Below are 57,671 nucleotides of genomic sequence, written 5' to 3'. Positions count from 1 at the left end.
ACTGTATTTCTTTTTTAGCTGTTCCATGACAGTCTGCACATCTTGTCCTACAGCCGCTATAGCGACTGTTATCAGCATCATGAGTAAAGTGATTCTTGTTTTCATTGTTTATTCGTTTCGTTAGAGTTGCCTTTGTTCAGATTCTTGGTGTATATCCATAGGGCGATGCCTAAGACGAAGAGGATGAGGAAAAATAGCAGGCGCTGCTCTTGGTGGCTGGCTTCAAACGTGAAGTAGAACCACACGATGTCGATGAGGAAGATGACAAGTCCTCCACCCAGAGTGATGGCAGCTGCTTTCATGATGTTGGTTCTCGAAGGACGATCTTTGAGACTTTTACGGAACTTGCCGAAGACTACAAAGGTGGGTGTCAGCGCTGATAAAGCACAGATGCCGACAACGATGTACCAGATTGTTTGGCGACGCTCGCGTTCTGCTTCCTGTTGTTCCAGCTGTACTCTTAAGCGGTCGAATTGTTCGAGCTGATGCCTGACATCATCGGTCATGTAGCTCTGGTACAACGTGTCGAGATTGATAGACGTTGTATCAGCTTGTGTTGTCATGGTGAGCATGACTGTCAAGCAGAGAATAAGCAGAAGTCTTGCTTTCATGCCGCAAAGATAGCTATATTTCATCAAAAAAACAAAATATTATAGAATAATAAGCGTTGATTGACGTTTTTTTTGTACCTTTGTCGCTGATATGGACTATACGCTGAATCTTAAAGGTAAGTTAATGGATCTCAGCACCCCTCAGGTGATGGGTATCCTGAACGTTACACCCGACTCTTTTTATGCAGGCAGTCGCGTGCAGACGGAGAGTGAAATCGTGCGGCGTTGCCATCAGATAGTCGACGAGGGTGCCAGCATGATTGATGTAGGTGGCTATTCAACCCGTCCGGGTGGAACAGAGGTCACTGAGGCCGAGGAAATGGAACGTCTGCGTTTCGGATTGGGTATTATCCGCCGTGAGTTGCCCGATGCAGTCATCTCGGTAGATACCTTCCGCCCTGATGTGGCTCGAATGACGGTCGAGGAGTATGGGGCCGACATCATCAACGATGTAAGTGAGGGCTGCGAGACCATGTATCGGTTGGTGTCAAGATTGCACGTACCTTATATATTAATGTCGCAGCAGCCTACGCTGAAAACGATGTTGATGTCGTTTGCACGTCAGGTACAGCAGTTGCGTGACTTTGGTGCTTGTGATATTATTCTGGATCCGGGATTCGGTTTCGGCAAGACCCTCGAGCAGAACTATGAGATCATGAATCAGATGGAACGTTTGCAAGTGATGGAACTGCCATTGTTGGTAGGCATCTCGCGCAAATCGATGATATACAGGCTAATGGGTATTACACCTGAGGAGTCTCTAAACGGTACGACAATGCTCAATACCGTATCGCTGATGAAGGGTGCTGACATCCTGCGTGTTCACGATGTGAAGCAGGCTGTGGAGTGCGTCAGAATGATGCAGGCGTTAAAAGGTCAAAACATGAAATAGTCAAATCGTCAGGTAAGCATGCTTTTCGAGTTCGGAATTAAGGATTTTGTCGACATTCTGCTTGTAGCGATGATACTTTACTACATCTACAGGCTGATGCGAGAGTCACGTTCACTGAATGTGTTCATTGGCATTCTGGTGTTCATTATCACGTGGCTATTTGTGTCGCAGGTCCTTGAGATGCGCCTATTGGGCTCAATCCTCGATAAGTTGGTTGGTGTGGGTGTTATCGCACTGATTGTACTCTTTCAGGACGAAATCCGCAAGTTCCTTTATAATGTGGGGGCGCATCGACGTATGAGGGCGTTTGTTAAGCTGTTTTCTTCGAAAATTGATGGTGAAGAGACTAAGCGAGCCCTTAAGGAAACGATTATGCCGATTGTGATGGCTGCGATGAATATGAGTCGTGGTAAGGTGGGCGCATTGATTGTGATAGAGCGTACGATGCCCCTTGATGAGGTTGCTGGAACAGGCGATCTGATAGATTCGAACATCAATCAACGATTGATTGAGAACATCTTCTTCAAGAATTCGCCACTTCACGATGGTGCGGTGATTATCTCCAAGAAACGTATCAAGGCGGCTGGATGTATCCTGCCTGTGAGCCATGATATGGATATTCCCAAGGAGTTAGGCCTGCGACATCGTGCTGCAATGGGTATCTCACAGGAGAGCGATGCTGTGGCAGTTGTTGTGTCTGAGGAGACTGGTTGTATCTCTATTGCCGTAGGTGGGCATTTCCGCTTGCGTTTGTCGGCCGAGGAGTTAGAGAGCTTCCTGACAAAAGAGTTAGAATAAAAAGGAATCATATATATAACGTTTTAAAACAAATCAAAGTTATGGATCTATTAAGTTCAATTGTAGCGCGTGCTAAAAGTGATAAGCAGCGCATCGTGCTCCCTGAAGCAGAAGAGGAGCGTACACTCTGTGCAGCCGATAAGGCTTTGGGTGATGACCTTGCAGACATTATCCTGATTGGTAACCCTGCTAAGGTAGAGGCTCTGGCTCAGGAGAAGGGCCTGAAAAACATTGGTAAGGCAACCTTGATTGACCCTGAAAACTACGACAAGAGTGAAGAGCTGGCTGAAAAGTTGGCTGAGATTCGTAAGAGCAAGGGTATGACCATCGAGGAGGCTCGTAAGCTCATTAAGAATCCTCTGTATCTCGGTTGTATGATTATCAAGACCGAAGGTGCTGATGGCCAGATTTCTGGTGCACTCTCTACTACTGGCGATACACTGCGTCCTGCATTGCAGATTATCAAGTGCCAGCCTGGTATCACCTGTGTTAGTGGTGGTCTGCTGCTCATCTCTAAGCAGAAGCAGTATGGCGAGGATGGCGTGTTGGTAGTAGGCGACGTAGCTGTTACCCCAATGCCAGATGCTGCTCAGCTCTCACAGATTGCTGTCTGCACCGCTCAGACTGCTAAGAGCGTGGCTGGTTTTGCAGAGCCACGTGTGGCTATGCTCAGCTTCTCAACAAAGGGCTCAGCTAAGCACGAGGTAGTTGATAAGGTAGTTGAGGCTACCCGCCTGGCTAAGGAACTCGATCCAGCACTTAAGATCGATGGTGAACTGCAGGCCGATGCCGCTCTGGTTCCTTCAGTAGGTGCCAAGAAGGCGCCCGGCTCTGATATCGCTGGTAAGGCTAACGTTCTGGTATTCCCTAACCTCGAGGTAGGTAACATCGGTTATAAGATGGTACAGCGTCTGGGCGATGCTATCGCTATCGGTCCTATCCTGCAGGGTATCGCACGTCCTGTTAACGACCTGTCGCGTGGTTGCTCTGTTGATGACATCTACTACATGATTGCCATCACAGCTTGTCAGGCTATGGATGCCAAGAAGTAATACATTAAATATTAAAGATTAAACATTAAATATGAAGATTCTTGTATTGAATTGTGGCTCTTCATCTATCAAGTACGCCCTGTATAATATGGATGATAAGAGCGTGATGACCAGTGGTGGTGCTGAGCGTGTAGGCTTGGACAATGCCTTTGTAAAGGTAAAGCTGGCCAATGGCGAGAAGAAGCAGATTATGCACGATATCCCCGAGCATACCGAGGGTGTTAAGTTTATCTTCTCTCTGCTCACCGATCCCGAAATCGGTGTGATCAAAGATCTGAAGGAGATCGATGCTGTAGGTCATCGTATGGTGCACGGCGGCGAGAAGTTCAATAAGAGTGTGATTCTTACCGACGAGGTTCTGAAGACCTTCGAGGAGTGCTCTGATCTGGCTCCACTGCACAACCCCGCTAACCTGAAGGGTGTTAATGCTGTGAAGGAGCTGATGCCTGGTCTGCCTCAGGTAGGTGTGTTCGATACAGCCTTCCATCAGACCATGCCTGCCCAGGCTTATATGTACGCTATCCCTTACGAGTTGTACGAGAAGTACGGTGTGCGTCGCTATGGTTTCCACGGCACCTCTCACCGTTACGTATCAGCTCGTGCTTGCGAGTTCCTGGGTATTAAGGCCGAGGGTACTAAGATGATTACCTGCCACATCGGTAATGGTGGATCTATCGCTGCAGTTCTGGATGGCAAGTGTATCGATACTTCAATGGGTCTTACCCCACTCGAGGGTCTGGTAATGGGTACACGTGCTGGTGATATCGACGGTGGTGCAGTTACCTTCCTTGAGAAGAAGCTCGGTCTCGATGCCGATGGCATGAGCAACCTGCTCAACAAGAAGAGTGGTGTGGCTGGTATCACTGGCGGTTCGAGCGATATGCGCGATGTAGAGAATGCTGCCAAGGCTGGTGAGCCCAAGGCTGTGCTGGCTCAGCAGATGTATTTCTACCGCATCAAGAAGTATATCGGTGCTTACGCTGCCGCTATGGGTGGCGTTGATGTCATCGTGTTCACTGCCGGTGTGGGCGAGAACCAGATCTCTATGCGTTCAGAGGTTTGCAAGGGCTTGGAGTTCCTGGGCGTGAAGTTCGACGACGAGAAGAACAACGTTCGTGGTGAAGAGGCCGTCATCTCTGCCGACGATTCAAAGGTGAAGGTTGTTGTCATCCCAACCGACGAGGAGCTGATGATTGCTACCGACACTATGAATCTTCTGAAGTAAATAAGATATATTCTGTAATAGACAATCCCCGCCAACCGGCGGGGATTGTTATTTCATAGAAACTACTTGTAATAAGTTAGAATTGATAGGCTATCGAAATACTTGCTGACATATTCTTAGGCCCGCCACCTGTAAGAATGAGTGTAGTGATATTGCTGACAGGATCCCCGATGAATCCCGATTCGCATACACGCTTCAGACTGTATGAAACTTCACCACCGATGATGATATGATTAAATGTCAGGTCGATGCCGCCAATGGCGCCTATATCCCAACGATTAAATTTCGGATAGTCCACCTTACGGCTCTCCTTATCGTAGACCATGCCGTGGAAATCGCAGGATTTGCTGAAGTGGTTCTGATTGAAGGTCTTCCCTGAATCTGTATTGGGTATGTTCATATGAGTTTTGCCCTGTAAACCATAAGCGACGTAGGCTCCTGTTTTGAACGTGAGGAAACATTGACCATCTAATCGCAGGCGGGCTGCAGCCATCACTGGCAGTTCCAGATAGTCGAGACGCGTCTTGAAATGTGCTTCCATAATCTGCTCGTTACCATAGTACCCGTCGAACTGCCACCCTTTACGCTCAAATCGCAGTTCTGGCTGTAATCTGAATACGCCGTTTTTCGACAAGCTGATATCTGCTCCGCCTCCGACGTGGAATCCGGTACGCTCATCGATGTCAGATACACCGCCAAACAAACATGCTATGCCGCCACCTATGCGGACCTGCCAGTTTACATCCTGTCCTTTTGCAGCACTGGTCGTTGCAACCATCATCATAATCAGAAATGCCTTCAGTTTTTTCATTTTACTGCATTTTTAATAACTTCTTTACCCATTAAACGATAAAGAAGTCCAAATACTGCATGAAGAAATGTTAAATATTCACATCAAGAATTTCTTCTTCGGTCGAGAGGTTGAAATCACCAGGGATAGTGTTCTTGAGGGCGGCGGCTGCCAAAGAGTAGTTCAGCTGCCTCTGCATGTCATCAGGGAAAAGACTGATAGCGTGCAACCATCCACCCATAAAAGCATCGCCCACGCCTACAGGTTCTACAACATCAGGAATATCCATGATTGGTGCTTGTAGTAGTGTACCGTCAGTATAAAGCAGGGCCGTCAGGGTGTGATGGTTCGAGCTCACGATATTACGCATACCCATCATCCAGTGTTTTACTCTGGGATAAGCAGCATGCAACTCGTCGAACCACTCGCCATACTCCTTCATCTGCATGGTGAAGTTCGAGTCGGTAGCCGTGAATGGTGGCTGTGGATGCTGCGACAGCCAGTCGAACTCGATGGCGTCGCCAAACATCATATCGCATCGCGACAGCATGCGGCTCAGGGTTTTACGTGGCTCAGCACCTTCGTACTTCCACAGGTTTTTGCGGTAGTTAATGTCGAAGCAAACCGTAATACCCAACTCGTCGGCAACGTCGAGCGCCTCAAAAGTAGCATCGGCTGCTTGTTGCGAGATGGCCGCTGTGATACCCGATACATGGAAGTAATTGCAGTCCTTCAGTATCTCACGCCAGGGAATCATGCCGGGCTTCAGGTCAGAATAAGCCGATCCATTACGGTCATAGATGACCTTGGCTGCACGCATACCGGCTGCTGGCTCAAAGTAATAAGTGCCAATACGCTGTCCGCCATAGAGAACCTGACTGGTATCAACACCTAACTGAGCCAGATTCATGGCCCCTGCGTGTCCTACTGGCGTGTCAGGCAGTCGTGTGATATAAGTCACATCCTCGCCCTGTGTGGCTAATGATACAGCCACGTTAGCCTCACTTCCACCATACTTGCTGGTAAACAAATCACCCTGAGTCAATCGTAGTTGCCCTGGTTTCGAAAACCTGAGCAACAATTCGCCGAAAGTTACAATCTTCTTCCTTTTCATGTTAGTCTATCCTTTATGCCGCTGCAAAGATACATATTTTAATTCAAATAGACATCATGTTACTTTAATTTTATTTGAACATTCTGAAGATGGGAACCGTATGATGTGTTGTGTCGACAGGTATAACACCGAAGTTCACAAATCCATTATTGGATTCGGGTTCTAATATTGTTACCAGTAGATTGCCCTGAACTTGATGGGTAGGTATCATATAGGTTGATGCTGGGAACTTCTTCCTGAATGTCTTGGTTTGTGTCCTTATTGTGACGGGGTTGATTCTTTCCCATTTCTTCTGTGCTATAGAGTAGGATTGTACCTCATATGCTTCCACATTGAATGTCTGTGCTTTTTCCAACGTCGTCACTTGGACTCCTAATTGTCTCAGCTTCTCAACAACCTTCACGCATGATGCGTCAAGCAAGTATGCAAAAGGGCGCTTACGGCTTCTGACAGCTTTCATATTCATTGCGTCCAAAACGGGCAGTTGAATTTCAACCTGTTCCCCTTCTTGCTCATCCCAAAAACTAAATTGCTGGGTAGTGGTGACAGGTTGCATAACGATGTGAATATCTTCCAGACCTTGACAGGTCATATCACGGGCCTTCTGAACAGCATCTTTTACTTCATTTACATGCGAAGTAAGGAAACTCAGAAATTCCTTTGCCATAGTGAAACCGCAATCTACCCGTTTGTCAAATAACGTTTTTCCCATACCTATACCTTTTATCTCAATAAAGCAGGATACCGCATTACTCAATCCGTTCCATGTGGAACTCGATTGTGGACTTTTGGCATTTTGTATGGCAAATAGCTGGCCATCAATAACTTTTGGTGTGAAATACGGACCACAGGTATAGCCCATCTTTTCGGCTGTTGCACTTAATGACAGGAAGAGCTGCTGATTCGTGAATGTTCGCAATGGTGAGGGGATGTTCAGATGCCCGCTGGGCAATAATAGTACATCCTGCATCAGACTCATCGGATGTCCATTTATTTGCAATAGCTCATGTTTTATGGGATTGTATTCGTGGATATCCAGGGCTGCATCAGGATGCCACGACAGGTATTTGCTTTTCAACAAGATGGAAACTGGATCAGCAAGTTTTGTCATGTCACGATTTAAGTCGTAACCACTGCCAGACACCCTTTTCTGCAGTATATAACCGTCAGGGTTTGCAACCGGTACCATACAGATACTCATATGCTCTAATATCTGTTTTCCTTCATCTGTGCTTAGCAGGTGCTTAGTTAGGAATGCCACGACTTCTGGTCCTGCAGGCTCATTACCATGCAAACCGGCCTGAATCCATATCTTTAGTGACTTCTCGTGCTTATTTCCTAAGTATAATACAGGAATATCATTGCCAGCCGGTGTCTTCCCCAAGATCTCTATCTGTATTTTATGAGGATATGTATCTATTAAGTCAGAATAGAACTGTTTTAGTTGAGACATTGTAGCAAATTCAGAGGACTTGTTTGTCTGTGAAGGTGTTTGATATGCTACAGATGACGGTTCTAAGAGCAATGGTATGGCTGCCATCCCCATCTCAACCGAATTATGAGCTACATCAGGTACTACTACTTTTCTCCATCGTAACGGAATCTGTTTCTGCTGACTTACTGTCTGTAGATACTTAAAAAACTGATGTCCACGTTCTAACCTGTTGCGTCCTTGCGCTTCTGCTTCAGGTGTCTTACGTAGGAAACTCTCACGAAGTGTATCACCAGTAGCAAGCTGCACGATAATATCCTTGCCAAAATAACGCCGTACTTGTTCGGATGTAACCTGTGGAACATTCTTTATGCCGTAAGGATAATTTTGTGTAAAATCAGGGAAAGTGTACCATCCGGGACTACCGATAACAGCTCTGTCAACATACGGACTATTATGGAAGAGCATAAAGCGCTGTACGAACTGTCCACCACCTGAGTGACCATAAATGCGATAGGTCTTCTGTGCAGTAGAAGTGTGTTGCTGAACATACTCAAACATCTTGTCAATCAATGGAGGCGTTGTGGCCTCCTGACTTTTAAGATGAAGATGTTGTTTATCCATGATGCCAGCCTCCTGATAGTCGCTATTGGGATATTTGTCCTGATCAAACTGTGGTATAAATACCATAAATTTTCGGGCTTCAGCCTCTTTCTTCCAGGCTTCAATCAGATATTTGTAACCTCTGTCCGCCCCTTGGAACACAAAGATAATGGGCATATCACGCTGATTGCCTGAAAGAGGGATATAATAGTGTACATCCACAGGTCTGTCAGCAAATGGTGCATAACCATCAAACTTAAACACGCCCTCACCACTTGAAAGCAACTCTTTACTAAAAGAGGCATTTGCAGGCAGGAATAACAAGACTAATAATAGTAAGTAATTGTATTTGAGTTTCATTCGTAACGTCCTTTCTTTATTATTTCGCAATTTCTCATCATCAACTCGCCTCTTGATATCACATCCGTCAGCCTTAGCTCATCATCAAGAAAACAGATATCTGCATCATATCCGTCTTCAAGTCTGCCTTTTCCTGACAGATTCATATGAGTGGCAGGATTACTGGTTATCAGCGTGATAGCTTGTTCAAGTGGCATGTCGCATTCCTGATTCAGGATTGACACCTCGCTCAGATTCAGTCCTAAGGGAGCTGGTCGATAAGTGACTTCACCTGTTTCTGGGTTCACTCTGCGCACGCCACCATGACCATCGCTTGAGAAGCTGATATGATGAAGAGGTACTCCCAACTGCCTGGCGTCTAATACGCATGCATGCGGACTCTTAAAGCGTGTGCCCCCTGTAGAGTAGTCTACGAAACCGCCCATCTTGGCAAATTCAACAGACTGTTGAAACAGTTCCTCAGTTCTTATCATATGGGTAGGCGATATATATCTGATGAGTGTGGGATAGCTCTTGGCGATATGCAGCAAGGGGCTGATGCCACTTGGCAGATTGCCTAAATGAATATGCAGGAATCCTCCTTTTCCCGATGTAAACCCGCCTAGACGTACCTGATTGATAAGACGTAGGATCTCCAATTCAGTAGGAAAGCTACTCCTGTCATCGCTCATCGCCAACTTGCAACCGATAACTTTATCTATATATATCAGATCTTCAGCAACGCTATTGGTTAAGGTCCGCTCAGGGAGACCATAAAAACTGGTCAGCATATAGGCAGAAAGTCCCTCTTGGCATAATGCTTTCGTCTTTGCATAAAGGGAGTTCAAATCTTTCAAATATCCATCAGTGCCCAGCAAACCAACAACCGTTGTGATGCCACAACTTACCAGTTCGCTGACTGTTACCTCCGGCACAAGTGACGCATATCCTTGTTGTCCTCCGCCACCGATTATATGTACATGACGATCAATAAATCCAGGTGTGGCAATTTTACCTTCGGCATCAATCACCTCAACAGGTAACGCTGCAATATCGATATGTTCCTGGATGAGTCCAATCTTCTCGCCCGCAATAAAAATATCGCACAGGCCTCTATACTGTGGTGCATATACGCGGGCATTCTTTATTATTTTGAAGTTCATTATACTATGTTATGATAAAGTGGAACACTAATAGACTGGTAATACTGATAATTAATGGCATGGTATTACGTTTAGCCAGTTCCAAGGGAGAAGCGCCGACCACACCGGCAATGGCTACGATAATACCTGCTATGGGCGATGCGGCGCGTCCCATGCTCGAAGCCAACTGCATAGGCAGAACCAACGAAATGGCAGGCATTCCTAATCGTTGGGCCATTTCTGGTAGCAATGGACCGAAAGAAAAAAAAGCTGCGTTTCCACTGCCCATAAGCATGGCTGCAGAGAAAATGACGATTGTAAACAAGATTGCAATCAACACCCCTGTCAATCCTATTTGCGTAGAATAGGTAATCAGACTATCAACAAAGCCCATCTGAATCAAGCCTTTAGAGAAAATCTCTGATGCGACTATTAATGTTACAACGCTTCCGAATACGTTCCCCATTCCTTTCCAGAAAGCAGAGAAAGCCTCAAATGCCTTTCTGGCACTTCGCTTTTGGATAGCCACAACGAACAGAACCACCAATAATGAGAAGAACATGGCTATTGTTGTGTTCATACGGATATGCTCTACCAGTCCCACATAAGGAGAGAGCAGTACCAGTAATACCAATGGCATGACAGGGAATAGGGCGAAATAAGCAGGCACCTGTTCTTGTATTTCCGGCACAGCTGTTGAGTATGTCTCTGATGTATGAGCTTGTTGGTCTTTCTTATCAAAATAACGATTGAAGAAATAGAATGTGATCATGACGATACAGCTGGTTGGTAATACCAATGGCAGTTGATGGGTGATGAAATACTCTACATTGTTCTCACTTACCAGTTCAGAAGCTAAAGCAGTGTTTGCTGAACCAGGGCCTTGATCGAAAATCGTTGTGGCTGCAATCATGGATAGCGCCGTCAGTCTGCTTACACCCAGACTGTTCAGAATAGGATAGACAGATGCAACCAACAATAACCCCAGACCTGTAGCCGAGGGTGTAGTGATAAACAATAGCTGTCCAATAGGGATTGTCAGCACGGCAGCCAGCATCGGACACTTGCGGAAGAAAGCCAAAGGTTTCATGGATATCCTGACAAGGGTATGTGTAGCGTTGATATGGTTCATAAAAGCCACATAGCCACCTATCGTCATAATCATGAGTCCTGCACGGCTGATGTTTGATAAGAAGGTTTCTTCTATCAATTTAATGAAATTGAAGATTGCGCTACCTGTTGAGGTCTTGAGCTCGAGTTCGTGACCTCCAAATGCCAGTGCTATGATACACATGCCAATGCCTGCTGCTAGCAGTATGCCCTGCGGATTGATTTTCCGAATCAGGGCTACTGCTGTCAAGCAAACAAAAAGAAGGGAAATAAGGAACAATAACATAACGGAAACACTTAATTCTTATATCCCGGATTATTCTCCAATACTCTTCCTGTATTCGACTCGATGAATTCGTGTGGTATGGGGAAGAGAACAGGTGTCTCATAGTCGTTCATGCCTCGGGCGTCACGACCGGCAATCTCGTTCAGCAATCGTGTGCGACGTTTGAAATAGTTATTAACGTCTCGTTCATCCTTGCCACCTTCCTGACTGACACGGATCAGTGTCTCACGTCGCTCTTCTTCTGAGAACAACTCGCGCGCACGTTCGTCAAGAATCAGATCCATGCCATCTGCTACAAGATCATTCTCAGTGATGCTGACAGCATTGGAACGATTGCGTACTTTATTGATCCATTTTACAGCATCGCTATTCTTGCCTTGTTTGTAAAGAGCCTCTGCATAAAGCAGATAGGTATCTGCAACACGCAGATAAGAAATGTCCTGATAGCAACCGTCCTTGTCGCCATTGGCTTTTACCGGTGGAATGTAATCCCACTTCTTAATAGAAGGCCAGTTCCACTTCTTAATGGTGGTCTTCGTGTCATCAAGCATGGCTGCAGTAACAGTTGTGTCGATAACCGCCTTGCCGTTATTCTGGAACTCTACGGTGTTGCCACTCTCGTTGATCTCATAAATTCGCCATACCATGGCATGGTCAGAAATTCTATCGTCCTTATCTCCTTGTTCCTTGTAATTGTAAAGTCGGAGCAGACCTCTTGAGATGGCCAGTCTGCTAGCACCTTTTCCACCATTTGCCAACCAGAATGCCTGAGGCCAAGTGCACTGGCCACTAGTGTAGTCTGGATTCTTCAGATTACTCTTCTTAATGGTGCCATCGTTGGCATAATAGCCTTTATACGTACTCTTCATATAGACCTCGGCAGTCCCCGATGCACTGTTCTCGGGTTCGGTATTTACAAAGGCGAGAATCACCTCTGTGTTACCATCGCTGTACATTGGCGTTCTGAACACATCAATGAAGGGGCATCCCTCGTTCTTGGCATTGTTGCCGAATCGTGTTGTGATGAGCGAATACTCCGTGCCTTCAACCAAGGGTTTCATTACAGACTCTGCATCGGCATATTTTCCTTCTGCCAGATATAACTCGCCGAGGTAATGACGTGCCATGGCTCCCGAAACGGTACTGTTATTGGCGGTGCGTAATGGCAAATGCTCTATGGCAAACTTCAGATCTTCTTCCATCACTTGACGGATTTCACTGACAGAATTGCGCTCCCAATCCGTTCGGTAGTTCAGACCGGTAATCTCTTCAGTCGACAATGGTACACCGCCATAGGTCAGGGTCAGATGCCTATACGCCCAGGCTCTGAATAGCTTTGCTTCAGCTATTACCTCATTTTTCTTTCGCAGATTCTCGGCTTCTGATGACCCTTTCCAATTCACACCTTCGTTCTCAGAACGAGTAATAACCATATTGGCAGTATTGATGATACGATAACACCATTGGAATACATTTCTGAAAACCTGCTTATCGGTCTGGTCAATTAACTTGGGGTTATACATATACTGCACTTCCGAATGCGAGTTGTTACCCCAGGCTACGTCAGTACCGCCATCCCATACAGAGTGAAGAACCAAGGGGATACTGCCTCCCAAGGCGTCTGCTCGACGATACTCTGCTCTTGCAATACCGTAGAGTGAGATGTTCATAGATTTGAAGCCATCATAATCTACCAACAGATTCTCTGGATATAATGATGCTCTGGGCTCTTCTTTTAAGAATTCATCCTCGTTACAACCACATAAAACGCCCAGAAAAACGAGGATAACAATATAAAATCTATATAATCTATACTTGTTCATAATTAAAATGCATTAAATGTCCAACTTTAAACCAAATGTAAACGAACGAACAGGAGGATTTGCCAATTGGTCGCTGATAAACTCAGGATCCATACCCGTCCAGGTTGTCCATGTGAAGAGATTCTTGATGTTTACATATGCCTCAACTCTGCTGATAAAGATATTCTTCAGCAAACTCTGTGGCAGACGGTAGCCAAAGGTCAGATCAGCAAGTCTCAGATAGTCCGTCTTCTCATAGAATAATGAATTCATAGGGTTCACCGATGTGTCAAGAGAGTTCTTTGGATAGTCGTTTGTAGGATTGTCCGGCGTCCAGAAGTTTACCATCAATCGGTTCTGTCGGTATGACATCGTTGAACAATCGTATAGTTCATTGTTAGCGGTCTGTCCAACCTGGGCTGTCAGGAAGAAACTCAGATAGAAGTCCTTATATGACAGATTATTCATCAGGCCCATATTGATTGTAGGCTCTGTGCTGCCAATGATCTTACGGTCCTCAGTATTGATAACTCCATCACCATTCAGGTCTTCGTATTTCATGTAGCCAGGGATAGAGAACGGATTACGACTATCCTGTGCACCTTCGGGGTTGTTGGGGTCCTCAATCTGCCATACACCGATAAAATTATAGTCATAGTTCACGTTGATAGGCTGTCCGATGAACTTACGTGAAGCCACATCGTCAATGGCATTTCCATTCTCGTCGAACAGACCAACATTTACAATTTCATTATGATAGTGCGACAGGTTCAGGGTTGTCGACCATGAGAAATCCTTAGTGGTGATATTATTCGATGTAATCTGCCACTCCCATCCATTACCTTTGGTCTTACCGCGGTTTTCGGTAATAGAGCCTGTACCATTAATCGTTGGAATAGAACGATCTAAGAGCAGATCATTGGTCTTTGACCAATACATGTCGAAGGTTGTGCGGATTCTGCCATTCCACAGTGCTAAATCAATACCAGTGTTAATTGAGGTCGTTGTCTCCCAGCCAAGGTTGGGCGAGGCCAGTTTTGAAGGGTAGAAGCCATAGGCGGCAGAGTGGTCATCGTTCAGATAGTTGAAGGTGGACAGGTTGGGCAGAGTCGCATAGGCGCCAATAGCCTCATTACCATTCTTACCCCACGACAGTCTGTATTTCAAGTTGCTGATGATTTGACCAATGGGCTTGTCTTTGATAAACTTCTCGTTAGAGATGTTCCAGCCAATAGCCAAAGATGGGAAAATACCGAATTTCGTTTCTGAACCGAATGCAGAATAGCCATCACGACGGGCAGTGAGGGTCAGCAGGTAACGTTCATCGTATGAATAGTTGATACGTCCCATTTGTGAGATATGGTTCTCTTTGGAGTAGCTCGAGGCGCCCGATGCCGTTGCTGCCTTACTCATCTGATAGTAATACATCACGTCATTAGGGAATCCTTTTCCTTCCATTGTGTTCTGTTCGTACTCATGGCTCTGTGCAGAGTAGAGACCTGTCACAAACAGACGATGTTTGCCAAACTCGCGGTTATAGGTAATAATGTTCTCTATGAGCCAATCTTCGGTGTGCCAGTCGTCGGTATTAAGCGTTCCGTTAGTACGGGCTCCATAATAGGTGTCTAAGCCTTGATACTGCTTCCACGAGCTATTAGCATAAGTGAAGCCAGTGTTCAATTTATAGCTCAGTCCCTTGATAAATGGAATACTGATATCAATGGCGTTGTTTGTAATCACTTTTACTCTGACGTCTTTGGTTTTGTTATTCAGACTGCTTAGTGGGTTAACGGCAAATGCCTCGCTCGAGTCTTCCCATGATGCATTAGGGATAGTGCCATCCTCATTGTATGCCTTGGTGATTGGTGGCATTCTGAAAGCGCGCCAGAAAGAGGCGCTACTACCACTACGATCATAACGGCCTAATTGGGTGGAGGTTGAAAACTTCAACCAAGATGTGAACTGTTGGTCAAGATTGAAACGGATATTATATCGCTGGAACTCATTTCCAACACCTGTACCTTTGTTGTTTACATAGTTCAGTGAGATGAAATAGCTGGTCTTGGCAGCACCACCGCGAAGCGACAGGTTGTGTTGTTGCTTGACACCTGTGCGGGTTACGAGGTCGAGCCAATCGGTTGACTCACCAGCCTCGTGCATTGCTAACTCAGTAGCAGTGAAAGCACCCATCCAAGGTGTAGGATTATCGGCTGTAGGAGTTGTGGTGTTTGCCAGTCGCAGTGCCTCTTCCTTATATTTCCAGAACTCGTTGCCATCCATCAGGTTGGGCAGATTGATGGGCTTGTCTAATACCAGATAAGTATTATATGAGACAACCAATCGACTTGCATCACCACGTTTTGATGTAACCAGAATCACACCATTAGCACCACGGGCACCATAGATGGCAGCGGAAGATGCGTCCTTAAGAACTTCTATCGACTCGATGTCATTGGGGTTGATTTCCGACCACGGACCATCAAAAGGCACACCATCGAGAATAATCAGTGGTTTACTGTCAGCCGATATGGATTTGGTTCCACGGATACGGGTGGTAGTCGAAGAGCCCTCAGCGTTATTTCCTGTCAACGTGATATTCAATCCAGGCACCATGCCTTGTAATGACTGGATGATATTGGGTTGTGGACGCCCCTCCAGACTCTTGGCATTGATGGAAGCAACAGAACCTGTCAGGTCCGACTTCTTCTGAACACCGTATCCTACAACCACAACTTCATCCATCAGTTTAGAATCTTCCTGAAGTGTTATCTTTAAGTCGGAGTTGGCTTTCAGTTCTTGTGTCTTGTAGCCGATGTACGTGATACGCAACATTGCGCCTTCGGTAACCTTCATGTTAAACGCACCATCCATATCACTCAGTGTACCATTGTTGGTTCCTAACTCCATGATGGTTGCACCAATAATGGGTTCGCCCAATGCATCTTTAATGAGACCAGAAACCTGATAGTTTCCTGGGACTTTTTGTTGGTTGTTTGACTTGGCCTTTTTCTTAATAATAATATTCTTACCTTGAATTTCGTAAGTGACCGACTGACCGTTCAAGATCTGACCAACTGCCTGTTTCAGATCCTTGGCATCTACATTGACTCTCTTTTCTGTATCAATATCGTTTTTCTCGTATACAAAAGAATAATCACTCTTCTGTTTCAGTTCTGTCATGGCTTTTTTCACCGTGACGTTGTTCAACTTCAATTGCAATGCCTGTGCCATGCTACTAAGAGTAACTGACAATAGGAATGCCATTGACAATAGTTTTTTGTTGTTCATTACTAATTGTTAATTTAATGATTTAAAATTGTTTTTAGTTGCATATCTGAAGAAAAACGCTTATCTTTGCAATCTCCTTCAGACTCTCTACGGGGTTTAGGGAGGTTTTCAGGCAGAGAGACCTCGCACGTCTTTCTGCTTTTTTATACCTCACCATTTGTTTTAACTGTTCTGATTCTGATCATTGGCAATTCTTTTTTGGGGGTTAATAATGTGAGTTAATATAATGTTATTTTTTTGTCTTTTAGTTCATATCTGATTTTACCTGTGGCAGCCAGAGCATCAAGCACTTCGCGCAGACTCTGTTCCTGACGTACGAACGTACCATAGAAATGCAGGTTGTACAAGGCTGTATTCTTGACTATGATCTGTACGTTGTAACAGCGCTCCAGATCTTTGATGATATCACGTAAAGGTTCGCCATCAAAGATCAGTTGGCCATTAGTCCACTGGATAGCATTGGCCACTTCATAGGTGCCAATTTTGATTTTTCCCGTCTGTTTGTTAACGACGGCACGCTGACCTGGTTTCAGTAGCTCGTCTGGCGAGGTATGCTTCATACTATTCATGGCTACGCTTCCTTCGGCCAATGAAATGGTCGCCTCAGCATCGGTCGGATAATCGCGGAAATTGAACTTGGTACCAAGTACTTTTACCCGCACATTCTCCGACTCGACACTGAAAGGCAACCGTTCATTGTGGGCTACTTCGAAGTAACCCTCACCTTCTAACTTAATTAACCTAATAGAATACCCAAAAGCCTGGGAGTATGAAATCCTTGAACCGGCGTTGAGCCAAACCTTTGTGCCATCGGGCAGCGTCATCTCGGAGCGGGAGCCCTGAGGGGCTTCAACAACGATATCGCCGAGAGCAGCCTCTAACTGGCTCTGTCCACCTTTGTATGAGAAGAAACCTACGATTATCACAGCCACTATTGCGGCAGCATATTTCAGCCAGCTCAGATGGCGAACAGAAGTCTCTGGCTGCGGTTGACTGCTGACAATGCGCTGTCTGAAAGCGGCAAAAGCTGCATCTTTGTCGTACTTAGCCAGTGCTTCCTTACTAACTGACGAGAACCAAAGTTCCTCTTCGATATGTTTCTTCTTGTCTATCATTTTGTCTGCTTGTTATATATTTGACGAAAAAAAAAGTTCTGAGGGTAGTCAGAACTTGATTTTTTTTAAAAAATTATTTCATTTGTTCCAACAGTAGCAGAATTGCTCCCGCCAGATATTTGCCTAAGTCGGCGTGAAGTAGAGCTAAGGCATGCTTGATATGATACTTCACGGTATTCACGGAAATCTTCAGTTCATGTGCAATCTCCTCGTATTTCTTTTCCTCAAAGCGGCTCATGCGGAATACATGCTGACATTCTTCTGGCAGGTTGTCAATTGCCTTCATGATTTCATCTTCCAGCTCCTGTTCCAATAAGCGGCCTAACGGGTAGTCATCATCTTTTATATAGAGGAGTACTGGGAAATCCTGTAATTCTGCCAACTCTTTCTGATGATACTGCGATTTCAGATAATCCGTACAACGGTTCTTTACACTTTGCATCAGATATTGACGCAGACTGGTGTTAATTTCCAATGTCTCTCTGACTTCCCACAGATGAAATATCACATCCCCCACAATGGTTTCTGCCAGGAAATCATCTTTTACATATTGAGCGGCTGCATGACACAGAATCTGATAGTGCTGGTCATACAGAAATTTGTATGCCCTTTCGTTACCAGCCTTCAATTGTTCTACAATCAGCGCCTCTGTCTGTTCCATCGGTAGTTATTTGGTTTTAATCATGTTAGTCTATCCTTTATGCCGCTGCAAAGATACATATTTTAATTCAAAAAGACTTAATGTTACATTATTTTTTATATCTGTAAGATAATATAAGATTTTATTTTGGAAAGATTTACAGGAAAGTGCTAATTTTGTACCCGTATTGAAAAGACTAAATGATGAAACTGTATCTGGTTGTATGGCTCATGCTGTGGTGCTCTGAAGTGTTCGCTCAGCGTAGACTGGTAGTTGCCAGTCTGGAGTCGAAGGTGCCGCAACGTGATATCAAGGTGCGTATTGACAATGGCAATGAGATTGTGACTCCGTGGAACGGCGAATTCGAGGTGCCCGACACCTTCAGGCGTATCGCCTTCAGTCATCCTAAGTTCCAGCACCGCTATGTGCTGCATGATGAGGTGAAGAGTGATACTATTTTCTTGATTCCAACCTTTCATGCTGTCGATGAAGTAGTTGTGTATGGAACAGACCGCAGCAAACAGATGATGGCTAACATCATGCGACCTGCCACACCTAAGGAACCGGAGGTGCCACAGTTCGTGCCACCAGGCCCCGATGTCATTGCCCTTTTGATGTGGACGTGGGAGCATACATTCGGTCCCAAAGTAGAGGCGCGCCATCGCCGTAAACAAGCCTTGAAGGTAGTGCGCCAGAAAGAGCAGGAATACGAACGAAAATGGGATGCCCTGAAGGCACCCCAGAAGTGATAAAGTTATTTTATGGTCGGCTCTCGCCTTCGATGTATTGCGAGAGCAACAGGTGCTCGCCATCGAACATCACATAGGAGAACTGACTAATCCAGTCGCCTAAGATAATCATGCGGGCTTTCTTGGTGAGCTGTAGGTCTACCTCGATATGGCGATGACCGTAGATGAAATAATCTACGTTAGAGTGGTACTGGATGTACTTTTTTGTAAACAGTACCAAATGCTCGCGGTTCTCACCCATATAGGCCGGCTCTTCGCCATTAGGACGCTTCATACGACTGTGCTTGGCCCAGTTCAAACCGAACCACATGCCCCAACGGGGATGTAGTGCCGAGAAGGCCCACTGACAAACCTTGTTATGGAATACACTCTTGATGAACTTGAACTTCTTATCAGGATCGCCCAGTCCGTCGCCATGGGCCAGGAAGAACATCTTTCCGTAGATCTCGGTGGTCTCGGGCTTCTTGTGGAGGATGACGCCGCACTCCTTTTCCAGATACTCATAGGCCCAGATGTCGTGGTTGCCGGTAAAGAAATGCACCTCGACGCCCATGTCGGTGAGCTCTGATAGCTTGCCTAAAAAGCGGGTGTAGCCCTTGGGAACAACGTATTTATATTCGTACCAGAAGTCGAACATGTCGCCCAATAGATAGATGGCTGCAGCCTTATCCTTGATAGAGTCGAGGAAACGTACCAGGCGACGCTCCTGCATTCTGCCATGAGGGATGGCCAGCGATCCCAGATGGGCATCGGAAAGAAAATAGATATTCTTCATAATTGATAATTCTTTTAGCCGGCTGACGCCTTTGCAAAAGCGGCAAAGCCGAGCGGACAGTAATTAGTCGAAACCAAGTTCGACTCTCGCTTCTTCGCTCATCATCGATTGATCCCAAGCGGGCTCGAACACGAGGTTGACAGTGCTGCCTTTTACACCTTCTACACTCTCTACCTTGGTACGTACATCCTCAAGGATGAAGTCGGCTGCAGGGCAGTTGGGGGCTGTAAAGGTCATGTCCAATTCTACTGTAGAATCGTCCTGTACATCAATCTTGTAGATCATTCCCAGGTCGTAGATGTTGACGGGAATCTCAGGGTCATAGACGGTCTTCAGTACATCCACAATCCGTTCTTCTATCTGTGTTCTTTCTTCTTGTGTCATAGTTGTATATCTATTTTGTTAGCATTTCCCTTCTTCGTGATAGCTGTAGTAGTTGCCGTCGGTAACGATGACGTGGTCCAGAAAATGGATGTTCATCAGTTTGCAGGCATTCATGATGCTTTGGGTGAGCTCGTTGTCCTCTTTGCTGGGTACAATCCTGCCTGATGGGTGATTGTGGCATACTACCAGCTGTGTGGCGTTGCAGAGTACAGCCTCGCGGATGATGAGGCGGATGTCTACTATGGTAGCGGTGATGCCGCCACGGGCAATACACAGCTTCTTGATTAGTCGATAGCTCTGATTCATCAATAGTACCCAGAACTCCTCTACATCCAGATCCTGCATCACAGGGCGCATGTGGTTGTAGATGCGGGTGGCGGTGCCTAAGTCGGGGCGTTCTTCGGGTGTTTCCATCTGTCGGCGCTTGCCCAGTTCGCAGGCTGCCAGGATGGTGATGGCCTTGGCCTCGCCTATGCCGTTATATTGGCATAGGTCGTGTATCGACATTTTTCCTAATGTGTTGAGGTTGTTATTGCAGTCGTTGAGCAGTCGTTTCATCAAATCGACGGCACTCTCCTTGGTTGAACCCGAACCAATCAGTATGGCCAATAGCTCTGCATTGCTCAGTGCCCCGGCACCAAGCGTAGCCATCTTTTCACGAGGACGATCCTCTTCTGCCCACTGATTAATGTTCAGCTTCTCGTTCATTTGTAGAAATTTTTCTCGAAGGCAGTAAATTCGTTTTGCTTCAATACGCAGCGTTTCCACCACGACTCGATAAAACCGAAACCATACCCCATCAGTTGTACGAATGCCGCGGGGACACTAAGCAGTCCAACCCAGAGGCTTCCGTTCTTGATACTGGAGTCGATACAGATTATCAGACAATAAAATATAATAGGTACGCACGCGAATGCCCAGAAAAGCGATATAAGCAGTAGCCCTATCACGCCCAGAGTAAATACGGTGGGTAAGAGGTGAACCAGCTTCATGGTGCCTGGATGGCGCTTTTCAAGGTTGATGCGGGCAATACCGCTGTTATACACCTGACGGAAGAACTTGCGGAAGTCGGTACGGCGTTTGTGCCAAACCCACGCCTCAGGGAAAAGTCGTGGCATATAGCCTGCTTCTACGATGCGATACGAGAAGTCGATATCCTCTCCAAAGCGCATCTTCGAAAAACCTCCTAACTGGAGGTACACATCGCGACGGATGCCCATGTTGAACGAACGGGGATAGAATTTGTCGAGCTTAGCTTTTCCACCGCGGATACCGCCTGTGGTGAAAAAAGATGTCATCGAATAGCTGATGGCTTTCTGCACTGGTGTGAACGAGGGGTGTGCAGCATCAGGACCGCCGAAAGCCTTGCATGGGTTCTGCTTGAGTTCGTCTTCTACTGCCTGTAGATAACCTGTGGGCAGCACCACATCGCTGTCTAAAATGATGACATACTCACCTTTAGCACGTTCGGCACCATAGTTGCGGCTCTGACCGGGACCGCTGTTTTCCTTGGTGTAATAATGCAAATCAAGGATGTTTGCGTATTTGTCGCAAACATCCTTGCATGGTTTTACCGATCCGTCCTCTACTATCAGAACCTCGAAGTCCTTGATGGTTTGCTTGCTGAGGCTCTGTAACAGTTCGTCTACCTCGTCTGGACGATTGTAGACGGGAACGATGATCGAGTATCTCATTATTCCTTTACTCTCTGCAGGTAAGAACCGTCGCGGGTGTCAACCTGAATCAGGTCGCCCTCGTTGATGAACAGAGGAACGCGAACCTCAACACCAGTCTCCAAAGTAGCAGGCTTCAGGGTGTTGGTAGCTGTGTCGCCCTTTACACCAGGCTCTGAGTGAGTTACGCGGAGAACGGTCTTAACAGGCATCTCAGCGTACAGGATAGTACCGTCGGTAGTATCAGAAACAACCTCCACGATATCGCTCTCCTTCATGTACTCATGACCGATTACGAGCTCGTTGTCGATGGGGATCTGCTCGAAAGTCTCCTGATTCATGAAGATACGACCAGACTGGTCCTCATAGAGATACTGGTAAGGACGACGCTCGATGATAACATCCTCGAGCTTCTCACCGATGTTGAAGCGACGCTCCAGAACGCGACCGTCTGAAACATTCTTCACCTTGATAATCATGATGGTGTTACCCTTACCTGGCTTGCGGTGCTGGAAATCGATACACACCCAGATGCCACCGTCCATGCGAATGGCGGTGCCTTTTTTAATGTCTTGTGAATTAATCATAAACCTTATAAATGTTACTTTTATATCGTTTTCGGGTGCAAAGGTACTGCTTTTTTGGAAAAAAACATAAAAAGTTTAGCTAAAAATCGTATAAAATTTGCGTAATTCAAAAGAAATGAGTACTTTTGCACCCCAAATCGGTAAATAAATAACAAAATTAAATAAGTATATCACAATGAAGAGAACATTTCAGCCACACAATCGCCGTCGCGTAAACAAGCACGGCTTCCGTGAGAGAATGGCCACCAAGAACGGTCGTCGAGTACTGGCTGCTCGTCGTGCTAAGGGCCGCAAGAAGTTGACAGTTTCTGACGAGAATCACGGAAAGTAATCCGTAGGGAACTTAAGAAATGAGTTAAAATAGAAAGAAGTAGAGTAAAATCTTTGCTTCTTTCTGTTTTTTTATATAACTTTGCAACCTAATTAGTAAAGTTAAAATGAAAGCAAAGGAATTCTTTGGCAAATTCTGTAGCAAGTTCTTGATTTGGAACTTGATAGCGATGATACTGGTTGTCTTCGCTCTGCTGGTTGGCGTGAACTACGGGCTCGATTGGTATACCCATCATGGGGAGGTTATCCGGGTGCCGAATGTTGAAGGCATGCGTATCACCAAGGCACGTGAGCTTTTAGAGGAGAACGGGCTTATTGTTGTTGTAACCGACTCGGGTTATAACAAGCGTCTGCCAGCCGATTGCGTGTTGACGCAGAGTCCGGGAGCAGGACTGACGGTCAAGGGTGGGCATACGATATATGTTACCATCAATTCTTCTAACTCACCATCTGTGGCTATCCCTGATGTGGTTGATAACTGTAGCTATCGCGAGGCCGAGGCAAAACTGATATCGTTGGGATTCAAGGTGCAGTCGCCACAGTATGTAAGTGGTGAGAAGGATTGGGTATATGGCGTGCTGTGCAATGGCCGCAGAGTGTCGGCAGGTGAGCGCGTCTCTATTGAGCAGCCTTTGATACTGCAGATAGGCAGTGGACAGTATGGTGCCGATGAGGAACTGAATGTTATCGGTTCTGAGGAGCAGATGCCTCAGAGCGATGGTGACGATGTGGATGAATTTGTAGAGGTAAAGGAATGACAAACGAGCTAACCGATTTCGAAGACCAGGAGCAAGAGCAGGAAGATCTGCTTTACGAGCATTTCCGCATGGAAGTGGATAAGGGACAGGTACCTATCCGTATCGATAAGTATCTGGCTGAGCACCAGCCACATTCCAGTCGTAATCGTATCCAGAAGGCTGCCGATGCTGGGTTTATCCATGTGAATGATAAACCGGTCAAGAGTAATTATAAGGTTCGTCCGGGTGATATTGTTACCCTGATGCTCGACCGCCCGCATTATGATACCACCATCGAACCCGAGGATATCCCCTTGGAGGTGGTCTATGAAGACGCCGACCTGATGGTCATCAACAAACCGGCAGGCATGGTGGTTCATCCGGGATGCGGCAACTTCAATGGTACCTTGGTCAATGCTATCGCCTGGCATTTGAAGGATCTGGCCAGCTATGATCCCAATGATCCTGAAGTGGGACTGGTGCATCGTATCGATAAGGATACCAGCGGCTTGCTGGTAGTAGCCAAGACCCCCGATGCCAAGACCTCGCTTGGCAAGCAGTTCTTTAATAAGACCACTCATCGCAGTTATAACGCTTTGGTGTGGGGTAACTTCGTTGAGGATGAGGGCAGGATTGAGGGCAATATTGGTCGCGATCCCAAGGACCGGTTGCGCATGGAGGTGTTTCCGCCTGATTCCGAGATTGGCAAGTCGGCGGTTACTCACTATCGTGTGATGGAACGCTATGGCTATGTCACCTTAGTGGAGTGTATCCTTGAAACAGGGCGTACCCATCAGATCCGTGCACATATGAAGCATATCGGTCATCCGCTGTTTGCCGACGAGCGTTATGGTGGCACCGAACTGTTGCGAGGCGAGCGTACAGCCAGCTATAAGGCTTACATCCAGAATTGCTTCAAACTCTGTCCGCGTCAGGTGTTGCATGCCAAGACCCTTGGTTTTGTGCATCCTACAACCGGTAAGCAGATGGACTTTACGTCAGAGTGGCCGGCTGATATGGCGGCTCTGATTGATAAATGGCGAAATTATATAAAGTTTAAAGATACAGAATAATACACAATGGAGAATTTAAAGAGAACGATTGCTATCGTTTGTGGTGGCGATTCATCAGAACATGACGTTTCTCTGCGCTCGGCACAGGGACTTTACTCCTTCTTTGACAAGGAGCGCTACGATGTCTATATCGTAGACATCAAGGGGCAGGACTGGCATGTAGAACTGCCAGACGGAACAACAGCTAAGATTGACCGCAACGATTTTTCGTTCATGGAAAACGGCGAAGCCAAGGTCTTCGACTATGCTTATATCACCATTCATGGTACCCCAGGCGAGAACGGTCTGCTGCAGGGTTACTTCGATCTGATCGGTCTGCCTTATAGCACCAGCGGCGTGTTGGTCGAGGCCATGACGTTTGATAAGTTCATACTGAACCAGTATCTGCGTGGCTACGGTGTAAAGGTGGCCGACTCGCTGCTCATCCGTAAGGGCTACGAGGAGCTGGTGAACGACGATGAGATTGAGGAGCGCATCGGTATGCCTTGCTTCGTGAAGCCTGCTGCCGACGGTTCGTCGTTCGGTGTGTCGAAGGTCAAGAACAAGGATATGCTGGCTCCTGCCATCCGTAAGGCTATGCTCGAGAGCCCTGAGATTATGGTTGAGAGTTTCCTGGAGGGAACCGAGATCTCTATCGGTGTTTACAAGACTAAGGAGAAGTCGGTCGTGCTGCCCGCTACCGAGGTGGTGACTACCAACGAGTTCTTTGACTATGATGCCAAGTACAACGGACAGGTACAGGAGATTACACCTGCTCGTCTGCCCGAGGATGTCACAGAGCGTGTTCGTCAGATCACTTCGCATATCTATGATATCCTGCACTGCAATGGTATCATCCGTATCGACTATATCATCTCTAAGGATGGTAATATCTCTATGCTTGAGGTGAATACCACACCAGGTATGACAGCTACCAGCTTCATCCCTCAGCAGGTGCGTGCAGCTGGTCTGTCGATGACTGATGTGTTGACAGAGATTGTAGAGAATCAGTTTGCATAACATATGAGAGAAGAGTTCGATGAAATCCGACCGTACGAGGCGGAAGAGATGAAACAGGCCTTCGACGACTTGCTCAACGACAGGCAGTTTAATATCGTGATGAAGGGCTTTGCCCCTTGGTTGCCTAAATCGTTGCGTAATGGCTTGTTGCGCCTGGCTTTCATGGGTATCAAGACCCCGCTCGATTTCCAGAAGCGTTTCATGAAGCCGGTGGTTCAGTACATCATGCGCAGACATACCGACGGTTGCTCGTTCTTGGATTCCTCGATAGCTTCTTATGATAAGAGTCAGCGTTACACATTCGTGTCGAATCACCGTGATATTGTGCTCGATTCGGCGTTCCTCGATGTGTTGCTGGTTGAGGCAGGTTATCCCACTACCGTCGAGATTGGTATTGGCGATAATCTGCTTATCTATCCTTGGATCAAGCGCCTGGTGCGCATGAACAAGGCCTTTACCGTGCGTCGTGGGTTGTCGCTCCGTGAAACGTTGGCTGCCTCGCAGCTGATGAGCCGCTATATCCATTATGCTGTGACCGGAAAGAGGGAGAATATCTGGATTGCGCAGCGTGAGGGACGTGCTAAGGACTCGAGCGATCATACGCAGGATGCCGTACTGAAGATGCTGGCGATGGGCGGCGACTTGAAGGAGCTGAATATCGTGCCACTCACCATCAGCTATGAGTTCGATCCGTGCGACTATCTGAAGGCGCAGGAGTTTCAGCAGAAACGTGATAACCCTGCCTTCAAGAAGAGTCGTCAGGATGATCTCGACAATATGAAGACGGGTATCTTCGGTTATAAGGGGCGTGTGGTATATCGCCCGGCAGCTCCTATCAACACTTGGATCGACCAACTCTCGGAGTTGCCCAAGACGGAGTGGTTCAAGGCGCTGGCTGAACGCATGGACCGCGAGATACATCGTGGCTACGAGCTCTATCCTTGCAATTATATTGCCCTCGATGAACTGAATGGCGACCATGCTTATGCTGCCCATTACACCGAGGCCGACAAACAGCGGTTCGAGCACTATCTGGCTGGTCAGATGGCGAAGATCCAGCTGCCCAACAAGGACGAGGCGTTCCTGCGTGAGCGCATGTTGACAATGTATGCCAACCCGGTACGAAACAAATTAAAGGTAGAAGGGTAAAAAAGTAAAGAGGTAGAATGATGAGCGTGAATGGTCAATATGTAAAGTCGCATGCTTGCCTGGGTAAAATGACGTCTTGCCTTTTTACCTTATTGCTTTTTTACTTGCTCACCTCGTGTACGCAGGATGCCTACGAGAAAGGTGAGGGAAAGTATTCCCTGATGCGTGGCGATTTTGCTGAGGCTACCGTTAACAGTAGCAAACAGGTGACGACGATAGTGACCGACGATGGCGATGAACTGCCATTGACTACGCCCTATACCGGCAAGTGGATTACTAAGGCTGATACCATCTATCGCTGTATGCTTTATTATAATAAGGTAGACAACAAGGCTGAGGTGCTCTCCATGGGACAGGTGCCATGCCCCGCTGTGCTGCCTTTGGAAAAGCTCAAGAAACCCCTGGTCACTGATCCGGTGAAGTTCGTGAGTTCGTGGATGAGCAGGACCGGCAAATATCTTAATCTCAGAATTCTGCTGATGACAGGTACTACCGATGATACGTCGGCTGTTCAGAATCTGGCTATTGTCAGCGATACGCTGATCACCCATCCCGATCATCAGCAGATACGCCACTTGATCTTGTATCATGACCAGAGTGATGTGCCTCAGTATTACTCTACGCAGGTGTATCTGAGTATCCCGGTAGAAAAAATTGATGCTGACTCCGTTAGAATCAGCATCAACACGTACGACGGTGAGAGGATTATCAAGCACCGTTGTAAGTAATCCCTTATTTGGCTTTATATTCGCGTTGCTCTACGGCATTCCAGTCTATCTGGTCTGTACGCTGGGCCAGTGGGGCGTGTGGTATCACGCTACCATCCTTCACCAGTATGATACAGGGTATCTTACCGGCTTCTATGGTCTGGTAGCCACCCTCGTATACCTTGCCTGTCTGGTAGTCTATCCATTTGCCTTTGGGCAGATAAACGCTACGGCTGTTACCGCTTTCCAACAGTGGGGCAACCAGCATCTTCGAGCCGAACATGTATTCATCCTCTACATACCAGGCGCCTGGATCGTTGGGGAACTCTACCAGCAGCGCACGTACCATCGGCAATCCTAACTTCGAACACTCCTTGGCCTGTTCCCATACGTATGGCATCAGCTTGTATTTCATCTCAGCACACTCGCGGAAGGCATCGGTAAACGACTCTGAGATGAGCCAGGGCTCTGTGGGAGGGGCACCGTGGGCACGGGTATGGCTACTCAGGAAACCGAATGGCAGCCAACGGCGGTAGATATCCTCGGGCGATGCAGTAACGAATCCGCCCATATCGTGACTCCAGAACGAGAAACCGCTCAGACCGAAGCTCAGTCCGCCTCTCAGATCGCCCAGCATGCCGGTGTTGGTGGTAGCGGCATCGCCGCCCCAGTGCAGGGCATAACGCTGACTGCCTGCCCATGCCGAGCGTGCCCAGATGATGCCTTCGCCCGGATGATTGCGCTCCACAACCTCCCACAGAGCCTTGTTATAGCGCAGTGGATACAGGTTGTGCTCGTACAGTCCGCCCTTGCCGCTATGGTAGAATCCGTTGTATGGCGCAGCCTCACCGAAATCGCATTTGATGGTCGATACGCCTTGTTTCAGCAGTCCTTCTATCTTCTGCTGATACCAGCCTACGGTCTCAGGATTCGAGAAGTCGAGGATGGCATCCTCAACAGGCATGCCGCCGGTAGCGTTCCTCACGTGCATCCCCTTGTCAATGATCTCGTTGAAGAACCGGTTCTTCGGGGTGAAGTAGGGGAGCTGCCATAGGCAGGTGTGGAAACCGTCCATAGCCAATTGCTTCAGCATCTTTACGGGGTTCTCAAAGCGGTCCTTGGCAAACTGGTAGTCGCACTGCCAGTCAACACCGAACCAGCCGGTATCAAAGTGGATCACATCGGCAGGAATCCGATGGGCTCTCAGCTGTCGGGCTATCTCCAGTCCCTCCTTCTGCGAGAAGTAGGTGATACGGCTCATCCAGGTGCCGAAGCTCCACAGCGGTGGCAGCGGCGACTTGCCGGTAATTTCGGTATATTCATACAGGATATCCTTGGGCTCGCCGAAGAATACGAAGAAGTCCATCTGCTCGTCGGCCATGAACAGGCGGTCGGCTCCGATATACGAGGCGCCGAAGTCGCAGGTCACCGGGGCCGAGGTATGCATGAAGATACCATAGCCACGATTCGAGAAGAAGAACGGCACGGGCTTGTATTGGCCGTCGGTCTCAGGTCCCTGTGGATCGGTCACACTCAGATGCACCTTCTGTCCCACCTTGTTCAGCGAGGTAAACGACTCGCCGCAACCATAGATACGCTCGCCTGGTGCCAGTGTCAGCACGGGGTTGATGCTGCGGCTGTTGTCACTGCCGCGCTTGATAAATGAGAAAGGCTGCAGCTTTACCTGCGAGGAGTCGTTGTCGATAATGTGTCGTGTCTGTGTCAGCACCTTGCCGTTGGCATCTTTGATCACCAGTCGCCAGGGATACTTCCTGATCTCTATGCTGCCATAGTCGGAGCGGTAGGTGATGGCATCGGCCGATGTGGTGGTCTTCCACATGGCTCCCTTGGCCTTGCTCTTGAATCCGTCGCAGAACATCACGTCGCTCTGGTCGGCGTCCTTGGGTTCTACGGGCGTGGTCAACATGCGGATGCGCGCTGTTCTTGGGCTGATGAACTCAATCTTGAGTTTCAGGTTAGGATCATTGTCGTATGCTGCATCGGGGAAATCCAACTGCTGCATACGTACCGGCCAGTAGCCGTTCAGGTTGAATGCCTGTCGGGGCGACATCCGGTAGCGCTTCCATTGCACCTGACCTTCACCCTTGGCAGCATCAAAACTGACCAGCGAGTCGGCAAAGAAGTAAGTGTTCGACAGGTCGTAGAAGTCTGTCGACATGTCTTTTTGCATACATTGCAGGTACTGTACACCTGCATTTGTTTGAATCTGTGCTGTGGCGTGGTCTATCCCGCAGACGGCACACACCAGGAATAGTAATCGTTTCATGCGTAATATTTATGGATAGTCTTGTTGCAAAGTTAAACATAAAATCCAAATTAGCGTTCTAATTCTTGCAAAAATATCTGATTAATAGCAATTTAGTGTTCAACTCCGACAAAAAATGCAAATAGGGTTTCGCGTTTTTTTCGTAACTTTGTCGCCGAAAACCTAACATCAAGTCCAAAGTATATGAATAAGTTGAGAACAATCTGTGTGATGGCATGTCTCATGGCTGTGTCTGTTTTGAATGCCCAGAGTGTCAGAGAGTCGGTCCTTCTTGCCGATGGTTGGAAGTTTGCATTTGGTCATGCCGCCGATCCTGCTAAGGATTTCGGCTGTGGTACCGAGTATTTCAACTATCTGACGAAAGCCAACTCCCTCCATAACGAGGGCCCGTATAGCACGAAGTTCAACGATGCTGAGTGGCAGGAGGTCAACATCCCCCACGACTGGGTCGCCACGCTGCCCTATGCGCCCAAGGCCAGCCACTCGCATGGCTATAAGACCGTAGGTCATCAGTATCCGGAAACCAGTGTGGGTTGGTACCGCAAGACCATCAGCATCCCTAAGACCGATGAGGGCAAGCGCCTGATGCTGCGTTTTGATGGCATCTTCCGCAACGCGCGTGTGTGGTTCAATGGCTTCTATATGGGCACCGAGCCCAGCGGTTATGCCACGCAGGTGTACGACATCACACCTTATATCAAATACGGTGAGGATAATCTGATCTGTGTGCGTGCCGACGCCTCGCTCGAAGAGGGTTGGTTCTACGAGGGTGCCGGCATCTATCGCGACGTGTGGCTGGATAAGTCGGCCCAGGTCAGCGTGGCTCCCTTCGGCACGTTTGTCTATGCCGAACTGCAGCAACCCTACAGCGAGGCTGTTGTACATGTAAAGACTGAGGTGACCAACAGCAGCCTGAAAACCCAGCTATATGAGGTTGAGCAGCGGATATTGGATGCCGAGGGCAGAGAGGTGGCACACGTCAGCGGATTCACGTATCCTTTACTCGCTAAAGAGACACGGACATGCGACCATCGGATAAAGCTATCCAATCCGCATCTCTGGAGTACTACCGACCCCTATCTGTATAAGGTGCAGACAACGGTGAAGGTGGACGACAAGGTAACCGACGTATATGAGACTACAACAGGTTTTCGCGATATCCGGTTTGATGCGCAGCGTGGCTTCCTGCTCAACGGTGAGCCGCTGAAGCTGAAGGGTGTCAACATGCATCAGGACCATGCGGGTGTGGGATCTGCCATCCCCGACGCCCTGCAGGCATGGCGCATCAAGCAGCTGAAAGCCTTCGGCTGCAATGCCTACCGTGCCTCGCATAACCCCATGACGCCCGCTGTGCTCGACATCTGCGACCGCGAGGGTATCCTCGTGATCGATGAGAACCGCCTGATGGGTATCAACGAGGAGCATCTGCGCCTGTTGGAGCGTATGATACGCCGCGACCGTAACCACCCCAGCATCATCCTCTGGAGCGATGGCAACGAGGAGTGGGGACTTGAGAATACCGTCCAGGGCACCCGTGTGGCCGAGGCCATGCGTGAGTACACCCGTCTCTACGACCCTACACGCCCCAGCACGGTGGCTAATGCCGGTGGCGTAGAGCTGATCAAAGGGCTCGACGTGGTAGGCTTCAACTATATCGTGCAGAACGATGTGGATAACCGTAAGCAGGCCAACCCCGACTGGAAGATTGTGGGTACTGAGGAGACCAGTGGCTGCGGCACGCGCGGCTGGTATTTCGATACCGAGGCGAAAGAGCAGAAGGGACACATGGTGAGCCTGAACCGCACCATGGAACAGAACTACGAGAATATCATTGAGCGCGGCTGGAAGTTCTATGCCGAGCGCCCGTGGGCGGCAGGCCTGTTTTACTGGACGGGCTTCGACTATCGTGGCGAGCCTAATCCGCTCAGCTATCCTGCCCACGATTCCGAGTTCGGCATCCTCGACTACTGCGGCTTCCCCAAGGACGAGGCTTACTACCTGCGGGCATGGTGGACCGATCAGCCTGTGCTCCACGTCTTCCCCCACTGGAACCTGCAGGGCCATGAGGGCGAGGAGATTGAACTCTGGGCCTATAGCAACTGCGACGAGGTGGAGCTCGTGGTCAATGGCCGTAAACTGGGCCGACAGACCATGCCTGAGAACGGTCATCTGAAGTGGAAGGCTGTCTATCAGCCAGGCAAGGTGGTGGCCGTCGGCTACAAGAACGGCAAGCGCATCCTCACGCAGACCCTCGCTACCACCAAGCCCGCTGCCCGACTGGTAGCAACTGCCGACCGTGTGAATCTGGCTGCCGACAACCGCGATGTGGCTGTTGTCACCATCGAGGTGCGCGATGCCAAGAACCGCTTGGTGCCCGATGCCTGTCCCATGCTCACGCTTACCTTGCAGGGCGAGGGCCGCATCATAGGCGTAGGCAATGGCGATCCTGCTTATCTGGGTGCCGACCACCCCACGGAGCGCGACTGCCGCACCTTCCAGATACCGGCTTTCAATGGTCTGGCGCAGGTGCTCATCCAGAGCACCTATACGGCAGGTACCCTGCAGCTGTCCTGCTTGGCCGAGGGGCTGACGAACAAACCGTTGATAATCACAACGAAATAAAAGAAAAAGTGGCAAGTCACTGGGCTTGCCACTTTTCTTTTCCGTTTATTTGATGTTGTATAGATAGGCTAACAGTGCCATCTTGCCACGCATGGTCTCACGGGGTGTGAACTCGCCGTTCACCCAGAAGTAACGCTGGTTGAAGTACGACTCCTGTCGGGGCCATCCGCCCTCATTCCAGTCGGGATAGCAGTACTTCAGGATCACACGGGCATCGCCGCCGTTAAAGCCTGGCGACCATGTCTCGGTGCCGTTGAACGGGGTCTGACCGGGATGTGTGCCAGGATCGCCGTCGTTACGTCCGGTCGAATAGATATCAGTGAGATGGCGCTCGCCCAGTCCGGTCATCTCTACGATGTTACCTGGGTTGCGACCTAATGCCCAGCCGGCTTCGGTAAACAGGATGTGCTCCAGCTGCTTGCGCTTGGCCTTATCGGCTATGTAGTGTGCCAGCATCACTAACTGCACGTTCTGCGAGGTCTGCCAGCGACTGTCGTTAGCAGCGCGGCGGCTGGGGCGGTTGGCCACATGACCGTAGTTGTAAGCCTCGGCCTGCGCCATAGTACAGATCTTCAGATTCTGGTAGAGCTCACCATAATGACGGGGCTGTGGACAGGTGAGATAGGCGGCTGCAGCCCAGTACTGACAGAAGGGCACCTGCTTTTTGCTCTCCTCGTGCATCACGCCTACGCCGAAGAATCCGTGGCGGCCCTTGCTGAACAGCTGCGATTGACTGTCCTTGATCATGCTCTCCTCGGCAAATATCTTCTCCCACTGCTCATCGCCGGTCACATTGTAGAGGAAGGCGGCTGCCATCTGACGGAAGTCGCGACCGCGCATCTGCATCGAGCCTACATCCTGCAGCTCGTCCAGTTGCTGGTCCTCCTGTCGCGAAGCAAAGCGGAAGGCCTTGATGGCCTCGTCGGTATAGTACTGGCGCAGACTGTCGTTGCGGTTCAGGCGGAACGCCTCGGCCAGGATGGCGCAGTTGGCGGCATTGGCCCAGGCTGCCATCGTGGTACAGCCGGCCTGGAACATCACGCTCCAGTCGGCACAAGGGTTGGTCACGCCCTGCGAGTAAGCCTCGCCGTCGCGGATTGAGAGGAAGAAGTCCACCTCGTTGCGGGCCTCGTCTATCAGGTCGGGTATGCCGTTGCCGCTCTCGCGGATGCCTAACTGGTCGTCGTTCAGCTTACCGCCCGAGAGGATATAGGGCAGCAGCATGTCGTAGATGTTGCTGACGTGTGCCAGATGGCGGTCCCAGTCGAAGGCATCAGAGTGTCCGCCCTTCACGTCGATATTCACGGGGTTGCCCGGCAGACGGTGCTGCCAGAATATCGACTCCTTCAGCTGCTTGAAGTGCGGCTCGTCCCACACGTCGGTGTGCAGCTCGCGCCAGCCTTTGCTCCAGGGGTGGAAGTCGGTCTTATATACGGTGAAGCCCTTCGGGTCGGTCTCGGGGATGAACTGTGGCTGACGGGGAGCGGGGAACACCTTCTTGGTGTCGATAGGCTCGCCCAAGCGCATGTAGTAATAGCCGCGAACCGAGTAGCGGTAGGGCTCGTAGTAGATGTCGTTCTTCACCTCGAAGTCCATGCTGCAGCCCACATCCTCAACTACCAGACGGTAGCAGCCGGGCTTGCTGGCGCTGAAGTCGATGTTCCACACGTCGGTGCCGATGAGGCTCTTGCCGCCGGCTTCGTTGGCCGATGCCGAGGCAGGCTGCCAGAACTTCACGGTGCCCACCTTCTGTTTCTTCTTGGTGCTTACGTTGTACAGCCATACGCCCTTGCCCTCAAGTGCCTTGTAGTCGCGCTGTCCGCCATCGCCTAACCACTGATACAGGTCGGCGGCGTGCTTGCTCTCTGATGGCGAGTAGCCGATGATGTTCACATGGACCGCTTCCGACATGCTGTTCCAGATGTCGAAACGGATGGTGGCCTCGTGGGTCTCGGTGCCGATACCGGTAGGGATGGCCACCTTGTAGGTGCAGCCCTGCTTCATCGACTTGGGCAGCTGGATAAACAGCCAGTGGTCGAGCTCGGCTTTCAGGGTGTTGTCGAAGTTCATGGGTTTCGACTTGCGCCATACGGCCAGCGGCTGTGCCTTGCCGAAGGTCTTGTCGTCGGTCGAACTGATCAGCCATAGTCCCGCTTTCTGCGCTTCGGCAGCCTTCAGTTTCTCGCCGAATACGAGCAGTGTGTCGTCGCCCTCGGCAAACGAGTGGCCTAAGTAGGCGCTCTGACCTGTACCGCTGTCGCGGTAGTGCACCTCGCCGTCGCGGAAGTGCAGCATCAGATAGTCCTTGTCAATCACTTTGATGCCCATGAACTTGGTGGCATTCATTGGGGTTGCTGTCATCAGCAACATGCCTGTGAGCAGGGTTGAAAATAGTTTTTTCATCGTTTTTAGTTTGATATTTATTGGAGTTTAGTCTAATATTCGTTCCAGTTCGTCCAGTTCAGCTTCGGTAGTGGCCCAGCTGGTCACGAAGCGGCAGATGGTGTGGTGCTTGTCGGCCTGCCCGAAGTGGGTGAAGCGCATCTTCTGGCCGAGCTTCTCTACCTGCTCGTTGTCGATGATCACAAACTGCTGGTTGGTGGGCGAGTCGACATAGAACTCGAAGCCCTTGCGGATGAATATCTGCTTCATGCGCATGGCCATCTTGATGGCGTGCTCCGAGAGCTTGAAGTACAGGTCGTCGGTAAACAGCGCATCGAACTGCAGACCGTTGAGCGCCCCCTTGGCAATCACGGCGCCGTGCTGCTTCTGGATAGAGAAGAAGTGCTTGTGGGCGTTCTGATGGGTGAACACCACCGCCTCGCCGCACAGGGCGCCTATCTTTGTGCCGCCGATATAGAATACATCGCAGTGGCGCGCCAGGTAGGGCAGACTGATATCGTTGCCCTCGGCCATTAGTCCGTAGCCCAGACGGGCACCGTCGATATACAGTGGTATCTCGTAGTGCTGGCACACCTGATAGATGTCGTCGAGCTCTCTGGCGGTGTAGAGTGTGCCTAACTCCGTGGGGAAGGTGATATACACCAGTCCAGGGTGTACGGCGTGGTCCTTGTTGCCGTCGTGCATATAGTCGTCGAGATACTTGTCGAGTGTCTTGGCCTCCATCTTACCGTTGTTATCGGCAATGGTGATGATCTTATGCTCTGTAAACTCCACGGCGCCAGCCTCGTGCACGTTGATATGGCCGCTGCCCACACAGATCACGCCCTCGTACTGATACAGCATCGAGTCGATGGTGGTGGCGTTGGTCTGGGTGCCGCCTGTCAGGAAGAATATCTGGGCGTCGGGCAGTCCGCAAGCCACGCGGATACGCTCTTTGGCGCGCTCGCTGAACTCGTCGAAACCGTAAGGTGTGGGTTTGGCGTCGTTGTATCTGATGAGGTTCTCCAGCACTTTTGGATGTGCCCCGTTGTTATAATCACATTCGAATGAAATCATATGCTTATTAGTTATTTGTCATTTTGGATGCAAATTTACATAAAGTTTTGCGATTTATTTGCAAACTTCACACGAAATGTGTATATTTGCACGAAAATTAATCAATATTGTATAAGTATGATCCTTCTAACAATAACAAATTGAACTATGAACAGAAAACTATTCCTCTTTGGTCTGCTGGCCTTTGCGATGACCATGCAGGCACAGACCGCTAAGAAGTTTACGTTGAACCTGACTGCCGACGGTAAGGCGCAGATGGTGTGTTTCCTGCCCGAGGCACCTTCAGGCCGTGCTATCGTGGGTGTGCCCGGTGGTGGCTACTCCATGCTGTCGAATACCCACGAGGGTACATTAGCTGCCGACTGGATGAACCGCCAGGGCATTGCCTATTTCGTGGTGAACTACCGCCTGCCCAATGGCGACCGCTCTATCCCCATCAGCGATGTAGAGCAGGGCTTCCGCACCGTGCGCGATTCGGCCCGGGTGTGGGGCATCAATCCTAACGATGTGGGTATCATGGGCTTCTCGGCTGGCGGCCATCTCTCGTCGGTCATCTCTACCATGTCGCCTTTCGAGGTGCGTCCTAACTTCTCGATTCTTTTCTACCCCGTCATCTCGATGGATGAGCGCATCTCCCACAAGTGGTCGTGCATCAACTTCCTGGGCGAGGAGGGCCATAAGGACCCCAAACTGGTAGGCCAGTACTCCATCCAGAATGCCGTGCGCAGCCACCTCACACCGCCAGCCTGCATCATCAGTGCTAACGACGACCGTCTGGTGCCTGTTGTCACCAACGGCGTGCAGTACTATTCGGCCATGCGTCGTGCCGGCAACGAGTGCTCCTTGTTCATCTACCCCTCGGGCGATCATGGCTTCGGCTTCGGCCCTTGGTTCAAATACCACGACCAGCTGCTGCAGGACTTAGGCAACTGGCTCAAGTCAATCCCCGCGCCCAAGCAGGATGCCGTGCGCGTGGCTTGTATCGGCAACAGCATCACCGATGGCTTCGGCATCGATATGCGCACCAAGTACGGCTATCCCGCACAGCTGCAGGGCATGCTGGGCGATGGCTACTGGGTGAAGAACTTCGGCGTCAGCTCGCGCACCATGCTCAACAAGGGCGACTTCCCTTATATGAACGAGCTGGCGTGGCGCGATGCTCTGGCTTTCAAGCCCGATGTAGTGGTCATCAAGTTAGGCACCAACGATTCGAAGCCCGAGAACTGGCAGTATGGTGCCGGGTTCAAGGCCGATCTGCAGCAGATGATTCTCACCCTGCGCCCCGATCTGGCTCAGCCCGCCAAGAAGAAGGGCAAGAAGGCCAAGGCCGCTGCCCAGCCTGCCGGACCGAAGATTCTGCTCTGCACACCCATCCCAGCCTTCAAGCCTACATGGAAGATCAACGATCAGGTGATTACCAACGAGATCATTCCCATCCTGCAGGAGGTGGCACGCCAGTACGGACTACAGGTCATCGACCTCCACACGCTGATGCTCAACGATGGCGATAAGATGGTTGCTGACGGTATCCACCCCAACCAGGAGGGCGCCAAGAAAATGGCCGAGATTATTTCCAAGGCCATCAAGTAATAAAACCTGGTTGCGGGGTGTTGAAACACACTGCAAAGATACTATATGAAACAAGCGAAAACAAGTTTTTTAGCCGGAATTTTGCGCTGGATGATAAGAAAGAAACCTCTGGGGTTTCTCGATTCTGGCAAAATCTCGAATAATCGTCAATAATTGATCTTTTAATTGTAACTTTGCCAGCCATTTGCAGACAATGGTGTCTGAAAGTAGAAAAACGTTTTCAACATGAAAGCTACTAATATCAAGGCCATTCTTCAGAAGAAGAATATGACCGACAGTGATTTAGCAAGGCTGTTAAATGTAACTCGACAGTATGTTAACGCCATCAGCTGTGGACGCGGCAATCCGAGCGTAAATGTGATGGAACGCTTTGCTGCGGCGCTCGATGTGCCATTGAGTGCGCTATTTGATGGTTATCCGTTAGACAAGCTGAAAGTTTAGCAAGCAAATGCCTCGTATCACCACCATGCGAGGCATTATCAAACGTAAAAAACTTGTATATTTGTTTGGAAGATTGGAAAAAAGTGCGTATATTTGCAGCAAGAATTAAAACCTAAAACAATTTTGATGATGAAAACAATGCGACCTTATTATCTGACACTCGCCCTGATGATGACTGCGGGGATCAGTCTTACATCATGTTTTGAGGACGACAATCCGGTGACGCCCGACATGGCGAACTTTGTACAAACCAGCAAGGATGCAGAGCCTACTACCGACCAGATGAGCGTGTACGTGACTGCCGATGTGCCCACAGCTGTGATTGGCACATTCGAGGAGGGAACGACAGGGGCTGCACTCGTAAAGCGCCTGCCCAAGACCACTGCCAGCATTGATGCCGACACCCGCATGGTGATATTGGCAGGCTCTATGTTCGACAACCTTGCACAAGCGTTAGACCCCGAGGTGATGAAGGCTGCGGTCCGCCTCACCATGAACGGTGGCTACATCTGCATTGCCAATCCCACTACCGAGCAGGCCGGCATGTTTGCGCTGACCTATTTGTTAGCACTGGCCACACAGGAAGAGGAATTCATGCAACAACTGTTTGACCTGACTAACGAACAGGCAGGTGATGCCGCACGCACTTCGCTACGCGTGGGGCGTGCGAAGACACGTATGGCCACCATGCAGCATGTGGCCAGAACCAGAGCTGCCAGCGAGCTGAGCGATGCCTTTGCCGAGCTGATTATCATGGGCCCCAACGATTACTTCATGCAGGAACCGTTTGAGGAGGAGTTTACCTCGTACGTCAGTGAGAGCGATGGCGATGGTAACACCACTCAGCCCCAGGCCGTGACGAGTCATGTTGAGCGCACAGCCGCCATCAGCGGCACGCTGGCCGACGCAGCTGCACAGTGGCTGAACGACACAGAACAGGAGCAAGAGGCTGCTGCCCGCCGCCCCATCACCCGCGCCGGCGGCAGTGTGAACATCAACGAGCTGATGGATGCCAGCGAGACATTCACCTACAACGGCGATATCTTTTTCCTGGATTGGGACAACTACTCGTATAGGCGCTACAACCGTATCAATATGAAAATCAGTTCGTGGGGCGTGCACAATATGGATACCAACAAGGACTACTACTACCTGAAACAGAACGTCACCCTCAGCATGGGCGATCGCTATGGATCAAAGATATTCTACCCCACACAAGGAGATAACTATTGGTACTCGGCTACCAACTTCGGCGAATATAACCGCTGGTATGGCGCATTCCTCTCGAAGTACGACACCTCGATGGATCTCACTGGTAGCGGTAGCATACACCTGGAGGCAGCAGCCCCCAACACCGACAATAACTCGTCGACCACCACCGTCACCACAGGCTCGTCGTACGCTCAGACGGAGACTGTAGGCATCACATGGGGGTTCAGTGGCGGAGCCAATGCTTCGGGACCTATGGGCAGCTTCAGCGTTGGAGGCAGCTACTCGGTGGGTACCACCACTGGCTCATCGTTCTCGGTGGGCATGGCGCAAACCAACAAGGAGTTGGGCGTGAAGAAGAATACGGCAGGTACAAAGGTATCGTGGACCTATACGGGCGCACTGCCGCAGTATTACGAGAATGTTGGCAGCACCATTTACTACTGTCACCGGTCGCCTGCTGCCATTCTGGTGAACGATGCCGATGTGAGTCAGGAGATATGCTGGTCGGTGGATAATCCATCAGGACAGTACACCGTCAACATCACATCAGCGCCTCAAACAGCTTCGTTGTTGTATGTATATAAGAAACAAGACGGCTATAAGAATGCCCCACACAAATATGTTTACGACAATGATGGCGGTGCCACCTACACCCATGAGTTGCTGGAGCCTAACCGCGCCATGCAGTCGTGGCGCATGTATGTCACCATCGATGAGTGGGTGGCTTCGCCTGTTGTGGGGGCGCAGGGCGAGTTGGAGTCGAACATCCGCAACGCCTTCCCCGACCTCTATGCCAGCAACTTCAAGATAGCCGACAAGACGGCTACCAGTCTGAATACCATCGGCTATATCGTCAAGGCATCGAAGGATATCATGGATAATAACGTGGACATCCTGCAGAGCTACGCCAGGTCGTGGGGCATCAGGAAGTTCACTATCCACTGGCGCTGCGACGACCGCAACGTGACAACCCGCGAGGGTTTCACCGTGATAGCCGACTGATTTATTTTGGCTAACTACAATCCGCTAACCACGAAACGCGCGCCTTGGCTGTAGGTGGTGTCGATGGTCAGGGTGTAGCCCATAGAGACGGCCAGACTGCGTGCCAGTGGCAATCCTACGCCCAGGCTATGCTCATCGGGCGACAGGCGTACGAAAGGTACGAAGATACGCTCTACATTCTCGACAGAGATAGGCATGCCCTCGTTGCTTACAGCTATCGAATAGGTGCCATTGGCCTCGGCGTGGCAACTCAGGGTCAGCGAATTGCCAACGGCATACTTCACCACATTGTCGAGCAGGCAGTTCATCAGCTCCTGCAGGAGGGTGTTGGTGCGGATGGTCACCTCGTCGGCTACATCCGTCATGAACTCGATGGTCTTCGGCTTGGTGCGGAAGTGCAGGTCGTAGCTGTTCAGGATGGTGCGTACCATCTCGTTCAGCCCAATCTCATAGTTCTTGGCAACGGGCATGTTATCGCCATAGAGGCTGAACAGCAGCAGCTTGCGGGTAGAGGTGGCCACCAGATAGGCATTGCGGCCCACTTCCTCGCGCATTTTCATATACTCGTCGTGTGGTATCTGCCCATCAGCGTCGATGATGACCTCGGCCGAACCGATCAGTGTTACCAATGGTGAGCGGAGGGCATCCTGGCAGATGCGTTTCTCTTCTTCGGTAATGCCGGAGTCGCCCAAGGCAAACGAGTCGAGCACGGGATCCATCAGCGATTCGATGCTGTGGGCTGCGGCTACAATGTCGTTGTAGCGCTTGCTACGCTCCTCGGGCTTCAGCCTGAACTCAGGATCGTTGAAGATACGGGCGTAGTTCAGCAGCACGTTGATAGGCGACTGGAGCTTGTTCTGGATGGCGGTGACGAAGGCGCGGCGGATGGCCTGACCGGCCTCGGTGCTACGGCGTGCCTCCTGCAGCTGCAGGAACTGCTCCTTCAGTTTCAGGTTCTTGAAGTAGCGGTATATCAGTACTGCTATCAGCAGGGCGATGATGACGGCTGCCATCAATCCCAGGCTCATCAGCTGTTTGCGGCGCAGTTCGGCCTTCTCCTGTTCGGCCGTCAGCAGGTCGATGTCGTGGGTCACTTCCATCAGGTATTCCTCCAGCACCTCACGGTTGTCGTTCTGTTCCAGACTGTCTTTCAGTTCGGCTGCATGGAAGGCCCGTTGCCAGTCGCCCATCTTCTCATAGATGTCGAGTCGCAGCTCGTTGGCTATCTGTGGCACACTGACAGAGTCGCACCATGCCAGTGCCTGCTTGTAGTCGTTGAGCATCAGGTAGTGGCATACCATTACCTGCTGCAGGTTGGCGGCGTTAAAGCCAGCGGGGTTATTATGACGGATGCTGTCGTAGCGTGCGAAGTAGCGGTTGAACGCCGGTCGGTCGCCCAGTCGGCTGGCAATGATACACCGGTAGCCCAGTACACCACTGTCGTAGATGGGGTTTTCAAGCATCTGTTTCGGCAGACTGTCGAGACAGGCCATCGCCTCGACGGGGCGCTTGAAGCTGAGCACCTGCGACAGCGACAGGTAGCAGTTGAATACGGATACGGGCTCCTTTTCGGCATCAACACCTTTCAGGGCGCGACGGAAGTAGGTCTCGCCCATCTCTGGCTGGTTCCGGCCGCTGAAGAAGAAACCCAGGCACATGTTGGATATGTAGAGGTATTTTTCCTGATGGCGTTGGCGCACATCGTCGGTGAGACGGTGAATCTGGGTGAAGGCGCGGTGGAAGTGCTTGTTGTTCACATCGTAGATCACACGGGTCATCCATACACGGTAGTACTTATCCCACGCCTGGTGGCGCATCTGGTAGTCGAGCATGGTCTGGTGGGCATCGTAGAAAGCAGAGTCGTCACCGCTGACTTGTGCCGCCTGTAGGCGCTGCGCCAACTCCTGTTCTATCTCGTTTGCGTAAATACTTCCCTTGCCTGTGATGGTTAGGGTAATGATTAAAAGTAATAGGTATAGATACTGTTTCATGTTGTGATTAGGTAATTGATGGCGCAAAGATACGAAAAAAATCGGAGATGCCGTACGGATTGCTCCTTTTTTTTACAATCAATTCTAAGATGTTATTAAAAGTCAATGCCTCCCGTCGTCACAACGGGAGGCACTGCTTGAATTCTTTGGTTGTTTGCTTTGTTGCTTACAGGGCTTCGAGCATACGTTTGATGACTACCGAGCACGAGATCTCGCGGTTGGCAGCCTCGGGGATGACCAGACTGTTGGGGCTCTCGATGACGTCGTCGGTCACAATCAGGTTGCGGCGAACGGGCAGACAGTGCATGAACTTACCGTTGTTGGTCCATGACATGTGCTCGGTATCGACAGTCCACGAGCGGTCGGTGCAGGTAATCTTACCGTAGTCGGCAGGATTGGTGACACCGGGGTTACTCCAGTTCTTGGCGTAGATGAAGTCGGCACCCTCGAAGGCTTTCTTCTGGTCGTACTCCACACGGGCGTTACCTACGAACTTTGGATCGAGTTCGTAGCCCTCGGGGTGGGTGATGACCAGATCGACATCGGGCGCGGCGTCCATCCACTGGGCAAACGAGTTGGGCACAGCCTGAGGCAATGCGCGGCAGTGAGGGGCCCAGGTGAGCACTACCTTGGGGCGCTCAACCACCTTGTGCTCCTCGATGGTGATGAGGTCGGCAAAGGCCTGCAGGGGGTGAACGGTGGCTGTCTCCATGGCGAAGACGGGGCGGCCAGAGTACTTGATGAACTGCTGCAGCACGGTCTCGGCATAGTCGTACTCACGGTCGGAGAGTCCGGCAAACGAGCGCACGCCGATCAGGTCGCAGTAGCAACCCATCACGGGGATAGCCTCGAGCAGGTGCTCGCTCTTGTCGCCATCCATAATCACGCCACGCTCGGTTTCCAGCTTCCAGGCACCGGCATTCACATCGAGCACGATGACATTCATGCCCAGGTTCATGGCGGCCTTCTGGGTGCTGAGGCGCGTGCGGAGCGAGTTATTGAAGAAGATCATCATGAGGGTCTTGTTCTTACCCAGATGCTGATACTTGTAACGGTCGTTCTTAATCTCAAATGCTTCGGCCATCGCCTTATCCAATGGACCGAGGTCTTCAACGTTGATAAAACTTTTCATATGCTTATATTTTATGTATTAACTTTTGTTCTGATGCACATAATGGTGAGGTCATCGCTGGCCTCAGCACCATGACGGTGATGTTCTACCTCTGCTTCCAGCACTTCCACCACCTGACGGGCATTCTCGAAATCGGTATGCCGCAGGATGTCGAGCATGCGCTCATCGCCCAACTGCTCCTGATGGTCGTTCTCAGCCTCGTTCAGACCATCGGTATAGATGAGGAGCGGACGCCCCTTGATGGATGCAATCTCTTCGCCAACATAGTCCAGTCCGGGCCAGAGACCGATGGGGGCGTTGGCCTCCATCTCGAGGAAGGAGCCTTTCTGTTCGTCACCACCAATCACTGGTGGGTTATGGCCCGCATTGCAGAAGTAGAGATGACCGGTTGAGAGGTTCATCTCACCAATGAACATGGTAACAAACATGCTGTTGTCGTTCTTCTCTGTCAGCTCGTCATTCATGCGGGTGGCAATGGCGGCTGGTTTCTGGTGTTGCTTGGCCAGCGTATGGAACAAGTGTGAAGCCTTCGCCATGAACAGCGAGGCGGGCACGCCCTTACCCGAGACATCGCCCACACAGAAATACAGGTTGTCGTCTTCAATCAGGAAGTCGTAGAGGTCGCCACCTACTGCACGGGCAGGAATCATAGAGGCATAGAGGTCCAATCCTTCGTATTCCGGAAACTCATGGGGCACCATCGACATCTGGATGTCACGGGCGATACGTAGCTCGCTCTCGATGCGCTCCTTGGCGGTGGTCGTCTCCTCCAATTGGTTATAGGCTGTTTGCAACTCATTGTTGACGGCTCGCAGTTTTTTCAGTTGTCGCTGACGGTAGTACGCATAGAAGGTCATAAAACCCATGATCAATGTGGCCAGTACTGCTCCCGTATAGATCCTGAGTTGACGGGCGTGCTCCTTGCTCTGTTGCGCCTCTAACTTCGACTGGTATTCACTCAGTCTCAGTTGCTGTGCATGACGGTCCAGACTGTCGTTTTTCAACAACACAGCTGCATGTTGCAGTTCTATGTTACGATTCTTCAATGTCAGGTCTAATGCTTCTTTCTCCAGACGCTCTTGCTCCAGTTCGCTGGCCTGATGTTCCAGACGTAGGGCCTGATTGTGCAACTTCAGTGCATTGGCTTCGTTCTCTGTCCGGATAATGTCCATCTGCAGGGCATGCTCTGCCGCCTGTTTGCGTATGTCGGACGTGTTGATAGAGTCGCTGATCTTTTTATACTCCTTGTAGTATTTTAGGGCATCTTCCCATTTGCCCTGCCACTCATATGCATAAGAGATGAGCTGGGCTCTCTCTAAGGGATGTTTGGCCTTCTTGGCCAGTTCGAGCATAGTCTCGTAGTCGCCATTGACACGTGCATGATATATTTCTATATCGTTGGTAAAGGTGGAGCGATAATTGTATTTCTCCGACAGCCGTTTCCATTCCGTATAGGCTTTGTTCAACTCCGTCTTTTGAACGTTACCCTCATAATACATCGCAGCGATGCATCGATAGCTCCATGCATCCACAATCGAAGGCCCCGTCAGGTTGGGCTCTTTCAGGGTCTTGTCGGTCATCTCGAGTATCTTCTTCTGGTTTCTGCGGTTGTGGTAAATCTTAGCCAGACCTAAATAAGCTGGTGCGGCATTGATTTGAGGCAGATAGGCTTGCTTGTATTTACAGGCTTTCAGATAATACTCCTCTGCTTTGATCTCCATTCTCAGTGCACTGGCCTGATTGGCATTGGCTAATGATGAATAGTAGAACCCCAGCTTGCTGTCATGCTGCTGACTATAGTCGTTCATGGCCTTGGCTATCTCCATACCTTTCTCTCTGCTCACTTTTGTAAAAGCAAAGGAGGCCTGGTTGGCCCAGGTTCGGTAGAACAGACCTTCATCTTTCGTTTTCAGACAAGCCTCTTTCAATTGGTCGGTGACGGTCATGAACGGTTCAATCTCGTGCGTGGAGTACAAACGGTACATCTCTTTCGTCAGCCGGTCAACGTCGGCTTGAAAACCTTGAGCTGCCACTGTCAGTGGCAGTAGCAATAGGCATATCAGGTGTGTAGTAATGTTTCTTTTCATAGCGTTCCCTCCTTATCTGTTGACTACGGTCGTATCTGCCCTTCGCCCTCGATGAGCCATTTGTAGGTGGTTATCTCTTCGAGGGCCATCGGACCGCGTGGACCTAACTTCTGGGTAGAGATGCCTATCTCGGCACCCAGACCGAACTGGGCTCCATCGGTAAACGAGGTGGGGGCATTCCAATAGACACAAGCCGCATCGACATGAGCCTGGAAGGTGCGGGCGGTCTGCTCGTTCTTGGTAACAATAGCCTCGCTATGACCCGAGCCGTTCTCATCGATATGATCCAAGGCCTCGGCGAGCGACGCTACGGTCTTGATGGCCAACTTGTAGTCCATGAATTCGGTGCCGAAGCTGTCGGGCGTGGCGTGCTCCAGATAGGGGTACTGGCCATCGAGGGCTTTGAATGCTTGTTCATCGGCATAGATGATCACCTGCTTATCGGCCATTTCCTGGCAGAGGGCTGGCAGATCGGCCATACGACTCTCGTGGATGAGCAGGCAGTCGAGGGCGTTGCACACGGATACGCGGCGGCACTTGGCATTGGTGATGATGGCACGACCCATCTCCAGATCGCCTTCGGCATCGAAGTAGGTGTTGACCACACCGGCACCGGTCTCGATGACGGGGATGCGGGCTGTGTCGCGTACAAAGTCGATGAGTTTGCGACCGCCACGGGGAATGCAGAGATCCACATAGCCCACGGCATTCAGCATCTCGCCGGTAGCCTCGTGGGTGGCGGGCAGCAGGGCTACCACATCCTTCGAAACGCCATACTGCTCCAGTATCTCGTGGATGAGAGCCACCTCCTCGCGGTTGCTGCTGTCGGCATCCTTACCGCCCTTGAGCACACAGGCGTTGCCGCTCTTAAAGCAGAGTGAGAAAACGTCGAACGTGACGTTAGGACGCGCCTCGTAGATCATGCCGATGACACCGAAGGGCACGCTGACACGGCACAGACGGAGACCGTTGGCCAGCGTCTTCTGCTTGGTGATGTGTCCTAAGGGTGAGGGCAGGGTAGCCACGTTGCGCATGTCGGAAGCGATGCCTTCCAGTCGGCTCCCGGTGAGCTGCAGACGGTCGTAGAGGGGGTTATCCTTCGACATTCTGGCGAGATCCAGGGCGTTGGCCTCGAGGATCCTGGCCTGTTGCTGCATGATGGCATCGGCAACGGCATGGAGTATCTCGTTGCGCTGTGTATCGGTGAGCAGGGCCAGACTCTTGCTGGCGCGCTTCACACGTTCAAATGTTTCTTTGAGTTGCATGGCTCTACTATGTTAGGAATTCGGTATGCGGTGTTGATTCGGGGTGCTCCATCAGGTCGATCAGGATGTCGTCGCGGGTACCATTGGCAATGATGACATGAATGCCAGCGCACTGCACATTGCTGGCAGTGTGGTACTTGGAGTGCATGCCGCCACGACCGAAGGCACTCTTCTCTTCCTTGATATACTTGGAGAGGTCGGTGCAGGGCGCCACGGTCTGTATCAGCTCCGACGAAGGATCGTCAGGATGACCGGTATAGATACCATCGATGTTAGAGAGGAGGATGAGTGAGTCGGCACGCATCATCTGAGCGATGAGCCCCGACAGCTCGTCGTTATCCGTAAACATCAGCTCGGTAACAGATACGGTGTCGTTCTCGTTGACGATAGGCAGCACGTCGTTTTCGAGCATCACTCTCATACAAGCCTGCTGGTTGCGGTACTGCTCGCCGGGCTGGAAGTTCTCCTTCATGGTGAGTACCTGGCCCACATGAATACCAAACTCGCGGAACAGATCGTAATACAGACCCACCAACTTGACCTGACCTACGGCAGAGAACAGCTGACGCTGCTCGACCGAGTCGAGTGAGTGGTCGACCGTGAGTTCGCGGCGGCCACAGGCTACGGCACCCGAGGTGACGAGGATGACCTCGATGTCCTGCTTGCGCAGCCACGCTATCTGGTCGACCAGGGCCGACATGCGGGTGACATCGAGCTTTCCATCGGCTCGTGTGAGCACGTTAGAACCTACTTTGATAACTATTCTTTTCTTCATTTCACTATTCACTCTTCACTAATATAGTGGTACATCTTCGATGTGATCTATTTCTGGTTGCCCGCCTATCATGCCTACTACGGAAATGATGTCGAACCTGACGGGACTGTTGATGCAGCGATACTTGATATAGTGGTTGATGGCCTGGCGGAGGCTCTGCAGCTTGCGGTAGTCGACTGCCTCTTCGGGCTCACCATACAGGCGGTTGCGACGGGTCTTGACCTCGACGAAGACCACCTCCTGACCGTTGGTGGCAATGATGTCGATATCGCGGCGCCCCGATTTCCAGTCGCGCTCTATGATGCGATAGCCATGCTGCTGCAGGTAGGCTGTGGCCTGGTCCTCGCCCCACGATCCTAACTCATTATGTGCCGCCATCACTAATCACTATTCACTATTCACTATTTCTCCGCGTCCTTCTGGCGGATCTCTACGCGACGGATCTTTCCGCTGATGGTCTTAGGCAGCTCGTCGACAAACTCCACGATACGGGGATACTTGTAAGGAGCTGTCTCCTTCTTGACGTGCTGCTGCAGTTCCTTCACGAGGTCGTCGCCAGCCTTGTCCTTCCACTCCTTGCCGAGTACAACGGTAGCCTTGACCACCATACCGCGGATATCGTCGGGTACACCGGTGATGGCGCACTCAACCACGGCAGGGTGGGTCATCAGGGCGCTCTCAACCTCGAACGGACCGATACGATAGCCCGACGACTTGATGACATCGTCGATACGACCTTCGAACCAGTAGTAGCCGTCTTCATCGCGCCATGCCATGTCGCCTGTATGGTAGATACCATCGTGCCAGGCCTCGCGGGTCTTCTCCTCATCACGGTAGTAGCCTTTGAACAAACCGATAGGCTTCTTGTCGCCTACACGGATCACAATCTCGCCCTTCTCACCATCCTCGCAGCTGGTGCCGTCGGCACGCAGCAGGTCGATATCGTACTGGGCGTTGGGGATACCCATACTGCCTGGTTTCGGTGTCATCCAGGGGAAGGTGCCGAGGGTCATGGTGGTCTCTGTCTGTCCGAAACCTTCCATCATCTTGATGCCGGTCTTCTCATAGAACTTATCAAACACGGCTGGGTTCAGAGCCTCTCCGGCAGTGCAGCAGTACTGCAGACTGCTCAGGTCGTACTTGCTCAGATCCTCACGGATCATGAAACGGTAGATGGTGGGAGGTGCACAGAAACTGGTAACCTTGTATTTCTCCATCTGGCGCAGCAGGGTGTCGGCATTAAACTTCTCGTGGTCGAACACGAACACGGTAGCACCGGCAAACCACTGACCATAGAACTTACCCCATACGGCCTTACCCCAGCCAGTATCAGCCACGGTGAGGTGGAGTGAGTTCTCATGCAGGTTGTGCCAGAACACACCGGTGGTCAGGTGTCCCATCGCATAGAGGTAGTCGTGCGCCACCATCTTGGGCTCACCACTGGTGCCCGAGGTGAAGTACATGATCATCGTGTCCTCGTTGTTGTTAACGAAGGCAGGACGCTGGAACTGAGGCGCTTTGACCACCTCCGACTGATAGTCGCGGAAACCCTCGGGGATGGGTTTGCCGTGATCGGTGATGGTGATATACTGCTTGACCGTAGGACTCTCGGGCATGGCCAGTCGGATCTGCTCGCACACGTAAGCATCGTCCACGCAGATGATCGACTTGATCGAGGCGCGGGTGTTACGATAAACAATGTCGTGCTTGGTGAGCATGTGGGTGGCAGGGATGACGATGGCACCAATCTTACACAGTGCCAGCATCACGATCCACCACTCATAACGGCGCTTCAGAATCAGCATCACAGGGTCGCCCTTGCCTATGCCCAGCGACTGCAGGTAACTGGCGGCCTGATCGCTCTGCTCTTTCAGCTGCTTGTAGGTGGCACGTATCTCCTCACCCTGGTCGTTGGTCCAGAGCAATGCTAACTTCTCAGGTGCCTCTTCTGCCCACGCGTCCATCACATCGTAGGCAAAGTTGAAGTTCTCAGGGATGATGAACTCCAGATGCTTATTGTAATCCTCTACAGACTCGAAATGTGTCTGCTTTAAAAATCTTTCTACCATATATCTTTTCTTTTTTGCAACGGACAACAGGACTGAAACGACTTATGTGCTTAAAGTCCTTAAGTCCTGTAGTCCGTTGCTAATTAACTATTCAACTGTAAAGGCGAGGAATTTCACGGGTTTGTCGCCTACGGCCAGCATGCCGTGGGGTTTCAATGAATCGAAGTAGATGCTGTCGCCCTCTTCGAGAATGATGGTCTTGCCACCGATGAAAAGTTCCATCTTACCTTCGAGCACCATGTTGAACTCCTGTCCGGGGTGGGTGTTCTTGTAGATGGTGCGTGCGCCTGGCTTGGGCTCAACGGTAACGATGAACACATCGGCATGATGGTTGACGAAACCGCCCACCAGCGACTGGTATTTATATGCCTTTGTGCGTTCGATGCTCATCCCCTGACCTTTACGAGTCACGTAATATGACTTCATGTGTGGTGCTTCGGCAAAGATCAGTTCTTCGGTTGATACACCATACTTATGGGCTATCTTCATCAGGTTTGAGATGGTGATGTCGAGCTCACCCTTCTCAATCTTCTCATATTTCTCTGAGTCGATACCGATGGTCTCAGCCATCTCACTTACTGGAATGTCGAGAACGTCGCGCAGTCCGCGAAGGCGTTCGCCTATTTGCTTTAATTGCTCGTCCATGTTATATTTGTTGTTTTTATCGTTTATCTATGATTTTATAATCAGCATATTTCTCTTTGGGATAGACAAAGAGCTTATCGTCGATATTGCCTGCCTGAAAGTCGGAGAAGGTAATGGTACACCAGAAGATGCTGACTTTGATGCGTAGCTTCTTGGGGTAATACTTGCCTTCGGACAGCAGTGCGATGATCTTTTTCATCTTCACTTTGGTACCAGGCTTGGCATCGAGAGTTACCAACAGTCCTTCGGGATCCTTGGCGATGGAATAGTTGTAGCTGTCGGGTTCGAACTTGAACATCTGCAGTTTGTCGTCGCTCTTGTTCACCTTGGGGTCATGCAACTCTACAAGATGCTTGTTGGTGCGTACGATATGCTTCAGCTCGCCGTTGTCGTAGATGATGGTGTTCTTATGTTCTGATACACTCTTCTTACCCTTGTTGCACGAGTAGCCTTCTTCCTTATACAGTCCAAGAATGTTGATCTTATAGTTGAACTTGACGCCCTCCTGACCATAGATATGGTTCCAGGCGGTGTTGAAAACACGCTTGGCCTGGCGGGCATTGGCATTATCCTGTGCTGTAGCAGTGAAGTGTGGACAGTGAAGAGAGAATAGTAGCACTACCACTCTCATCACATATCGCCATTTAAGTATTCTTGTCATAACACCCCCCACTAATCACTTCAGTCCTGCTTTCAGACCACGGATCACTGCCGAGGTGAAACCGGCATGCTCCATCTCGTTGAGACCCTTGATAGTGAGTCCACCGGGAGTGGTTACCAGGTCGATGGCTGCCTCGGGGTGCAGGCCGCTGGCTTCGAGCAGCTCAACGGCGCCCTTCATGGTCTGCATCACAATCTTCTTGGCATCGTCGGCCTTGAAGCCTAACTCTACGCCACCTTCGGCGGCAGCGCGGATATAGCGCATGGCATAAGCGATGCCGCAGCTGGCCAGGGTGGTGCCCGATGCCAAGTGCTGCTCGTCGGTGAGGAGCGAGGTGCCCATCTCATCGAAGATGCCCTGTACTAGTTTGGTCTGCTCGTTGGTGGTGTCGCAAGGCACGATGAAAGTCATCGATGCCAACTGGGCAATGGCGATGTTGGGGATGACCAGGAAGAGTGGGGGACAATTGGCACCCAGCCACTCCTTGATGCTGGCCGATGGAACGCCTGCGGCAATCACAATCAGCAACTGCTTCTGGGGATTGAGTGCTGCCTTGATGCCGGTGAGCACACGTTCTACCAGCCAGGGCTTTACTACTACACAGACAATATCGGCTGTGCTGGCAGCCTGCTGGTTGTCGGTGGTGACGTTAACGCCTAACTTAGCAAACTTTTCTACAACCGCCTGCGAGGGATCGCTTACGGTGATATCTTCGTTTTTGAACTGTTGGCCTTTGATCAGACCCTCGACGGTGGCGCCACCCATGGCGCCAGCGCCTATTACTGAAATCTTCATAATTCTTCGGGTTTTACTCTTATCAGTCTTTCGATAAAGTCGTCGGCTTCTGCCTTGGTGAGACAGAGTGGTGGCAGCAAGCGCAGAATGTTCTGGCCGGCACAGCCGGTGAAGCAATGCTCATGCTTGATGAGCGGCTTACGAACCATGGCGTGTGGCATGTCAAGCTCGATACCAATCATGAGTCCGCGACCGCGAACCTCCTTGATGTGTGAGCTGCCGATATTGCGGATGCCCTCCATCAGATAGTCGCCGATGACACGGGCGTTCTCAACCAGACCTTCATCCTCGAAGACATCGAGGGTGGCAAGGGCTGCGGCACAAGCCAGGTGGTTGCCACCGAAGGTGGTGCCTAACTGTCCGTAAACTGGTTCGAACTCGGGACTGATGAGCACACCGCCCATGGGGAATCCGTTGGCGATACCCTTGGCAACGGTGATGATATCGGGCTTGATGCCCAGCCACTGGTGGGCAAAGAACTTACCGCTTCGACCGTATCCACACTGAATCTCGTCGCAGATGAGCACGGCGCCATAGCGCTTACAAGCGTAAGCCAGACCCTGTGCAAACTCAGGTGTGGCCATCTGGATACCACCAACACCTTGGATGCACTCCAGGATGACAGCTGCAACACCACCCTTTGACAACTCGCGAACCCAGGGCTCAAGGTCGTTGAGGGGCAGATAGCGCACATGGTGATTGTCGTTGATGGGGGCAATAATCTTCGGGTTATTGGTCACCTCGACAGCCAGCGATGTACGTCCGTGGAAAGCCTTCTCGCAAGAGAGCACGCGGGTGTTACCCGTCTTAAACGAAGCCAGCTTCAGTGCATTCTCGTTAGCTTCGGCTCCAGAGTTGATCAGGAACAGCTGGTAGTCGTCGTAGCCGGAAATCTTGCCGAGACGCTCAGCTAACTGAACCTGCAACTTGTTGATAACAGAATTAGAGTAGAAACCGATGTTCTGCAGCTGCTCTGTTACCTTACTAATATAATGGGGATGCGAGTGGCCGATGCTGATAACAGCATGTCCACCGTAAAGATCGAGATACTCCTGACCTTTGTCGTCCCATACTTTACAACCCTTTCCCTTGACGATGTTGACATCGAAGAGTGGATAAACGTCGAATAGCTTCATATCGTATCCTCCTTAATGATTTAGAAAGCTGATGCTTTCAGTTTGAGTCCGGCAGTCTCGTCGATGCCGAACATGATGTTCATATTCTGTACAGCCTGACCAACAGCGCCCTTCAACAGATTGTCGATGGCAGAGGTGACGAGCAGCTTGTTACCGTATTTCTCTACATGTACCAGGGCCTTGTTGGTGTTTACCACCTGTTTCAGGTCGATGGCTTTGTCGCTATAGTGGGTGAAGGCTGCATCCTTATAGAAGTCCTTGTAGGCTTCGATCACATCCTCTACGGGAGCGGGCGTCTTGATGACGGCGGTGCAGAAGATGCCGCGGGCAAAGTCGCCACGGTAGGGGATGAAGTCGATATCTGCATCGAGATAGCCCTGAACCTGCTTCAACGACTGACGGATCTCAGCGATGTGCTGGTGCTGGAAGGGCTTGTAGATGCTCAGGTTGTTGTTGCGCCACGAGAAATGGGTGGTGGCACCCGGTTTCTGACCAGCACCTGTAGAACCGGTGATGGCATTCACGGCTACGTCGTCCTTCAGCAGATTGAGGTAGGCGGCGGGCAGGAGTGCTACCTGGATACAGGTGGCAAAGCAACCAGGGTTGGCCAGGTGCTGAGCCTTCATGATATCTTCCTTGTTGATCTCGGGCAGACCATATACATAGTCGTGAGCACCCTTGATGCGGAAGTCCTGCGCCAGATCGATGATCTTGACATGCTCGGGGATGGTGTGTTCCTTCAGGAACGCCTCGCTCTTGCCGTGGCCAAAGCAGAAGAAAACCACATCTACCTGATCGAAGGGCATCTCGTCGGTGAACTTCAGATCGGTATCGCCAATCAGTCCCTCGTGGACATCGGATACCAGATTGCCAGCGTTACTCTCGGAGTTGGCAAACACAATCTTGGCTTCGGGATGGTTGAGCAACAAGCGGATCAGTTCACCGCCTGTATAACCAGCCGCACCTAATATTCCAATTCTAATCATATAAGTCCTAAAGTCCTGTAGTCCGTTGCAAAAAATTATCTTTTCTCGTCCTTGTGGATACCGTAGTAAACACGCAGTGGGGTAGAGCTAACCTTGATGAAACCCTTGGCCTCGTCGGCAGTCCAACCGGTCTGAGTCTCGCCGTATTCACCCAGTTTGCTCTTGGTCAGGTCGTTAGCACTGTCGATACCAACCGTCTCGAATCCGTAAGGACGGAGCTTCAGAATGGCGGTACCGGTCACGTTACGCTGACTGCTGGTGAGCATGGCCTCGATATCGGGCATCACAGGCTCCAGGTACTGACTCTCGTGCAGGAACATGCCATACCAGTTGGCAACCTGGTCCTTCCAGTACTGCTGCCACTTAGAGAGGGTTGACTTCTCCAGCAGACGGTGTGCCTCGATGATGAGCTTGGGGGCTGCGGCCTCGAAACCTACACGGCCCTTGATACCGATGATGGTATCACCCACATTGGCATCACGGCCAATGGCATAGCTGGCACCAATCTCCTCAATCTTCTGGATGGCCTTCACCTTATCGTCGAACTTCTCGTCGTTCACGGCTACAATCTCACCCTTGTCGAACTGAATCTTCAGCAGCGACTCCTGCTCCTTGGCAGTAACATGCTTCAGGTAAGCCTCTTCGGGCAGCCCCTGTGTGGGGTCGAGCAGCTCACCGCCACAGATACTGGTGCCCCAGATACCTACGTTGTATGAGTACTTCAGCTTGGTGAAATCGGCAAAGAATCCGTGCTCGTTCAGATAGTCAACCTCTTCCTTACGTGTCAGCTTCTTATCGCGGGTGAGCGTGATGATCTCTACACCAGGAGCCATTACGAGGAAGGTCATGTCGAAACGGATCTGGTCGTTACCAGCGCCTGTTGAACCGTGGGCGATGGCATCGGCACCGATCTCTTTGGCATAGCGGGCGATGGCAATAGCCTGGAAGATACGCTCGCTGGATACAGAAATGGGGTAGCAGTTGTTACGCAGCACATTACCGAAGATCATATACTTCAGCGATTTCTCGTAATACTCGTGGGTTACATCGAGGGTTACATAGGCCTTCGCACCCAGCTTAAAGGCGTTCTCCTCGTTTTTCTTCAACTGCTCGTCGCTGAAACCGCCTGTGTTGGCGCAGGCTGCATATACATCCCAACCGTCCTGGGTGAGTTTCATAACTGTGTAAGAGGTGTCGAGTCCTCCTGAAAATGCGACTACTACTTTCTTGTTTGCCATATCTTTGTTTCTTTTTACTTTTTTACTCTTTTACCTTTTTACTCTTTTACCTTTTTACCTTTTCACCTTCATATCAGTCTTTTTCTCCGTCAATCTTACGGATGCGCTCCAGCACCTCGTCAGAGATCTTTGCTGGCAGATGTTCGGTAGGGTCGTAGAGCATGGCTGTGCAGATGCAGTACTTACGACCTGTGCGATGCAGCACATCCACGTTGCAACAGCCCTCGCAACCCTTCCAGAAGGCTTCGTCGTCGGTCAGGTCTGCAAAGGTCACGGGCTGGTAGCCCAGTGCGGTGTTCATAGCCATAACGGCGGCGCCACTTGTCAGCGAGAATATCTTGGCGTGAGGCCAACGGGTTCTGGCCAGGGTGAAGGTCATATCCTTGATGCGCTTGGCAATGTGTTTGCCTCTGAAGTCGGGATGCACAATAAGGCCTGAGGTCGTGACATATTGCTGGTTCTCCCAGGTCTCGATATAACTGAATCCTGCAAATCGTCCATCCTTGGTAAGCGCTATTACCGCTTTTGCTTCCATCATCTTCTTGACCAGGTACTCGTGGGTACGCTTGGCAATACCAGTACCGCGCACCTTCGCTGCTTCGGCGATGGTGTCGAGAATCGTATCCACGTATTTCTCGTGCTCAGGTCCTGCTACTAAGACTTCAATTTCTTCTTCCATTTCTTCTTATTACTTTATTTCATGTTTGGTACCACATCGCTCAGGGCTTCTACTACTTCCTGATGCTTGATGCCTTCTTTGATTACAATGAATATGGTATCATCGCCGGCGATGGTGCCCAATATCTCTGGAATGTCACTATTGTCGATATTCCAGGCTATCGAACTGGCATAGCCTGGACGGGTTTTGATGATGCCCATGTTGCCTGAGAAGTTAATGCTGATAAAACCGGGTACTCGCATCATCTCACGGATGCTGTTAGGAGTGCTGACACGTTTGTACATGGTCTCGTTGGGCAGTACGTAAACGTAGTTGCCGCTCATCGAGGCTGCCTTTGCTACTTTCAGCTGTTTCAGATCACGACTCAGAGTGGCTTGCGTTAGTTTGAAGCCTTCTTTCTGGAGGGCGTTCAACAATTCGTCCTGGCTCCCTAACTGCTGACTTGATATGATCAGTCTCAGGGCTTCTAATCTGTTGGTCTTTACTTTCATCTCAGTATATTTATTCGAAATCGGTTGCAAAATTATACAAAATTTCGCAACCGACCAAATATTTCTGCATATATTTGCAAATTTTACCGTTTCATATCGAATCCAACGCGTACGCCATCGTAATTTTTACTCAAATCGCCTATGGTTTGCAAATCTTTATTGCCACTCATGGCCGACATGGTTTGAAGAACTGTCAGCAGTTTCTTGGCTTCGAACAGAATCGATATGCCACCAGATTCCTTCTTGGCATAGCAGTTTATTGAGAGCAACAGGCCTTTTAATGTGATTTTCTGGCTGGCTTCGTCGAAAGTGTAGTTGCCGCTGAATGGTGTACCTGCTATTTTAGAAGTGAATGTGCCGTCCTCGTTAAAGGTGATGTAAGTGTTGGCGGCTGACAAACCTACTTGCTGGTAATAGGGCTGAAGTTTCTGCTCAATCTGTACGGCTGCTACCTCACCACCTGCTTTTGCCAGCAGGTTCTCGCTGGTGAAGGCACAGCCTGGACCGTTGTATTTCCAGGTGGCAATCAGGTTCTGAGCTTTAATCTTATCCAGACCAATAACACTCGTGATGGCATTTACTACGCCTGTACCATTGGTCATGGCACCAAGAACCTGCCCCATATTACCGCAACTTGTCATTGCGATGCATGCCAAAGCGGCTATGCTAACCATTACTTTTTTCATCTTGCTTGTTGTTTATTGATGGTTATTGTATCTATTTACGTTGCAAAATTATAATAAATACCTTAAACAGCAAAGCATTTATCAGAAATTAACGTAGTACGTAGCCTGTGTTTCAGTTCTTGTGGAATCGGGTGCGAAAATCACGTGAGTTAATTCGATTGATGATTTGAGCCGGCTCGATTGATGATTTGAGTTAACTCACGGTTTTTACGTGATGCTGATTCTCTCTATATAATATATAATAATGTGACAATATTTTTCAGATTGATATTTGTCAAGAGCGACCAAAAAAATGCATGAAAAATGAAAATTTCTCTCGAAAAGTTTTGGTAGTTTCAAAAAAAGCCGTACCTTTGCACCCGCAAATCAGGAACACCACCTGACAAGCACGATAAAGAAAGAGTTCTTTGAAAGATTTACATAGACAGAAGTAGTACAAGAAGCGAGAGTAGAAATGCTCTTGGGTAACAAGAAACAAACCGTTTCAATTTCTTTTAATAGGAATAGAAATCTTGGATAGTCGTTCTGAAACAGATAATGATTAAATTTACAAGGCTTCTAGGAGCGAGAGAAATGAAAGTTCACTTTCAATTTCCGAGCGACGACGAAGGCTCGTAGAAAATATCGAAGATATTTTATACAATGAAGAGTTTGATCCTGGCTCAGGATGAACGCTAGCTACAGGCTTAACACATGCAAGTCGAGGGGCAGCGAGAAGAAAGCTTGCTTTCTTTGTCGGCGACCGGCGCACGGGTGAGTAACGCGTATCCAACCTTCCCTATAGTAGAGAATAGCCCGGTGAAAATCGGATTAATGCTCTATGTTATTCAATGCGGACATCTAAGTTGAATCAAAGGTTTACCGCTATAGGATGGGGATGCGTCTGATTAGGTTGTTGGCGGGGTAACGGCCCACCAAGCCCACGATCAGTAGGGGTTCTGAGAGGAAGGTCCCCCACATTGGAACTGAGACACGGTCCAAACTCCTACGGGAGGCAGCAGTGAGGAATATTGGTCAATG

General features: G+C 50.1%; 50 protein-coding genes and 1 rRNA gene (1 of these 51 running past the window's edge). 16 read left to right on the top strand and 35 right to left on the bottom strand.

What is annotated here, in order from left to right:
• Together T491_RS0111855 and T491_RS0111850 are read right to left on the bottom strand one after the other, a co-directional pair.
• Positions 1-105: the 5' end (the start) of a WG repeat-containing protein gene (locus T491_RS0111855; RefSeq protein WP_081773365.1), read on the bottom strand. It extends 2,070 nt beyond the left edge of the window; 105 of the gene's 2,175 nt are visible here — the first part of the coding sequence; the start codon lies at positions 103-105; its stop codon lies beyond the left edge, outside the window.
• Complete coding sequence (locus T491_RS0111850; protein ID WP_028904080.1) at positions 102-611, bottom strand: hypothetical protein; 510 nt, start codon at positions 609-611, stop codon at positions 102-104. The genes T491_RS0111855 and T491_RS0111850 overlap by 4 nt, the downstream gene beginning before the upstream one ends.
• 91 nt (positions 612-702) lie before the next feature.
• Here T491_RS0111850 and folP point away from each other — a divergent pair, with 91 nt between their 5' ends.
• Genes folP through T491_RS0111830 form a run of 4 tightly spaced genes read left to right on the top strand, consistent with a single transcriptional unit; the run spans position 703 to position 4,578 of the window.
• Positions 703-1,503, top strand: coding sequence for a dihydropteroate synthase (folP, locus tag T491_RS0111845; RefSeq protein WP_028904079.1), 801 nt, complete (start codon positions 703-705; stop codon positions 1,501-1,503).
• Positions 1,504-1,521: 18 nt separating this feature from the next.
• The gene (cdaA, locus tag T491_RS0111840; RefSeq protein ID WP_028904078.1) at positions 1,522-2,301 is read left to right on the top strand and encodes a diadenylate cyclase CdaA; all 780 of its coding nucleotides are present in this window, start codon (positions 1,522-1,524) and stop codon (positions 2,299-2,301) included.
• 41 nt (positions 2,302-2,342) lie between these two features.
• Positions 2,343-3,353: a phosphate acetyltransferase gene (pta, locus tag T491_RS0111835; RefSeq protein ID WP_028904077.1), complete on the top strand. Its 1,011-nt coding sequence runs from the start codon at positions 2,343-2,345 to the stop codon at positions 3,351-3,353.
• Between the two features lie 31 nt (positions 3,354-3,384).
• Positions 3,385-4,578 (top strand): acetate kinase, encoded by a 1,194-nt coding sequence (locus T491_RS0111830; RefSeq protein ID WP_028904076.1) that lies wholly within the window; start codon positions 3,385-3,387, stop codon positions 4,576-4,578.
• Between the two features lie 76 nt (positions 4,579-4,654).
• Here T491_RS0111830 and T491_RS0111825 read toward each other — a convergent pair whose 3' ends face one another.
• The 9 genes from T491_RS0111825 to T491_RS0111785 form a co-directional block, all read right to left on the bottom strand.
• The gene (locus T491_RS0111825; protein ID WP_028904075.1) at positions 4,655-5,389 is read right to left on the bottom strand and encodes a porin family protein; all 735 of its coding nucleotides are present in this window, start codon (positions 5,387-5,389) and stop codon (positions 4,655-4,657) included.
• A gap of 70 nt (positions 5,390-5,459) precedes the next feature.
• Positions 5,460-6,482 carry a sugar kinase gene (locus tag T491_RS0111820; RefSeq protein ID WP_028904074.1) on the bottom strand — a complete coding sequence of 341 codons (1,023 nt, stop codon included), beginning with the start codon at positions 6,480-6,482 and terminating at the stop codon, positions 5,460-5,462.
• Positions 6,483-6,552: 70 nt separating this feature from the next.
• Positions 6,553-8,877 carry a M14 family zinc carboxypeptidase gene (locus tag T491_RS0111815; protein WP_028904073.1) on the bottom strand — a complete coding sequence of 775 codons (2,325 nt, stop codon included), beginning with the start codon at positions 8,875-8,877 and terminating at the stop codon, positions 6,553-6,555.
• The gene (iadA, locus tag T491_RS0111810) at positions 8,874-10,019 is read right to left on the bottom strand and encodes a beta-aspartyl-peptidase (RefSeq protein WP_028904072.1); all 1,146 of its coding nucleotides are present in this window, start codon (positions 10,017-10,019) and stop codon (positions 8,874-8,876) included. The genes T491_RS0111815 and iadA overlap by 4 nt, the downstream gene beginning before the upstream one ends.
• 4 nt (positions 10,020-10,023) lie before the next feature.
• A complete protein-coding gene (gene dcuC / locus T491_RS0111805) occupies positions 10,024-11,394 on the bottom strand; it encodes a C4-dicarboxylate transporter DcuC (protein ID WP_028904071.1) in 1,371 nt (456 codons plus the stop codon).
• An 11-nt stretch (positions 11,395-11,405) separates the two neighbouring features.
• Entirely contained in the window at positions 11,406-13,217 is a 1,812-nt protein-coding gene (locus tag T491_RS0111800; protein WP_028904070.1) for a RagB/SusD family nutrient uptake outer membrane protein, read from the bottom strand.
• 12 nt (positions 13,218-13,229) lie between these two features.
• Positions 13,230-16,460: a TonB-dependent receptor gene (locus T491_RS16460; protein ID WP_231480246.1), complete on the bottom strand. Its 3,231-nt coding sequence runs from the start codon at positions 16,458-16,460 to the stop codon at positions 13,230-13,232.
• Positions 16,461-16,702: 242 nt separating this feature from the next.
• Positions 16,703-17,599, bottom strand: a complete 897-nt coding sequence (locus tag T491_RS0111790) for a FecR family protein (RefSeq protein WP_028904069.1) — start codon at positions 17,597-17,599, stop codon at positions 16,703-16,705.
• 73 nt (positions 17,600-17,672) lie between these two features.
• Positions 17,673-18,260, bottom strand: a complete 588-nt coding sequence (locus T491_RS0111785) for an RNA polymerase sigma-70 factor (protein WP_028904068.1) — start codon at positions 18,258-18,260, stop codon at positions 17,673-17,675.
• Between the two features lie 179 nt (positions 18,261-18,439).
• On the opposite strand from T491_RS0111785, the gene T491_RS0111780 reads away from it, so the two are divergent.
• On the top strand, positions 18,440-18,988 hold the full coding sequence (locus tag T491_RS0111780; RefSeq protein WP_028904067.1) for a hypothetical protein: 549 nt from the start codon (positions 18,440-18,442) through the stop codon (positions 18,986-18,988).
• 10 nt (positions 18,989-18,998) lie between these two features.
• On the opposite strand, the gene T491_RS0111775 is transcribed toward T491_RS0111780, so the two are convergent.
• The 5 genes from T491_RS0111775 to efp all read right to left on the bottom strand — a co-directional run bounded on the left by T491_RS0111775 (position 18,999) and on the right by efp (position 22,407).
• The gene (locus T491_RS0111775; protein ID WP_028904066.1) at positions 18,999-19,763 is read right to left on the bottom strand and encodes a UDP-2,3-diacylglucosamine diphosphatase; all 765 of its coding nucleotides are present in this window, start codon (positions 19,761-19,763) and stop codon (positions 18,999-19,001) included.
• Between the two features lie 63 nt (positions 19,764-19,826).
• Entirely contained in the window at positions 19,827-20,147 is a 321-nt protein-coding gene (locus T491_RS0111770; protein WP_028904065.1) for a metal-sulfur cluster assembly factor, read from the bottom strand.
• A gap of 18 nt (positions 20,148-20,165) precedes the next feature.
• A complete protein-coding gene (radC, locus tag T491_RS0111765) occupies positions 20,166-20,855 on the bottom strand; it encodes a DNA repair protein RadC (protein WP_028904064.1) in 690 nt (229 codons plus the stop codon).
• Positions 20,852-21,841: a glycosyltransferase family 2 protein gene (locus tag T491_RS0111760; RefSeq protein ID WP_028904063.1), complete on the bottom strand. Its 990-nt coding sequence runs from the start codon at positions 21,839-21,841 to the stop codon at positions 20,852-20,854. Before T491_RS0111760 ends, radC begins: the two co-directional genes overlap by 4 nt.
• Positions 21,841-22,407, bottom strand: a complete 567-nt coding sequence (efp, locus tag T491_RS0111755) for an elongation factor P (protein ID WP_028904062.1) — start codon at positions 22,405-22,407, stop codon at positions 21,841-21,843. Before efp ends, T491_RS0111760 begins: the two co-directional genes overlap by 1 nt.
• Positions 22,408-22,582: 175 nt before the next feature.
• Here efp and rpmH point away from each other — a divergent pair, with 175 nt between their 5' ends.
• The 6 genes from rpmH to T491_RS17470 all read left to right on the top strand — a co-directional run bounded on the left by rpmH (position 22,583) and on the right by T491_RS17470 (position 27,423).
• On the top strand, positions 22,583-22,738 hold the full coding sequence (rpmH, locus tag T491_RS0111750; protein WP_013063965.1) for a 50S ribosomal protein L34: 156 nt from the start codon (positions 22,583-22,585) through the stop codon (positions 22,736-22,738).
• Positions 22,739-22,844: 106 nt separating this feature from the next.
• Positions 22,845-23,495 (top strand): PASTA domain-containing protein, encoded by a 651-nt coding sequence (locus T491_RS16455; RefSeq protein ID WP_036916050.1) that lies wholly within the window; start codon positions 22,845-22,847, stop codon positions 23,493-23,495.
• Positions 23,492-24,547: an RluA family pseudouridine synthase gene (locus tag T491_RS0111740; protein WP_028904061.1), complete on the top strand. Its 1,056-nt coding sequence runs from the start codon at positions 23,492-23,494 to the stop codon at positions 24,545-24,547. The genes T491_RS16455 and T491_RS0111740 overlap by 4 nt, the downstream gene beginning before the upstream one ends.
• Positions 24,548-24,553: 6 nt before the next feature.
• The gene (locus T491_RS0111735) at positions 24,554-25,546 is read left to right on the top strand and encodes a D-alanine--D-alanine ligase (protein WP_028904060.1); all 993 of its coding nucleotides are present in this window, start codon (positions 24,554-24,556) and stop codon (positions 25,544-25,546) included.
• A gap of 3 nt (positions 25,547-25,549) precedes the next feature.
• Complete coding sequence (locus T491_RS0111730) at positions 25,550-26,695, top strand: acyltransferase (protein ID WP_028904059.1); 1,146 nt, start codon at positions 25,550-25,552, stop codon at positions 26,693-26,695.
• Positions 26,696-26,712: 17 nt separating this feature from the next.
• On the top strand, positions 26,713-27,423 hold the full coding sequence (locus T491_RS17470) for a NigD-like C-terminal domain-containing protein (RefSeq protein ID WP_081773364.1): 711 nt from the start codon (positions 26,713-26,715) through the stop codon (positions 27,421-27,423).
• 4 nt (positions 27,424-27,427) lie between these two features.
• On the opposite strand, the gene T491_RS16450 is transcribed toward T491_RS17470, so the two are convergent.
• On the bottom strand, positions 27,428-29,689 hold the full coding sequence (locus T491_RS16450) for a TIM-barrel domain-containing protein (RefSeq protein ID WP_155950123.1): 2,262 nt from the start codon (positions 29,687-29,689) through the stop codon (positions 27,428-27,430).
• Between the two features lie 183 nt (positions 29,690-29,872).
• Here T491_RS16450 and galA point away from each other — a divergent pair, with 183 nt between their 5' ends.
• Positions 29,873-32,311: a beta-galactosidase GalA gene (galA, locus tag T491_RS0111715; RefSeq protein WP_051523140.1), complete on the top strand. Its 2,439-nt coding sequence runs from the start codon at positions 29,873-29,875 to the stop codon at positions 32,309-32,311.
• A 45-nt stretch (positions 32,312-32,356) separates the two neighbouring features.
• On the opposite strand, the gene T491_RS0111710 is transcribed toward galA, so the two are convergent.
• Positions 32,357-34,714 carry a glycoside hydrolase family 9 protein gene (locus T491_RS0111710; protein WP_028904057.1) on the bottom strand — a complete coding sequence of 786 codons (2,358 nt, stop codon included), beginning with the start codon at positions 34,712-34,714 and terminating at the stop codon, positions 32,357-32,359.
• Between the two features lie 27 nt (positions 34,715-34,741).
• Positions 34,742-35,770 (bottom strand): low specificity L-threonine aldolase, encoded by a 1,029-nt coding sequence (locus tag T491_RS0111705; RefSeq protein ID WP_028904056.1) that lies wholly within the window; start codon positions 35,768-35,770, stop codon positions 34,742-34,744.
• 147 nt (positions 35,771-35,917) lie between these two features.
• Between T491_RS0111705 and axeA1 the strand changes: the two genes are divergently transcribed.
• From axeA1 to T491_RS0111690, 3 genes are all read left to right on the top strand, one after another.
• Positions 35,918-37,360, top strand: coding sequence for an acetylxylan esterase AxeA1 (gene axeA1 / locus T491_RS0111700; protein WP_028904055.1), 1,443 nt, complete (start codon positions 35,918-35,920; stop codon positions 37,358-37,360).
• A 225-nt stretch (positions 37,361-37,585) separates the two neighbouring features.
• The gene (locus T491_RS16445) at positions 37,586-37,801 is read left to right on the top strand and encodes a helix-turn-helix domain-containing protein (RefSeq protein WP_036916047.1); all 216 of its coding nucleotides are present in this window, start codon (positions 37,586-37,588) and stop codon (positions 37,799-37,801) included.
• Between the two features lie 126 nt (positions 37,802-37,927).
• The gene (locus T491_RS0111690) at positions 37,928-40,015 is read left to right on the top strand and encodes a hypothetical protein (protein WP_028904054.1); all 2,088 of its coding nucleotides are present in this window, start codon (positions 37,928-37,930) and stop codon (positions 40,013-40,015) included.
• A gap of 14 nt (positions 40,016-40,029) precedes the next feature.
• On the opposite strand, the gene T491_RS0111685 is transcribed toward T491_RS0111690, so the two are convergent.
• The 16 genes from T491_RS0111685 to T491_RS0111610 form a co-directional block, all read right to left on the bottom strand.
• Positions 40,030-42,006, bottom strand: coding sequence for a HAMP domain-containing sensor histidine kinase (locus T491_RS0111685; protein ID WP_028904053.1), 1,977 nt, complete (start codon positions 42,004-42,006; stop codon positions 40,030-40,032).
• Between the two features lie 166 nt (positions 42,007-42,172).
• Positions 42,173-43,138 (bottom strand): acetylornithine carbamoyltransferase, encoded by a 966-nt coding sequence (locus T491_RS0111680; protein WP_028904052.1) that lies wholly within the window; start codon positions 43,136-43,138, stop codon positions 42,173-42,175.
• An 11-nt stretch (positions 43,139-43,149) separates the two neighbouring features.
• The gene (locus tag T491_RS17465; RefSeq protein WP_231480245.1) at positions 43,150-45,225 is read right to left on the bottom strand and encodes a PP2C family protein-serine/threonine phosphatase; all 2,076 of its coding nucleotides are present in this window, start codon (positions 45,223-45,225) and stop codon (positions 43,150-43,152) included.
• Between the two features lie 23 nt (positions 45,226-45,248).
• Positions 45,249-46,490 (bottom strand): glutamate-5-semialdehyde dehydrogenase, encoded by a 1,242-nt coding sequence (locus T491_RS0111670; protein WP_028904051.1) that lies wholly within the window; start codon positions 46,488-46,490, stop codon positions 45,249-45,251.
• 7 nt (positions 46,491-46,497) lie between these two features.
• On the bottom strand, positions 46,498-47,265 hold the full coding sequence (proB, locus tag T491_RS0111665; protein WP_028904050.1) for a glutamate 5-kinase: 768 nt from the start codon (positions 47,263-47,265) through the stop codon (positions 46,498-46,500).
• 18 nt (positions 47,266-47,283) lie between these two features.
• The gene (locus T491_RS0111660; RefSeq protein ID WP_028904049.1) at positions 47,284-47,643 is read right to left on the bottom strand and encodes a YraN family protein; all 360 of its coding nucleotides are present in this window, start codon (positions 47,641-47,643) and stop codon (positions 47,284-47,286) included.
• Between the two features lie 23 nt (positions 47,644-47,666).
• Entirely contained in the window at positions 47,667-49,334 is a 1,668-nt protein-coding gene (locus T491_RS0111655) for an AMP-binding protein (protein ID WP_028904048.1), read from the bottom strand.
• Between the two features lie 87 nt (positions 49,335-49,421).
• Positions 49,422-49,979, bottom strand: coding sequence for a helix-turn-helix domain-containing protein (locus T491_RS0111650; RefSeq protein ID WP_028904047.1), 558 nt, complete (start codon positions 49,977-49,979; stop codon positions 49,422-49,424).
• A gap of 16 nt (positions 49,980-49,995) precedes the next feature.
• On the bottom strand, positions 49,996-50,640 hold the full coding sequence (locus T491_RS0111645; RefSeq protein WP_155950122.1) for a hypothetical protein: 645 nt from the start codon (positions 50,638-50,640) through the stop codon (positions 49,996-49,998).
• A gap of 15 nt (positions 50,641-50,655) precedes the next feature.
• Positions 50,656-51,435, bottom strand: coding sequence for a pyrroline-5-carboxylate reductase (locus T491_RS0111640; protein WP_028904045.1), 780 nt, complete (start codon positions 51,433-51,435; stop codon positions 50,656-50,658).
• Positions 51,432-52,571: an aspartate aminotransferase family protein gene (locus T491_RS0111635; protein WP_028904044.1), complete on the bottom strand. Its 1,140-nt coding sequence runs from the start codon at positions 52,569-52,571 to the stop codon at positions 51,432-51,434. Before T491_RS0111635 ends, T491_RS0111640 begins: the two co-directional genes overlap by 4 nt.
• 20 nt (positions 52,572-52,591) lie before the next feature.
• The gene (gene argC, locus T491_RS0111630; protein ID WP_028904043.1) at positions 52,592-53,557 is read right to left on the bottom strand and encodes an N-acetyl-gamma-glutamyl-phosphate reductase; all 966 of its coding nucleotides are present in this window, start codon (positions 53,555-53,557) and stop codon (positions 52,592-52,594) included.
• Between the two features lie 35 nt (positions 53,558-53,592).
• Positions 53,593-54,795 carry an argininosuccinate synthase gene (locus T491_RS0111625; protein ID WP_028904042.1) on the bottom strand — a complete coding sequence of 401 codons (1,203 nt, stop codon included), beginning with the start codon at positions 54,793-54,795 and terminating at the stop codon, positions 53,593-53,595.
• Between the two features lie 73 nt (positions 54,796-54,868).
• A complete protein-coding gene (locus tag T491_RS0111620; protein WP_028904041.1) occupies positions 54,869-55,474 on the bottom strand; it encodes a GNAT family N-acetyltransferase in 606 nt (201 codons plus the stop codon).
• A 14-nt stretch (positions 55,475-55,488) separates the two neighbouring features.
• Positions 55,489-55,965, bottom strand: a complete 477-nt coding sequence (argR, locus tag T491_RS0111615; protein WP_028904040.1) for an arginine repressor — start codon at positions 55,963-55,965, stop codon at positions 55,489-55,491.
• A gap of 83 nt (positions 55,966-56,048) precedes the next feature.
• Entirely contained in the window at positions 56,049-56,651 is a 603-nt protein-coding gene (locus T491_RS0111610; RefSeq protein ID WP_028904039.1) for a DUF4923 family protein, read from the bottom strand.
• 639 nt (positions 56,652-57,290) lie between these two features.
• On the opposite strand from T491_RS0111610, the gene T491_RS0111605 reads away from it, so the two are divergent.
• Positions 57,291-57,671: ribosomal RNA gene (locus T491_RS0111605) — 16S ribosomal RNA — on the top strand; the annotation flags it as partial.

The organism is Prevotella sp. P6B4, assembly GCF_000619985.1.
GTDB lineage: Bacteria > Bacteroidota > Bacteroidia > Bacteroidales > Bacteroidaceae > Prevotella.
The sequence above is the reverse complement of the archived record's forward strand: the minus strand, read 5'-3'. Positions and strand labels throughout refer to the sequence as shown.

What these genes read in the sequence shown, in the direction of transcription:
- T491_RS0111850 (WP_028904080.1), bottom strand. Translation starts at nt 611, where the DNA reads ATGAAAGCAAGACTTCTGCTTATTCTCTGCTTGACAGTCATGCTCACC.
- folP (WP_028904079.1), top strand. Translation starts at nt 703, where the DNA reads ATGGACTATACGCTGAATCTTAAAGGTAAGTTAATGGATCTCAGCACC.
- cdaA (WP_028904078.1), top strand. Translation starts at nt 1,522, where the DNA reads ATGCTTTTCGAGTTCGGAATTAAGGATTTTGTCGACATTCTGCTTGTA.
- pta (WP_028904077.1), top strand. Translation starts at nt 2,343, where the DNA reads ATGGATCTATTAAGTTCAATTGTAGCGCGTGCTAAAAGTGATAAGCAG.
- T491_RS0111830 (WP_028904076.1), top strand. Translation starts at nt 3,385, where the DNA reads ATGAAGATTCTTGTATTGAATTGTGGCTCTTCATCTATCAAGTACGCC.
- T491_RS0111825 (WP_028904075.1), bottom strand. Translation starts at nt 5,389, where the DNA reads ATGAAAAAACTGAAGGCATTTCTGATTATGATGATGGTTGCAACGACC.
- T491_RS0111820 (WP_028904074.1), bottom strand. Translation starts at nt 6,482, where the DNA reads ATGAAAAGGAAGAAGATTGTAACTTTCGGCGAATTGTTGCTCAGGTTT.
- T491_RS0111815 (WP_028904073.1), bottom strand. Translation starts at nt 8,877, where the DNA reads ATGAAACTCAAATACAATTACTTACTATTATTAGTCTTGTTATTCCTG.
- iadA (WP_028904072.1), bottom strand. Translation starts at nt 10,019, where the DNA reads ATGAACTTCAAAATAATAAAGAATGCCCGCGTATATGCACCACAGTAT.
- dcuC (WP_028904071.1), bottom strand. Translation starts at nt 11,394, where the DNA reads ATGTTATTGTTCCTTATTTCCCTTCTTTTTGTTTGCTTGACAGCAGTA.
- T491_RS0111800 (WP_028904070.1), bottom strand. Translation starts at nt 13,217, where the DNA reads ATGAACAAGTATAGATTATATAGATTTTATATTGTTATCCTCGTTTTT.
- T491_RS16460 (WP_231480246.1), bottom strand. Translation starts at nt 16,460, where the DNA reads ATGGCATTCCTATTGTCAGTTACTCTTAGTAGCATGGCACAGGCATTG.
- T491_RS0111790 (WP_028904069.1), bottom strand. Translation starts at nt 17,599, where the DNA reads ATGATAGACAAGAAGAAACATATCGAAGAGGAACTTTGGTTCTCGTCA.
- T491_RS0111785 (WP_028904068.1), bottom strand. Translation starts at nt 18,260, where the DNA reads ATGGAACAGACAGAGGCGCTGATTGTAGAACAATTGAAGGCTGGTAAC.
- T491_RS0111780 (WP_028904067.1), top strand. Translation starts at nt 18,440, where the DNA reads ATGATGAAACTGTATCTGGTTGTATGGCTCATGCTGTGGTGCTCTGAA.
- T491_RS0111775 (WP_028904066.1), bottom strand. Translation starts at nt 19,763, where the DNA reads ATGAAGAATATCTATTTTCTTTCCGATGCCCATCTGGGATCGCTGGCC.
- T491_RS0111770 (WP_028904065.1), bottom strand. Translation starts at nt 20,147, where the DNA reads ATGACACAAGAAGAAAGAACACAGATAGAAGAACGGATTGTGGATGTA.
- radC (WP_028904064.1), bottom strand. Translation starts at nt 20,855, where the DNA reads ATGAACGAGAAGCTGAACATTAATCAGTGGGCAGAAGAGGATCGTCCT.
- T491_RS0111760 (WP_028904063.1), bottom strand. Translation starts at nt 21,841, where the DNA reads ATGAGATACTCGATCATCGTTCCCGTCTACAATCGTCCAGACGAGGTA.
- efp (WP_028904062.1), bottom strand. Translation starts at nt 22,407, where the DNA reads ATGATTAATTCACAAGACATTAAAAAAGGCACCGCCATTCGCATGGAC.
- rpmH (WP_013063965.1), top strand. Translation starts at nt 22,583, where the DNA reads ATGAAGAGAACATTTCAGCCACACAATCGCCGTCGCGTAAACAAGCAC.
- T491_RS16455 (WP_036916050.1), top strand. Translation starts at nt 22,845, where the DNA reads ATGAAAGCAAAGGAATTCTTTGGCAAATTCTGTAGCAAGTTCTTGATT.
- T491_RS0111740 (WP_028904061.1), top strand. Translation starts at nt 23,492, where the DNA reads ATGACAAACGAGCTAACCGATTTCGAAGACCAGGAGCAAGAGCAGGAA.
- T491_RS0111735 (WP_028904060.1), top strand. Translation starts at nt 24,554, where the DNA reads ATGGAGAATTTAAAGAGAACGATTGCTATCGTTTGTGGTGGCGATTCA.
- T491_RS0111730 (WP_028904059.1), top strand. Translation starts at nt 25,550, where the DNA reads ATGAGAGAAGAGTTCGATGAAATCCGACCGTACGAGGCGGAAGAGATG.
- T491_RS17470 (WP_081773364.1), top strand. Translation starts at nt 26,713, where the DNA reads ATGATGAGCGTGAATGGTCAATATGTAAAGTCGCATGCTTGCCTGGGT.
- T491_RS16450 (WP_155950123.1), bottom strand. Translation starts at nt 29,689, where the DNA reads ATGAAACGATTACTATTCCTGGTGTGTGCCGTCTGCGGGATAGACCAC.
- galA (WP_051523140.1), top strand. Translation starts at nt 29,873, where the DNA reads ATGAATAAGTTGAGAACAATCTGTGTGATGGCATGTCTCATGGCTGTG.
- T491_RS0111710 (WP_028904057.1), bottom strand. Translation starts at nt 34,714, where the DNA reads ATGAAAAAACTATTTTCAACCCTGCTCACAGGCATGTTGCTGATGACA.
- T491_RS0111705 (WP_028904056.1), bottom strand. Translation starts at nt 35,770, where the DNA reads ATGATTTCATTCGAATGTGATTATAACAACGGGGCACATCCAAAAGTG.
- axeA1 (WP_028904055.1), top strand. Translation starts at nt 35,918, where the DNA reads ATGAACAGAAAACTATTCCTCTTTGGTCTGCTGGCCTTTGCGATGACC.
- T491_RS16445 (WP_036916047.1), top strand. Translation starts at nt 37,586, where the DNA reads ATGAAAGCTACTAATATCAAGGCCATTCTTCAGAAGAAGAATATGACC.
- T491_RS0111690 (WP_028904054.1), top strand. Translation starts at nt 37,928, where the DNA reads ATGATGAAAACAATGCGACCTTATTATCTGACACTCGCCCTGATGATG.
- T491_RS0111685 (WP_028904053.1), bottom strand. Translation starts at nt 42,006, where the DNA reads ATGAAACAGTATCTATACCTATTACTTTTAATCATTACCCTAACCATC.
- T491_RS0111680 (WP_028904052.1), bottom strand. Translation starts at nt 43,138, where the DNA reads ATGAAAAGTTTTATCAACGTTGAAGACCTCGGTCCATTGGATAAGGCG.
- T491_RS17465 (WP_231480245.1), bottom strand. Translation starts at nt 45,225, where the DNA reads ATGAAAAGAAACATTACTACACACCTGATATGCCTATTGCTACTGCCA.
- T491_RS0111670 (WP_028904051.1), bottom strand. Translation starts at nt 46,490, where the DNA reads ATGCAACTCAAAGAAACATTTGAACGTGTGAAGCGCGCCAGCAAGAGT.
- proB (WP_028904050.1), bottom strand. Translation starts at nt 47,265, where the DNA reads ATGAAGAAAAGAATAGTTATCAAAGTAGGTTCTAACGTGCTCACACGA.
- T491_RS0111660 (WP_028904049.1), bottom strand. Translation starts at nt 47,643, where the DNA reads ATGGCGGCACATAATGAGTTAGGATCGTGGGGCGAGGACCAGGCCACA.
- T491_RS0111655 (WP_028904048.1), bottom strand. Translation starts at nt 49,334, where the DNA reads ATGGTAGAAAGATTTTTAAAGCAGACACATTTCGAGTCTGTAGAGGAT.
- T491_RS0111650 (WP_028904047.1), bottom strand. Translation starts at nt 49,979, where the DNA reads ATGGACGAGCAATTAAAGCAAATAGGCGAACGCCTTCGCGGACTGCGC.
- T491_RS0111645 (WP_155950122.1), bottom strand. Translation starts at nt 50,640, where the DNA reads ATGACAAGAATACTTAAATGGCGATATGTGATGAGAGTGGTAGTGCTA.
- T491_RS0111640 (WP_028904045.1), bottom strand. Translation starts at nt 51,435, where the DNA reads ATGAAGATTTCAGTAATAGGCGCTGGCGCCATGGGTGGCGCCACCGTC.
- T491_RS0111635 (WP_028904044.1), bottom strand. Translation starts at nt 52,571, where the DNA reads ATGAAGCTATTCGACGTTTATCCACTCTTCGATGTCAACATCGTCAAG.
- argC (WP_028904043.1), bottom strand. Translation starts at nt 53,557, where the DNA reads ATGATTAGAATTGGAATATTAGGTGCGGCTGGTTATACAGGCGGTGAA.
- T491_RS0111625 (WP_028904042.1), bottom strand. Translation starts at nt 54,795, where the DNA reads ATGGCAAACAAGAAAGTAGTAGTCGCATTTTCAGGAGGACTCGACACC.
- T491_RS0111620 (WP_028904041.1), bottom strand. Translation starts at nt 55,474, where the DNA reads ATGGAAGAAGAAATTGAAGTCTTAGTAGCAGGACCTGAGCACGAGAAA.
- argR (WP_028904040.1), bottom strand. Translation starts at nt 55,965, where the DNA reads ATGAAAGTAAAGACCAACAGATTAGAAGCCCTGAGACTGATCATATCA.
- T491_RS0111610 (WP_028904039.1), bottom strand. Translation starts at nt 56,651, where the DNA reads ATGAAAAAAGTAATGGTTAGCATAGCCGCTTTGGCATGCATCGCAATG.